The organism is Bradyrhizobium sp. CCBAU 51627 (genome assembly GCF_028128765.1).
Lineage (GTDB): Bacteria > Pseudomonadota > Alphaproteobacteria > Rhizobiales > Xanthobacteraceae > Bradyrhizobium.
Genome location: NZ_LBJG01000026.1, coordinates 107,694 through 164,080, shown reverse-complemented (window position 1 = coordinate 164,080; position 56,387 = coordinate 107,694). Strand labels below are relative to the sequence as shown.

53 protein-coding genes (2 of these 53 cut by a window edge) are annotated in these 56,387 nt (G+C 63.9%); 28 read left to right on the top strand and 25 right to left on the bottom strand.

Annotation, left to right across the window (positions count from 1 at the left end):
• The 3 genes from XH88_RS23305 to XH88_RS23295 all read left to right on the top strand — a co-directional run.
• Positions 1–601, top strand: the 3' portion of a protein-coding gene (locus XH88_RS23305; RefSeq protein ID WP_271670627.1) for an amidohydrolase family protein. It extends 512 nt beyond the left edge of the window; the window shows 601 of its 1,113 coding nt (coding positions 513–1,113); its start codon lies off the left edge, out of view; it ends in the stop codon at positions 599–601.
• A 5-nt stretch (positions 602–606) separates the two neighbouring features.
• Positions 607–1,020: a Rieske (2Fe-2S) protein gene (locus XH88_RS23300; RefSeq protein ID WP_271670626.1), complete on the top strand. Its 414-nt coding sequence runs from the start codon at positions 607–609 to the stop codon at positions 1,018–1,020.
• Between the two features lie 72 nt (positions 1,021–1,092).
• Positions 1,093–1,299, top strand: a complete 207-nt coding sequence (locus XH88_RS23295) for a hypothetical protein (protein ID WP_027562959.1) — start codon at positions 1,093–1,095, stop codon at positions 1,297–1,299.
• An 8-nt stretch (positions 1,300–1,307) separates the two neighbouring features.
• Here XH88_RS23295 and XH88_RS23290 read toward each other — a convergent pair whose 3' ends face one another.
• Positions 1,308–2,153 carry an SDR family NAD(P)-dependent oxidoreductase gene (locus XH88_RS23290; protein WP_271670625.1) on the bottom strand — a complete coding sequence of 282 codons (846 nt, stop codon included), beginning with the start codon at positions 2,151–2,153 and terminating at the stop codon, positions 1,308–1,310.
• 187 nt (positions 2,154–2,340) lie between these two features.
• On the opposite strand from XH88_RS23290, the gene XH88_RS23285 reads away from it, so the two are divergent.
• The 4 genes from XH88_RS23285 to XH88_RS23270 all read left to right on the top strand — a co-directional run bounded on the left by XH88_RS23285 (position 2,341) and on the right by XH88_RS23270 (position 7,604).
• Positions 2,341–3,837 carry an aldehyde dehydrogenase family protein gene (locus XH88_RS23285; protein WP_271670624.1) on the top strand — a complete coding sequence of 499 codons (1,497 nt, stop codon included), beginning with the start codon at positions 2,341–2,343 and terminating at the stop codon, positions 3,835–3,837.
• A 119-nt stretch (positions 3,838–3,956) separates the two neighbouring features.
• Positions 3,957–5,084, top strand: a complete 1,128-nt coding sequence (locus tag XH88_RS23280; protein WP_271670623.1) for an alkene reductase — start codon at positions 3,957–3,959, stop codon at positions 5,082–5,084.
• 98 nt (positions 5,085–5,182) lie between these two features.
• Entirely contained in the window at positions 5,183–5,686 is a 504-nt protein-coding gene (locus tag XH88_RS23275; protein ID WP_271670622.1) for a GFA family protein, read from the top strand.
• A 256-nt stretch (positions 5,687–5,942) separates the two neighbouring features.
• The gene (locus XH88_RS23270) at positions 5,943–7,604 is read left to right on the top strand and encodes a thiamine pyrophosphate-binding protein (RefSeq protein WP_271670621.1); all 1,662 of its coding nucleotides are present in this window, start codon (positions 5,943–5,945) and stop codon (positions 7,602–7,604) included.
• A gap of 113 nt (positions 7,605–7,717) precedes the next feature.
• On the opposite strand, the gene XH88_RS23265 is transcribed toward XH88_RS23270, so the two are convergent.
• Complete coding sequence (locus XH88_RS23265) at positions 7,718–9,097, bottom strand: LLM class flavin-dependent oxidoreductase (RefSeq protein ID WP_271670620.1); 1,380 nt, start codon at positions 9,095–9,097, stop codon at positions 7,718–7,720.
• Positions 9,098–9,337: 240 nt separating this feature from the next.
• On the opposite strand from XH88_RS23265, the gene XH88_RS23260 reads away from it, so the two are divergent.
• The 6 genes from XH88_RS23260 to XH88_RS23235 all read left to right on the top strand — a co-directional run bounded on the left by XH88_RS23260 (position 9,338) and on the right by XH88_RS23235 (position 15,076).
• Positions 9,338–10,732 (top strand): M20 family metallopeptidase, encoded by a 1,395-nt coding sequence (locus XH88_RS23260; RefSeq protein ID WP_271670619.1) that lies wholly within the window; start codon positions 9,338–9,340, stop codon positions 10,730–10,732.
• Positions 10,733–10,822: 90 nt separating this feature from the next.
• Complete coding sequence (locus XH88_RS23255) at positions 10,823–11,734, top strand: amino acid ABC transporter substrate-binding protein (RefSeq protein WP_271670618.1); 912 nt, start codon at positions 10,823–10,825, stop codon at positions 11,732–11,734.
• 116 nt (positions 11,735–11,850) lie between these two features.
• The gene (locus XH88_RS23250) at positions 11,851–12,582 is read left to right on the top strand and encodes an amino acid ABC transporter permease (protein ID WP_209960586.1); all 732 of its coding nucleotides are present in this window, start codon (positions 11,851–11,853) and stop codon (positions 12,580–12,582) included.
• A gap of 4 nt (positions 12,583–12,586) precedes the next feature.
• On the top strand, positions 12,587–13,279 hold the full coding sequence (locus tag XH88_RS23245) for an amino acid ABC transporter permease (RefSeq protein ID WP_271670617.1): 693 nt from the start codon (positions 12,587–12,589) through the stop codon (positions 13,277–13,279).
• A 13-nt stretch (positions 13,280–13,292) separates the two neighbouring features.
• Positions 13,293–14,024, top strand: a complete 732-nt coding sequence (locus XH88_RS23240; RefSeq protein WP_271670616.1) for an amino acid ABC transporter ATP-binding protein — start codon at positions 13,293–13,295, stop codon at positions 14,022–14,024.
• A gap of 191 nt (positions 14,025–14,215) precedes the next feature.
• Positions 14,216–15,076, top strand: a complete 861-nt coding sequence (locus tag XH88_RS23235) for a D-amino-acid transaminase (RefSeq protein ID WP_271670615.1) — start codon at positions 14,216–14,218, stop codon at positions 15,074–15,076.
• 168 nt (positions 15,077–15,244) lie between these two features.
• On the opposite strand, the gene XH88_RS23230 is transcribed toward XH88_RS23235, so the two are convergent.
• From XH88_RS23230 to XH88_RS23220, 3 genes are all read right to left on the bottom strand, one after another.
• Positions 15,245–15,706: a carboxymuconolactone decarboxylase family protein gene (locus XH88_RS23230; RefSeq protein WP_271670614.1), complete on the bottom strand. Its 462-nt coding sequence runs from the start codon at positions 15,704–15,706 to the stop codon at positions 15,245–15,247.
• 28 nt (positions 15,707–15,734) lie between these two features.
• Positions 15,735–17,354: an MDR family MFS transporter gene (locus XH88_RS23225; RefSeq protein WP_271670613.1), complete on the bottom strand. Its 1,620-nt coding sequence runs from the start codon at positions 17,352–17,354 to the stop codon at positions 15,735–15,737.
• Between the two features lie 117 nt (positions 17,355–17,471).
• Positions 17,472–18,623: an HlyD family secretion protein gene (locus XH88_RS23220; RefSeq protein WP_271670612.1), complete on the bottom strand. Its 1,152-nt coding sequence runs from the start codon at positions 18,621–18,623 to the stop codon at positions 17,472–17,474.
• A gap of 140 nt (positions 18,624–18,763) precedes the next feature.
• Here XH88_RS23220 and XH88_RS23215 point away from each other — a divergent pair, with 140 nt between their 5' ends.
• Entirely contained in the window at positions 18,764–19,675 is a 912-nt protein-coding gene (locus XH88_RS23215; protein ID WP_271670611.1) for a LysR family transcriptional regulator, read from the top strand.
• Positions 19,676–19,804: 129 nt separating this feature from the next.
• Here XH88_RS23215 and XH88_RS23210 read toward each other — a convergent pair whose 3' ends face one another.
• Positions 19,805–23,254, bottom strand: a complete 3,450-nt coding sequence (locus XH88_RS23210; protein ID WP_271670610.1) for an indolepyruvate ferredoxin oxidoreductase family protein — start codon at positions 23,252–23,254, stop codon at positions 19,805–19,807.
• 153 nt (positions 23,255–23,407) lie between these two features.
• Between XH88_RS23210 and XH88_RS23205 the strand changes: the two genes are divergently transcribed.
• A complete protein-coding gene (locus XH88_RS23205; RefSeq protein WP_271670609.1) occupies positions 23,408–23,863 on the top strand; it encodes an Lrp/AsnC family transcriptional regulator in 456 nt (151 codons plus the stop codon).
• Between the two features lie 28 nt (positions 23,864–23,891).
• Here the strand turns inward: XH88_RS23205 and XH88_RS23200 are convergent, their stop codons facing one another.
• The 3 genes from XH88_RS23200 to XH88_RS23190 form a co-directional block, all read right to left on the bottom strand.
• The gene (locus tag XH88_RS23200; protein ID WP_271670608.1) at positions 23,892–24,635 is read right to left on the bottom strand and encodes an MFS transporter; all 744 of its coding nucleotides are present in this window, start codon (positions 24,633–24,635) and stop codon (positions 23,892–23,894) included.
• A gap of 163 nt (positions 24,636–24,798) precedes the next feature.
• Positions 24,799–25,302 carry a hypothetical protein gene (locus XH88_RS23195; protein ID WP_271670607.1) on the bottom strand — a complete coding sequence of 168 codons (504 nt, stop codon included), beginning with the start codon at positions 25,300–25,302 and terminating at the stop codon, positions 24,799–24,801.
• Between the two features lie 55 nt (positions 25,303–25,357).
• Positions 25,358–25,759 (bottom strand): hypothetical protein, encoded by a 402-nt coding sequence (locus XH88_RS23190; RefSeq protein ID WP_271670639.1) that lies wholly within the window; start codon positions 25,757–25,759, stop codon positions 25,358–25,360.
• Positions 25,760–25,847: 88 nt separating this feature from the next.
• Here XH88_RS23190 and XH88_RS23185 point away from each other — a divergent pair, with 88 nt between their 5' ends.
• Positions 25,848–26,768 (top strand): LysR family transcriptional regulator, encoded by a 921-nt coding sequence (locus XH88_RS23185; RefSeq protein ID WP_271670606.1) that lies wholly within the window; start codon positions 25,848–25,850, stop codon positions 26,766–26,768.
• Position 26,769: 1 nt separating this feature from the next.
• Here XH88_RS23185 and XH88_RS23180 read toward each other — a convergent pair whose 3' ends face one another.
• Genes XH88_RS23180 through XH88_RS23170 form a run of 3 tightly spaced genes read right to left on the bottom strand, consistent with a single transcriptional unit; the run spans position 26,770 to position 30,015 of the window.
• Positions 26,770–27,555, bottom strand: a complete 786-nt coding sequence (locus XH88_RS23180) for a fumarylacetoacetate hydrolase family protein (protein WP_271670605.1) — start codon at positions 27,553–27,555, stop codon at positions 26,770–26,772.
• Between the two features lie 16 nt (positions 27,556–27,571).
• Positions 27,572–28,939: an LLM class flavin-dependent oxidoreductase gene (locus tag XH88_RS23175; RefSeq protein ID WP_271670604.1), complete on the bottom strand. Its 1,368-nt coding sequence runs from the start codon at positions 28,937–28,939 to the stop codon at positions 27,572–27,574.
• Between the two features lie 23 nt (positions 28,940–28,962).
• Positions 28,963–30,015 (bottom strand): Ldh family oxidoreductase, encoded by a 1,053-nt coding sequence (locus XH88_RS23170; RefSeq protein WP_271670603.1) that lies wholly within the window; start codon positions 30,013–30,015, stop codon positions 28,963–28,965.
• A 295-nt stretch (positions 30,016–30,310) separates the two neighbouring features.
• On the opposite strand from XH88_RS23170, the gene XH88_RS23165 reads away from it, so the two are divergent.
• On the top strand, positions 30,311–34,426 hold the full coding sequence (locus tag XH88_RS23165; protein WP_271670602.1) for a bifunctional diguanylate cyclase/phosphodiesterase: 4,116 nt from the start codon (positions 30,311–30,313) through the stop codon (positions 34,424–34,426).
• A gap of 38 nt (positions 34,427–34,464) precedes the next feature.
• Here XH88_RS23165 and galE read toward each other — a convergent pair whose 3' ends face one another.
• The 4 genes from galE to XH88_RS23145 form a co-directional block, all read right to left on the bottom strand.
• Positions 34,465–35,457 carry a UDP-glucose 4-epimerase GalE gene (galE, locus tag XH88_RS23160; RefSeq protein WP_271670601.1) on the bottom strand — a complete coding sequence of 331 codons (993 nt, stop codon included), beginning with the start codon at positions 35,455–35,457 and terminating at the stop codon, positions 34,465–34,467.
• A gap of 17 nt (positions 35,458–35,474) precedes the next feature.
• Positions 35,475–36,281, bottom strand: coding sequence for a WecB/TagA/CpsF family glycosyltransferase (locus tag XH88_RS23155; RefSeq protein ID WP_271670600.1), 807 nt, complete (start codon positions 36,279–36,281; stop codon positions 35,475–35,477).
• Positions 36,274–38,553, bottom strand: a complete 2,280-nt coding sequence (locus XH88_RS23150) for a GumC family protein (RefSeq protein WP_271670599.1) — start codon at positions 38,551–38,553, stop codon at positions 36,274–36,276. The genes XH88_RS23155 and XH88_RS23150 overlap by 8 nt, the downstream gene beginning before the upstream one ends.
• A 234-nt stretch (positions 38,554–38,787) precedes the next feature.
• Positions 38,788–39,348, bottom strand: coding sequence for an acyltransferase (locus XH88_RS23145; protein WP_271670598.1), 561 nt, complete (start codon positions 39,346–39,348; stop codon positions 38,788–38,790).
• Between the two features lie 337 nt (positions 39,349–39,685).
• Between XH88_RS23145 and XH88_RS23140 the strand changes: the two genes are divergently transcribed.
• On the top strand, positions 39,686–40,714 hold the full coding sequence (locus XH88_RS23140; RefSeq protein ID WP_271670597.1) for a glycosyltransferase family 2 protein: 1,029 nt from the start codon (positions 39,686–39,688) through the stop codon (positions 40,712–40,714).
• Between the two features lie 21 nt (positions 40,715–40,735).
• Here the strand turns inward: XH88_RS23140 and XH88_RS23135 are convergent, their stop codons facing one another.
• Complete coding sequence (locus XH88_RS23135) at positions 40,736–41,689, bottom strand: glycosyltransferase (protein WP_442868464.1); 954 nt, start codon at positions 41,687–41,689, stop codon at positions 40,736–40,738.
• A gap of 241 nt (positions 41,690–41,930) precedes the next feature.
• On the opposite strand from XH88_RS23135, the gene XH88_RS23130 reads away from it, so the two are divergent.
• The 4 genes from XH88_RS23130 to XH88_RS23115 all read left to right on the top strand — a co-directional run bounded on the left by XH88_RS23130 (position 41,931) and on the right by XH88_RS23115 (position 46,638).
• On the top strand, positions 41,931–42,998 hold the full coding sequence (locus tag XH88_RS23130) for a glycosyltransferase (protein ID WP_271670595.1): 1,068 nt from the start codon (positions 41,931–41,933) through the stop codon (positions 42,996–42,998).
• A 42-nt stretch (positions 42,999–43,040) separates the two neighbouring features.
• Complete coding sequence (locus XH88_RS23125; protein ID WP_271670594.1) at positions 43,041–44,393, top strand: O-antigen ligase family protein; 1,353 nt, start codon at positions 43,041–43,043, stop codon at positions 44,391–44,393.
• Between the two features lie 132 nt (positions 44,394–44,525).
• Positions 44,526–45,671: a GNAT family N-acetyltransferase gene (locus XH88_RS23120; RefSeq protein WP_271670593.1), complete on the top strand. Its 1,146-nt coding sequence runs from the start codon at positions 44,526–44,528 to the stop codon at positions 45,669–45,671.
• 82 nt (positions 45,672–45,753) lie between these two features.
• Entirely contained in the window at positions 45,754–46,638 is an 885-nt protein-coding gene (locus XH88_RS23115; RefSeq protein ID WP_271670592.1) for a protein-L-isoaspartate O-methyltransferase family protein, read from the top strand.
• A 59-nt stretch (positions 46,639–46,697) separates the two neighbouring features.
• Here XH88_RS23115 and wrbA read toward each other — a convergent pair whose 3' ends face one another.
• The gene (gene wrbA, locus XH88_RS23110) at positions 46,698–47,297 is read right to left on the bottom strand and encodes an NAD(P)H:quinone oxidoreductase (RefSeq protein WP_271670591.1); all 600 of its coding nucleotides are present in this window, start codon (positions 47,295–47,297) and stop codon (positions 46,698–46,700) included.
• Between the two features lie 110 nt (positions 47,298–47,407).
• A complete protein-coding gene (locus XH88_RS23105) occupies positions 47,408–48,106 on the bottom strand; it encodes a pirin family protein (protein WP_271670590.1) in 699 nt (232 codons plus the stop codon).
• Positions 48,107–48,258: 152 nt separating this feature from the next.
• Here XH88_RS23105 and XH88_RS23100 point away from each other — a divergent pair, with 152 nt between their 5' ends.
• Positions 48,259–49,191 (top strand): LysR family transcriptional regulator, encoded by a 933-nt coding sequence (locus XH88_RS23100; RefSeq protein WP_271670589.1) that lies wholly within the window; start codon positions 48,259–48,261, stop codon positions 49,189–49,191.
• Between the two features lie 147 nt (positions 49,192–49,338).
• On the opposite strand, the gene XH88_RS23095 is transcribed toward XH88_RS23100, so the two are convergent.
• Entirely contained in the window at positions 49,339–49,596 is a 258-nt protein-coding gene (locus tag XH88_RS23095; protein ID WP_271670588.1) for a hypothetical protein, read from the bottom strand.
• Between the two features lie 284 nt (positions 49,597–49,880).
• On the opposite strand from XH88_RS23095, the gene XH88_RS23090 reads away from it, so the two are divergent.
• A complete protein-coding gene (locus XH88_RS23090; protein ID WP_271670587.1) occupies positions 49,881–50,210 on the top strand; it encodes a hypothetical protein in 330 nt (109 codons plus the stop codon).
• 6 nt (positions 50,211–50,216) lie between these two features.
• Here XH88_RS23090 and XH88_RS23085 read toward each other — a convergent pair whose 3' ends face one another.
• On the bottom strand, positions 50,217–50,684 hold the full coding sequence (locus XH88_RS23085) for a YbaK/EbsC family protein (RefSeq protein ID WP_271670586.1): 468 nt from the start codon (positions 50,682–50,684) through the stop codon (positions 50,217–50,219).
• A gap of 38 nt (positions 50,685–50,722) precedes the next feature.
• Positions 50,723–51,454 carry a haloacid dehalogenase type II gene (locus XH88_RS23080; protein ID WP_271670585.1) on the bottom strand — a complete coding sequence of 244 codons (732 nt, stop codon included), beginning with the start codon at positions 51,452–51,454 and terminating at the stop codon, positions 50,723–50,725.
• 270 nt (positions 51,455–51,724) lie between these two features.
• On the opposite strand from XH88_RS23080, the gene XH88_RS23075 reads away from it, so the two are divergent.
• Both XH88_RS23075 and XH88_RS23070 read left to right on the top strand, forming a co-directional pair.
• On the top strand, positions 51,725–52,177 hold the full coding sequence (locus XH88_RS23075; protein WP_271670584.1) for a lipocalin-like domain-containing protein: 453 nt from the start codon (positions 51,725–51,727) through the stop codon (positions 52,175–52,177).
• A gap of 33 nt (positions 52,178–52,210) precedes the next feature.
• Positions 52,211–52,477 (top strand): hypothetical protein, encoded by a 267-nt coding sequence (locus XH88_RS23070; protein WP_271670583.1) that lies wholly within the window; start codon positions 52,211–52,213, stop codon positions 52,475–52,477.
• A gap of 440 nt (positions 52,478–52,917) precedes the next feature.
• Here the strand turns inward: XH88_RS23070 and XH88_RS23065 are convergent, their stop codons facing one another.
• Positions 52,918–53,346 (bottom strand): winged helix-turn-helix transcriptional regulator, encoded by a 429-nt coding sequence (locus XH88_RS23065; protein ID WP_271670582.1) that lies wholly within the window; start codon positions 53,344–53,346, stop codon positions 52,918–52,920.
• An 85-nt stretch (positions 53,347–53,431) separates the two neighbouring features.
• On the opposite strand from XH88_RS23065, the gene XH88_RS23060 reads away from it, so the two are divergent.
• The gene (locus XH88_RS23060) at positions 53,432–54,166 is read left to right on the top strand and encodes an SDR family NAD(P)-dependent oxidoreductase (RefSeq protein WP_271670581.1); all 735 of its coding nucleotides are present in this window, start codon (positions 53,432–53,434) and stop codon (positions 54,164–54,166) included.
• Between the two features lie 113 nt (positions 54,167–54,279).
• Here XH88_RS23060 and XH88_RS23055 read toward each other — a convergent pair whose 3' ends face one another.
• Complete coding sequence (locus tag XH88_RS23055) at positions 54,280–55,290, bottom strand: zinc-dependent alcohol dehydrogenase family protein (protein WP_271670580.1); 1,011 nt, start codon at positions 55,288–55,290, stop codon at positions 54,280–54,282.
• Between the two features lie 84 nt (positions 55,291–55,374).
• Here XH88_RS23055 and XH88_RS23050 point away from each other — a divergent pair, with 84 nt between their 5' ends.
• The gene (locus XH88_RS23050) at positions 55,375–55,722 is read left to right on the top strand and encodes a MerR family transcriptional regulator (RefSeq protein ID WP_271670579.1); all 348 of its coding nucleotides are present in this window, start codon (positions 55,375–55,377) and stop codon (positions 55,720–55,722) included.
• A gap of 52 nt (positions 55,723–55,774) precedes the next feature.
• Here XH88_RS23050 and XH88_RS23045 read toward each other — a convergent pair whose 3' ends face one another.
• Positions 55,775–56,387 carry the 3' portion of an amidohydrolase family protein gene (locus tag XH88_RS23045; protein WP_271670578.1) on the bottom strand. 272 nt of this gene lie beyond the right edge of the window, so 613 of the gene's 885 nt are visible here — the last part of the coding sequence; the start codon falls outside the window, past its right edge; its stop codon occupies positions 55,775–55,777.

The following is a 56,387-nucleotide window of genomic DNA, read 5'->3' as shown; positions in this document are numbered from 1 at the left end:
CGAATACATCCAGATCAACGTCTCGCCGCGCGCCAACGAGCCGCTCGGCCGCCGCCGCTACTGGCCGATCTACGAACGCGCGCAGGCGCTCGACCTGCCGCTCGGCATCCATGTTGGCGGCTATGGCGGACATCCGCCGACCGGCGGCGGCTGGCCGTCCTATTATGTCGAGGAGCATCAATCCAACGCGCATACGATCGCGGCGCAGCTTGCCAGCCTCGTCATCGAGGGCGTGCCGGAGCGCTTCCCGAAACTGAAGATCGTCTTCATCGAAGGCGGCTTCGGCTGGATCCCCTCGGCGGTGTGGCGCATGGACCAGCATTTCGAGCGCTTCCGCAGCGAGGTGCCGCATCTCAAGCGCAAGCCGTCGGACTATGTCCGCGAGCATTTCTGGTTCACCACCCAGCCGATCGACGAGCCGGACGAGGCGCGGCATCTGCGCGCGCTGATCGAATGGGTCGGCATCGATCGTCTCCTGTTCTCGTCGGACTACCCGCACTGGGATTTTGACGATCCGCGCTTCGCCTTCAAGACGCCGCTCACCGAAGCCGAGCGCAAGAAGATATTCAGCACCAATGCCCGCGCGGTCTACAAGTTCTGAGTCCCATGGCCCGTCACATCGTCGCCTCGACTTCGGAGATCCCGCCCGGCGGCAACAAGGTCGTCGATGTGGCCGGCCGCGACATTGTCGTGTTTCATATCAATGGCGAGTACTTCGCGCTGTTGAACCGCTGCCCGCATGAGGGCGCGCCGCTGGAGAAGGCCGCCTGCGTGGCACGGCTGACCTCGCCGGAGCCGGGCGTCTACGAGCGCTCGCGCGTCGGCGAGATGCTGCGCTGCCCCTGGCATGGCTGGGAGTTCGACATGCGCAATGGCCAATCCTGGTTTGATCCGAAACGGTTCAAGATCCGGTCCTATCCGGTTGCGGTTGAGCGCGGTGGCGAATTGCAGAAGGGGCCGTATGTCGCTGAGACATTTCCGGTACACGTCGAAGACTCCTATGTGATTGTCGAGGTCTGATCGGGCATTGCCGATTGAGATTCGAACGCAAGTGCGATAAGGCTCTCGCGCTTTCAGAGGCGGAGACGAACTTTGTCGAAACAATCCCTGCGTGAAGAGGCCGAGCGCCTGATCCGGGAATCGATGGAAAAGAAGACCATCGTCGTGAAGCAGGGCACCACCCGCATCGAGGCCGTCTGCGGCAAATGCGGCGCGCCAAACCGGGTCCAGGCGGAAAAAGGCCAGAGCCGCGTCAAGTTCGCCTGCAAGAATTGCGGGCACAAGCAGGAGACGCTATAGGCTCGCGCCTACTCTCCCTTCACGAATCTCGCGAACGCGTCCGCGTAGTCCGGATGCCAGCGCGACAGCGGCGGACGGTTCTCGACGATGTCGCCGGCCGCCCACAGCATGCGCTTCTCGTCGAGCGCGCGCGGCACGTCGTTATCAGGGCAGAGGATGTAGAAGTCGCCGGCTTCAAGCCGCGCCAGCATGAAATCCACCGTTTGCTCCGGCGTCCAGGCGCCCGCCGGCTTTTCGGTGCGGCCCTTCGCTGTAAGGCCCGTGAACACGAAGCCCGGGATCAAGAGATGCGCGGTGATGTGGCAGTCTTTCGTATTGCGCAGCTCGTGCTGGAGCGCTTCCGTAAACGCCTTCACGCCGGCCTTGGAGACGTTGTAGGCGGGATCGCCGGGTGGGGTGGTGATGCCTTGCTTGGAGCCGGTGTTGATGATCAGGCCGGCCTTGCCGCGCGCGATCATGCTGGGTGCGAAGACGCGCGCGCCGTTGATGATGCCCCACATGTTGACGCCGATGATGCGCTGCCAATTGTCGGGCTCGCCGAACAACGTGCTGCCCGGCTGGATGCCGGCATTGTTCATCAGCAGGTCGGTGCCGCCGAAATGCGCGCCGACGGCATGTTCCAGCTCCATCACACTTTCGATCCGGCTGACGTCGGCCGGAGATGTCATCACATTCGCCGGGCCTGCAATCGATGACAGTTCTGTTGCGGCCTCCGCCAGCCTGGTCTCGTCGACGTCGACGATGCACACCTTCATCCCGGCGTGCGCAAACGCGGTTGCCGCGGCAAGGCCGATGCCCGATGCGCCCCCGGTGACCACGGCGACATTGCCTTTGGCGATGACAGGATGCGACATGGCTGTTCTCCGGAACTTGCTCTTGTTGGAGCCATAACATGGCGTTCGCGCGACGCCGCACAAGTCGGCATGGCAGGGCTTCGTTCCAATCCGACTTTACGCTTTTCCGGCGTCGCTGTATTCTGTTCGAATTAACGATCCCGCCCAGATCGAGCCCAATCAAATCATTAACCTAGGGAGTGCAGACATGGCTGTGTCGCAGGCTATTCCGATCACGCGCCATCCGTTCGCCAACGGGTCCTACAAGCAGATGCTGATCGACGGGAAGTGGGTCGATGCCGCTTCCGGCAAGCGCTTCGAGTCCCACAATCCCGCGACCGGCGAGCTGCTCGCGACCGTTGCCGAGGGCGACAAGGAAGACATCGATCGCGCCGTTGCCGCTGCCCGCCGCGCCTTTGAAGGTCCGTGGAGCAAGGTCAAGCCGTTCGAGCGGCAGAACCTGCTCTTGAGGCTCGCCGACCTCGTCGAGAAGAATTTCGATGAATTGTCCCAGCTCGATACGCTCGACATGGGCGCGCCGCTTAGCCGCACCCGCGCCTATCGCCTGCGCGCCGTCGGCATGCTGCGCTACTACGCCGGGCAGACCACCGCGATCCACGGCGAGACCATCGAGAACTCGCTGCCTGGCGAAATCTTCTCCTACACGCTGAAAGAGCCGATCGGCGTCGTCGGGGCCATCATTCCCTGGAACGGTCCGCTCACCGCAACGATCTGGAAGATCGGCCCGGCCATCGCGACCGGCTGCACCGTGGTGCTCAAACCGGCCGAAGAGGCGCCGCTGACCTCACTGCGGATCGCCGAGCTGGCGATGGAAGCCGGCATCCCGCCCGGTGTCGTCAATGTCGTGCCCGGGTATGGCGAGACCGCGGGCGCCGCGCTGGCCTCGCATCCTGACGTCGACAAGGTCGCCTTCACCGGCTCGCATGTCACGGGGCAGTCGATTATCCGTGCCTCGGCGGGTAACCTCAAGCGCGTCTCGCTCGAGCTCGGCGGCAAGTCGCCGGACATCGTGTTCGCGGACGCTGATCTCGATGCCGCCGTGCCGGGCGCGGCGATGGCGGTGTTCGCCAATTCCGGCCAGATCTGCAGCGCCGGCACACGCCTGTTCGTCGAGCAGGCGATCTACGACGAATTCGTCGGCAGGGTCGCCGAGTTCGGCAAGAAGCTGCAGGTCGGCAACGGCCTCGATCCGAATGTGCAGATCGGCCCGCTGGTCTCCGAGCAGCAGCTCGCCCGCGTCACCGGCTATCTCGACATCGGCCAGAAGGAAGGTGCGCGCGCGCTCGCCGGCGGCGGCCGCGTCACCGAGGGCGCGCTGTCTAAAGGCTTCTTCGTCTCGCCGACGGTGTTTGCGGGTGTCCAGGACAACATGCGCATCGCGCAGGAGGAGATCTTCGGTCCCGTCATCTCCGCCATCGCGTTCAAGGACATGGACGAGCTGGTCAAGCGGGCCAACAACACCACGTTCGGCCTCGGCTCGGGCCTGTGGACACGTGACGTCACCAAGGCCCACGCGGTTGCAAAGCGCTTGCGCGCCGGCTCGGTGTGGGTCAATTGCTACCAGGCCATGGACCCGGCCGTGCCGTTCGGCGGCTACAAGATGAGCGGCTATGGCCGCGAGTCCGGCAAGCAGCATGTCGAGGAATATCTCAACGTGAAGGCCGTCTGGATCAAGACGGCGTAAGGCCCGTTCTCTCGCTGCATTCCACGGGAGAGAATATCTGCTTTTGCGGGGCGGCACCTTTTCCGGGTGCCGCCCCTCGCTATATGCTTCCCATCCTTCCATCATCATTCGGGGCCCACATGAAATTTCCGGCGTTGTTTAGACCGTTGCAGGTCGGTCCGTACAAGCTCGCGCATCGTGTCGCGATGGCGCCGCTGACGCGCATGCGCGCCGAGCGCGACAGCTTCGCCCCGCGTCCGCTCAATGCCGAATATTACGGCCAGCGCGCGACCAAAGGTGGCCTGATCATCGCCGAAGCTTCGCCTGTGCTCTCGCAGGGCCGCGGCAACCCGGCAACGCCCGGCATCTATTCGGAGGCGCAGATTTCCGGCTGGCGCAAGGTGGTGGATGCCGTGCACGCCAAGGGCGGCATCATCTTCCTTCAGCTCTGGCATGTCGGCCGTGTCTCGCATTCCTCCTTCCACGGCGGTGCACTGCCGGTCTCGGCGTCGGCGATCCCGATCCGGTCAGAAGGCATGAAGGCGATGACGGCGGACGGCAAGCTCGCCGACTACGAGACCCCGCGCGCGCTGGAGACCGATGAGGTCAAGGGCATTGTCGAAGCCTTCAGGCAGGCCGCGAAGAACGCGCTCGCCGCCGGTTTCGACGGCGTCGAGATCCACGGCGCCAACGGCTATCTGCTCGAGCAATTCCTGCAGTCGCGCAGCAACCAGCGGACCGATCAATATGGCGGCTCGATCGAGAACCGCACGCGCCTGCTGCTCGAAGTGACCCAGGCCGCAATCGACGTCTGGGGTGCGAACCGTGTCGGCGTGCGGCTATCGCCACACGGCATCGCCAATGATTCCGCCGAGCCCGATCCGATGCCGCTCTACACCCACGTGGTGAAAGCGCTCGACAAGTTCGGTCTTGCCTATTTGCACTTGATCGAACCGCGCTCCAGCGGCGCCGGCCGTGCCGATGTCCACTGGGAGAACGTGCCGTCCGCCATGGTGCTGTTCCGCCCGCACTACAGCGGCGTGCTGATGACCGCCGGCGGGTTTACCGGTGAGACTGCCAACGCCGCGATCGCCGAGGGCCACGCCGACATCGTCGCCTTCGGCCGTATCTTCATCTCCAACCCGGATCTGCCGCGGCGCCTCGAGCACGGCTACCCGATCACGCCGTACAACCGCGCGACGTTCTATGGCGGCGAGGAGAAAGGGTATACGGATTATCCTGGTTATGACGAGCTGACGCCGGCCTGAGCATTCTCCTCCGTCATTCCGGGCTCGATGCTTCGCATCGCTCCGCGGAACAAGGCTGGATTGCTTCGCTGCGCTCGCTATGACGACGGAGAGAGACGATGGCTAAAGCCGCAGTCGCCGCAGGAATCGCAACTGGCCAGTGCCTCTGCGGCAAGGTTTCCTTCGAGATCGACGTTCCTGCGCGCTGGGCCTGGCACGACCACTCGGCCGCCAGCCGCCGTGCCCATGGCGCGGCCTATGCGACCTATGTCGGCAGCTGGAAGAAGCGCTTCCGAATCACATCGGGCAAGACCGCGCTGACCCGCTACGAGGACAAGGCGACCAAGACCGCGCGCAGCTTCTGTTCGCATTGCGGTACGCCGATCACCTATGAACGACCGCGCGGCCCGCATATGGTCAACATCCCGCGTGCCCTTTTCAAGGAGCGAACCGGTCGCCAGCCGCTCTATCACATCGCGATCGAGGAGCTGCAGGAATGGGCCTATACCGGCGCGCCGCTGGTGCCGCTGAAGGGCTTTCCCGGCGTGGTCTGGCAGCGTTCGAAAAAGAAGAGGCGCGCTGGCGGCGAGGACCCGTTCGAGCTCGGGCGCGAGGAGATGTAGTTTCGTTGCGGGCGCTGCTCTCATGCCCCGGACGCGGTGCAGCACGAAGTGATGCGCCGCTGAGCCGGGGCCCATCAACGGCGGTGTCGATGCACGATAGGTCCCGGCTCTGCGGCGCAACGTTGCACGTTGCGCCGCGTCCGGGACACGAGACCACCGCGCGCAAGGCAGCCATGACCGCGCTTCCTTGCGCACCTTACAAGACTTCGGCCATCATGTTTCCGTCCTTGCGGCAACGTCCGCTCCTGGAGGAAACATGAAGAACAAGATCACCGGCCGCTCCGCCTTTCTCGCGCTGCTCAAGGACGAGGGCATCACGCATCTGTTCGGCAACCCCGGGACCACCGAGCTGCCGATCATGCATGCTCTGAAGGACCACCCTGATCTGACCTATGTGATGGCGATGCAGGAGAGCCTGGTGGTCGCGATCGCCGACGGCTACAGCCGAGCCTCCGGAAAGCTCGTCGCCTGCAACGTCCATGTGGCGCCCGGCCTCGGCAACGCGATGGGCTCGCTCTACAACGCCCAGTTCACGGGCACGCCCATGATCCTCACCGCCGGCCAGCAGGAGCAGGGCCACGGTTTGATGGAGCCGGTGCTCTATGGCCCCCTGGTGCGCATGGCCGAGCCGCTGGTGAAATGGGCGGTCGAGGTGACGCGGCTGGAGGATTTGCCGCGCATCGTCCGTCGCGCCGCCAAGGTCGCGATGACGCCGCCGACCGGCCCGGTGTTCATCTCGCTGCCGGGCGACATCCTCAACAGCGAAGCCGGCATCGATCTCGGCCGCTCGACCCGCATCGATGCGCGCGCAAGGCCATCCGATGAGGCGCTCAGGGCGCTCGCCGCGCGCCTGCTCAAGGCCGAACGTCCCGTGATCGTCACCATGGACGAGGTGGTCAAGAGCGACGCGCTGAAGGAGGCCGCCGAGCTCGCCGAGTTGCTTGGCGCTGCCGCCTACCAGTCCTCGACGCCCTATGGCGCACACTTCCTCTCGGAGAGCCCGAGTTTCGTCGGCACACTGGCACGCGTGCAGAAAGTCGCGCGCGACACGCTCGCGCCTTACGACCTCCTGATTGCGCTGGGCGGCGATCCTCTGCGAATGTCGGTCCATAGCGAGGTCGATGCGCTGCCGGACGGACTCGGCATCGTGCAGGTCGGCCTGGTCGATTGGGAGATCGCCAAGAACTACGGGGCCGAGATCGCGCTGAAGGCGGATGTGAAGGAGACGCTGCGCGCACTGATCCCGGTGCTGAAGGAGATGGGCGGAGCAACACTCGCAAGCCGCGCCAAGCAGCGGCTCGCCGAGCTCGCGGCGAGGAACTGGACTGCGCGGCGCGCCGCTCTGGTCGAGCAGATCGGCAGGAGCGCCGGCCGCTCGCCGATCGATCCGGATTTTCTGGTGCTGCAGATGGTCGAGGCGATGCCTGAAAACGCCATCCTCGTCGACGAGGGCCTCACCTCCAGCCGCCAGATTTCGGCGCTGCGTCCGCATCGCGACCGCTACGGCTATCACGGCCTCGCGTCCGGCGGCATCGGCTGGGGCCTGCCGGCCTCGGTCGGCGCCAGCATCGCCAATCCGGATCGTCCCGTCGTCTGCTTCTCGGGCGACGGCAGCGCGATGTATTCGATCCAGTCGTTGTGGACCGCTGCGCATCACAAGCTGCCGCTCAACGTCGTCATCGCCAACAACGGCGGCTACCGCATCATCAAACAACGGCTGCTCGCGTTCCATGGCGACGACAATTATGTCGGCATGGATTTTGTCGATCCGCCAGTTGATTTTGCTGGCGTCGCCAAGGCGCTGGGATGTGAAGCGATCAAGATCAGCGATTCGCGCGAACTGAACGCGACCCTGGCGTCGGCATTCAATCGGCCGGGGACGAAGCTGATCGAGGTGATGGTGGACGAAAAGGTGTAGGGCATATCGCCACCGGCGTCATTGCGAGGAGCACTTGCGACGAAGCAATCCAGGCTGTCTCCGCGGAGAGATTCTGGATTGCTTCGCTTCGCTCGCAATGACGGGGAGGGAGCTTACCCTTTCTTCCCTACCCGATGTCCTGCCGCCGGGTGCGGCGCATCCAACCGCGCACGCCCATTGCCGAACAATTTCTCCCGTAGCGTGCCTTTCGCATATTCGCTCTTGTACCGCCCGCGCCTGGTCAGCTCCGGCACCAGCATGTCGGCGATGTCCTCGAAATCGCCGGGTGAAATCGCAAACGCGACATTGAGGCCGTCGACGTCGGTCTTCTCGAACCAATCCTCGATCTTGTCGGCGACGCTCTCAGGCGTGCCGACCACGACCGGGCCGGCGCCGCCGATACCGACATGCTCGATGACGTCGCGCACGGTCCAGACGCGGTCGGGATCGCCGCGGGTGACGTTGTCGAGTGCGCTGCGGCCGGCATCGTTCTGGACGTGGCGGACCTGTTGGTCGAGCTCGTAGCCGGAGAAATCGATGCCGGTCCATCCGGACATCAGCGCCAGCGCGCCTTCCGGATTGATATGCGAGCGGTAATCGGCGTATTTCGCCGCGGCTTCAGCCTCGGTGTTACCGAGGATGATCGTCATCATGTTGAACATCAGGATCTCGGCCGGGTTGCGGCCGAGCGCGGCAGCTTCCTGGCGGATAGCGGAGACGCGCGGCGCGATGATCTTGGCCGATGGCCCCGACATGAAGACGCATTCGGCATGCTTGGCCGCGAATAGCCGGCCACGCGGCGAGGTGCCGGCTTGATAAAGCACGGGCGTGCGCTGCGGCGACGGTTCGCTGAGATGGATGGTGTTGTTGATGCGGTAGTTCGCGCTCTCATGATTGATGCGATGAACCTTGCTGGGATCGGTGAAGATGCCGCGCTTGCGATCGCGTAGCACCGCGTCGTCCTCCCAGCTGCCTTCCCAGAGCTTGTAGACGACTTCCATATATTCGTCGGCGATGTCGTAGCGGTCGTCGTGCCCGGTCTGCTTGTCCTTGCCGGCGCCGCGCGCGGCGCTGTCGAGATAACCGGTGACGACGTTCCAGCCGATCCGTCCCTCGGTGAGATGGTCGAGCGTCGACATCCGCCGCGCGAACGGGTAGGGCGGCTCGAAGGAGAGATTGCTGGTGACGCCGAAGCCCAAATTTTCCGTCACCGCCGCCATCGCCGAGAGCAGCAGTAGCGGCTCGTTGGACGGCGTCTGTGCTGCATTGCGCAAGGCTGCGTCAGGGCTGTTGCCATAGACGTCGTAAACGCCGAGCACGTCGGCCAGGAACAGCCCGTCGAAACGGCCGCGCTCGAGCGTCTTGGCGAGATCGATCCAGTACGGCAGGCGGTTATATTCGGCGGTGCGGTCGCGCGGGTGGGTCCACAAGCCCGGTGACTGGTGTGCGACGCAATTCATCGCAAAGGCGTTAAGCCTGATCTGTTTGGCCATGCTGGTCCCCTGGCGCCCTGTACTGAGCGCTCTTCGAATGCTAGACGTGTGCCCCAATTTGGCGAAGTTCTTGCATATGTCTGGATATTGGCAAGGCCAAAATCAGCAGCGCTGTTGCCTTGGCAAGCAATCTCAAGAGAGCAAGAACCAAATCGCAAGAACTATCCAAGTCCCCGCCACTTTCGATCGCCAGTGTAGCCCGCTAGGGTCACCCGCCTCGAAACCTTGAAAACGAAAGCAATGACCAGAGCCGACGCCATCGCCCGCGCCCGGGACGACTTCAAATCCGGCGCCTTCCTCGCCGAGCTCGACCGCCGCGTCGCCTACAGGACCGAGAGCCAGAATCCGTCACGCGGACCCGAGCTGCGGGCCTATCTGGAACAGGAGATGATGCCCTCCTTTTCTGCGCTCGACTTCACGAGCCGGCTTGTCGAATCCCCCAGCGGCAAGGCGCCGTTCCTGTTCGCAGAGCATCTCGAGAGCGACTCGGCTCCAACCGTCTTGATCTACGGCCATGGCGACGTCGTCGACGGCATGGATGGCGAGTGGCGCGATGGCCGCGATCCCTGGCGCACGACGACGGCGGGTCTTCGCCTCTATGGTCGCGGCACCGCCGACAACAAGGGCCAGCACAGCATCAACATGGCTGCGCTCCGGGCGGTGCGCGAGGCCCGCGGCGGCAAGCTCGGCTTCAACGCCAAGTTCATCGTCGAGATGGGCGAGGAGATCGGCTCGCCTGATCTGGGCAAGGTCTGCGACCTCAATCGCGACGCCCTCAAAGCGGACCTGTTCATGGCCTCCGACGGGCCGCGGCTGTCCGCGGAACGGCCGACGCTGTTCCTGGGCTGCCGCGGCGGCATCCGCATTCATCTCGACGTAAACTTGCGCGATGGCGGCCACCATTCCGGCAATTGGGGCGGCGTGCTCGCCAACCCCGCGACCATCCTGGTCAATGCGATTTCCACGCTGGTCGACGGGCACGGCCGGCTTCAGCTCGACGCGCTGAAGCCGCCGCGGCTCACCAACCAGATTCGCAGCTATCTCGCCGACGTGGAGGTGGTCCCGACCGCGGACGAGCCGGCGCTCGCCGAGAACTGGGGCGAGGACGGCCTGTCGGCGGCCGAGCGGCTCTATGCCTGGAATACGCTGGAAGTTTTGGCGATGTCGTCCGGCAATGTCGAAAAGCCCGCCAACGCCATTCCCGGCCACGCCAACGCCGTGCTGCAACTGCGTTTCGTGGTCGGCACCAAGGTCGACGGCCTGGTCGACGTGATCAGGACCCATCTGGTTGCGAAGGGCTTTTCAATGGTCGAGGTGCGGGCAACCCAGAGCTTTGCCGCCTCGCGCACCGATTTCGACAGCCCCTGGATCAAATGGGCGGCCGATTCAGTGCGGGCGACCACCGGCAAGGCGCCGGCCGTGCTGCCAAATTTCGGCGGCTCGCTGCCTAATGACGTGTTTTCCGAGATTCTCGGCCTGCCGACGATCTGGGTCCCGCACTCCTATCCCGGCTGCTCACAGCATGCGCCCAACGAGCACATTCTGCTGCCCTTGACTGAAGAGGCCTTGATGGTCATGGCGGGGCTGTTCTGGGATCTGGGGGAATTACCGAAGCCACTGACCTCGGCCCGTTAACCTGGGCCGCCATCCAGCCGAAAGTCACATTCTAATCCGGGCCGATTTGTGCTTGCATCCGGCCGCATCATCCTGAAAGGGGGACTAAAAGTGAAACATTTCCGTCACATCGGGCTCGCGCTCGCCGCGACCTTCGTTGTCAGCCAGGCTGGGGCCGCGGAGCTGACCGGCACGCTGAAGAACATCAAGGACACCGGCGCCATCACCCTGGGATTCCGCGACTCCTCGATCCCGTTCTCCTATCTCGACGATAACCAGAAGCCCGTCGGGTTCGCGATGGACATCTGCTACAAGATCGTCGACGCCGTGAAGAAGGAGCTCAAGCTCGACAAGCTCGAGGTGAAGCTCAATCCCGTCACCTCCGCGACCCGTATCCCGCTGATGGCCAACGGGACCATCGATCTCGAATGCGGCTCGACCACCAACAACGCCGAGCGCCAGAAGCAGGTGTGGTTCACCAACACCCACTTCCTGACCGCCAGCCGCTACGTCTTCAAAAAGTCGAGCGGGCTGAAGTCGATCGACGACCTCAAGGGCAAGACGGTGGTCTCCACCGCCGGCACCACCAACATCAAGCAGCTGACCGAAGCCAACGTCGAGAAGAAGCTCGGCGCCAACATCATCCCGGCCAAGGACCACGCCGAAGCCTTTCTGATGGTTGAGACCGATCGCGCTGTTGCCTTCGTGATGGATGACATCCTGCTCGCCAGCCTCGTTGCCGGCTCAAAGAATCCGTCCGATTACGTCATCTCCAAGGATGCGTTCTCCAAGCCCGAGCCCTACGGCATCATGCTGCGCAAGGACGACGTCGCGTTCAAGAAGGTGGTCGATGCCGCGACGGCCGCGCTCTACACCTCCGGAGAAGGCCAGAAGCTTTACGACAAGTGGTTTATGAGCAAGATCCCGCCCAAGGGCCTCAATCTCAACACGCCGATCTCGGCTGAGCTGAAGCACGAGTTCGCCAAGCCTTCGGACTCGCCGAACCCGGACGACTACAAGTAGGATAAAACCTCGATCTTTCGATCGGGATCATGTCCGGCCACTCTTGACACCAGAGTGGCCGGACATTTGCATAGGCGGCGGAACATCTCTGACTGGCGCGTTCGCGCGGGGGACACGTGAACTACCATTGGAACTGGGGAATCTTTTTCCAGCCGAACCCGATGGGGACCGGCACCTATCTCGACCTGTTGCTGTCGGGACTGGCGCTGACCCTCGAAACCGGAGTGCTGGCCTGGATCATCGCTCTGATCACCGGCTCGGTCGTCGGCGTGATGCGCACGTTGCCGTCGAAAGGCGCCAACTGGTTCGGCTTCGCCTACGTCGAATTTTTCCGCAACATGCCGCTCTTGGTGCAGCTGTTCCTGTGGTTCTTCGTGCTGCCGGAACTGCTGCCGAAATCTGCTGGCCTGTGGCTGAAGCAATTGCCGAATGCGCCGTTCTGGACCGCTGCGATCGGCATCGGCCTGTTCATGTCGGCCCGCGTTGCCGTGCAATTGCAGGCGGGAATTTCGTCGCTGCCCAGGGGGCAGAGAATGGCGGCGACCGCGCTCGGGCTGACGACGGTGCAGGGCTATCGCTACGTGCTGCTGCCGATGGCGTTCCGCATCATCCTGCCGCCGCTGACCTCCGAGTTCCTCAACACCATCAAGAACACCGCGGTCGCCATCACCATCGGCCTGCTCGAGCTGACCGGAGAGGCGCGCTCGATGCAGGAATTCTCGTTCCAGGTGTTCGAGGCTTTCACCGCCGCAACGCTGCTCTATCTCCTCGTCAACGCCGTCGTCGTGACCGCGATGCGCTTCCTCGAGCGCTATGTCGCGATCCCCGGCTACATCACGGGGAAATAGCGCCATGTTCAGCAATTTCGATTTCGACGTCATCATCCGCGCGCTGCCCTATCTGTTCTACGAGGGCATGAGCTTCACGGTGATGCTGACGGCGCTGTCCGCCCTCGGCGGCCTGGTCTTCGGCACGGCGATCGCCTTGATGCGTCTTTCGGGCTTCAGGGTGCTCGGACAGATTGCCGGCCTCTATGTCGACTTCATGCGCTCGCTGCCGCTGGTGCTGGTGATCTTCTGGTTCTACTTCCTGGTGCCCTATATCGGACAGTGGCTGACCGGGGCCTCGCGGCCGATCAGCGTCGGCGCGTTCGCGTCCTCGCTCATCACCTTCATCATGTTCGAGGCGGCCTACTTCTCCGAGATCATGCGCGCCGGCATCCAGTCGATCTCGCGGGGCCAGCCGGCCGCCGCCAGCGCGCTCGGCCTGACCTACGCGCAAACCATGCGTTACGTCGTGCTGCCGCAAGCCTTCCGCAATATGCTGCCCGTGCTGATCACGCAAACCATCGTGCTGTTCCAGGACACCTCGCTGGTCTACGTGCTGTCGATTACGGACTTCCTCGGTGCCGCCAGCAAGGTCGCGCAGCGCGACGGCCGCCTGGTCGAGATGTATCTGTTTGCGGCCGTCGTCTACTTCACCATTTCCTGTATCGCGTCCTACGGCGTCCGCCGCCTCCAGACGCGCATCGCCATCATCCGCTAGGGCAAGTTCGGCCATGATCGAAATCAGCCACGTCAACAAATGGTACAGCCCGAGCTTTCAGGTGCTGACCGACTGCACCACCAGCGTCACCAAGGGTGAGGTCGTCGTGGTCTGCGGACCCTCGGGCTCGGGCAAGTCGACCTTGATCAAATGCGTCAACGCGCTGGAGCCGTTCCAGAGCGGGGACATCTCGGTCGACGGCACCAAGGTCAATGATCCCAAGACCAATCTGCCGAAGCTGCGCTCGCGCGTCGGCATGGTGTTCCAGCACTTCGAGCTGTTCCCGCATTTGAAGATCATCGACAATCTCTGTCTCTCGCAGGAGAAGGTGCTCGGCCGCTCGCACGACAAGGCGCAGACCAAGGGCATGCAGCTGCTGGAGCGCGTCGGGTTGAAGGAGCAGGCGCAGAAATTCCCCGCGCAGCTCTCCGGCGGCCAGCAGCAGCGCGTTGCGATCGCCCGGGCGCTCGCGATGGATCCGATCGTGATGCTGTTCGACGAGCCGACCTCGGCGCTCGATCCTGAGATGGTCAGTGAAGTGCTCGACGTCATGGTGGACCTTGCCCGCGAAGGCATGACCATGATGGTCGTGACTCACGAAATGGGCTTCGCCCGCAAGGTCGCCAACCGCGTCATCTTCATGGACCGCGGCGAGATCGTCGAGGATGCCCCGAAGGACGATTTCTTCGGCAAGCCCCGTAGCGACCGCGCGCAGAAGTTTTTGTCGAAGATTCTGTCGCATTAATTCCCGCTGCCGTCATCCCGGGGCGCGCGGAGCGCGAACCGGGGATCCATGGGGCGGCAATGTGCGAGGTGAAGTGGATTCTGGGCTCGTCGCTTCGCGCCGGCCCGGAATGACGAAACGAGGGGTGATCGTTCCCCCTCACTGGCGTATAACCGCGCCAAATCCCCCCATTCCTCTCCAGGAGACCTGCCTTGGACCCGATCGCCTATGTCAACGGCTCATTCGTCCCGCTCTCGGACGCGAAAATCTCGGTGCTCGACCGCGGTTTCCTGTTCGCCGACGGCATCTATGAGGTCTCGGCCGTGCTCGACGGCAAGCTGGTCGACAACGCCTCGCATCTGGCGCGGCTGGAGCGTTCGGTCGGCGAGATCAAGCTGAAGCTGCCCGAGACGGTCGAGCGCATCACTGAACTGCAGAAAGAGCTGATCGCCCGCAACAAGCTCGCGAACGGCCTCGTCTACCTCCAGGTCACGCGCGGTGCCGACAAGGGCCGCGACTTTCCGTTCCCCAAGGCTGAGATCAAGCCGAGCCTCGTGATGTTCACCTCGGAGAAGGACATCATCAACGCGGCAGCGGCCAAGACCGGCATCAACGTCATTACGGTGCCCGATATCCGCTGGGAGCGCCGCGACATCAAGAGCGTGGCGCTGCTGGCGCAGGTGCTGGCCAAGCAGGCCGCAGCCGAGGCCGGCGCCGGCGAGGCCTGGATGCTGGAAGACGGCTTTGTCACCGAAGGCGGCTCGTCGTCGGCCTTCATCCTCACACAGGACGACGTCATCGTCACCCGCAAGAACTCCAACGCGATCCTGCCGGGCTGCACCCGCAAGGCCGTTGTCGCGCTCGCCGAAGAGCGCCAGCTTCGTGTCGAGGAGCGTTCCTTCACTGTGGCCGAGGCGCTGGCGGCGAAGGAAGCCTTCATCACGTCAGCCTCGTCTTTCGTACAGCCGGTGGTCGCGATCGATGGCAAGACCATCGGCGATGGCAAGCCCGGCCCGATGGCGACGCGCCTGCGTGAGATCTATGTGGAGTTCGCGAAGGCGACGGCGGTTTAGGCCGCTGCCACCGCTGTCATCGCCCGCGACCGGGCGATCCATTATTCCAGAGCCGGTGGTGATTGAATCGATAGGCCGCGGCGTACTGGATGCCCCGGTCAAGCCGGGGCATGACAGTCGAGAATGTGGAGACGGCGTTGCGCACATCACGCCGGCGCTGCCCGTGGTTCATGCCACCGACGCCTTCACCTTTACCGGATGAACCGCGCGGAACGCGATTGCAATCCTGTTCCAGGCGTTGATGGCGCCGATCAGCATGGTCAGGTTTACCGTTTCCGCATCGGAGAAGTGGGCACGGACCTCTTCATAAACATCGTCGGGAGCATGCGTCTCCGCGATCAGTGTCACGGCTTCGGTCCAGGCCAGCGCGGCGCGCTCGCGATCCGTATAGAGCGGAGATTCGCGCCAGGCGTTGAGCAGGTAGATGCGCTGCTCGGTCTCGCCGCGCTTGCGCGCGTCTTCGGTATGCATGTTGATGCAGAAGGCGCAACCGTTGATCTGCGAGGCCCGGATCTTGACGAGCTCGATCAGCGATTTCTCCAGACCGGTCGACTGGATCTGCTCTTCCAGCGCCATCAGCGCCTTCATCGTGTCGGGGGCAGCCTGGTAGAAATTCATGCGGGGCTTCATGGTCGTTCTCCTTACTTGTTTGGACGGATCAGTGGGCTCCGCCGGCCGATGCCTGGCCGGGTTTCTTCAGAAAGAATACAGCGATCAAGGCCACGATCAGCGCCATGCCGAGCAGATAGAACGTGTCGCTGAAGGCGAGAATATAGGCCTGCTTCTGGACGGTATGGCCGATCGCGACAAAGGCACGATGCGCGGCATCCGCACGGTCGAGCACGCCGTGATTAATGAAATACTGCGTGAGCTGTTCCAGCCGCGTGCGGGTGGCCTGCTCGAACACCGAGACCGACTGCATCAGCACGTTGGAGTGATACTGCTCGCGCTTGGTCAGGACGGTCTGCAGCAGTGCGATCCCGACTGCGCCGCCGAGGTTGCGCATCATGTTGAACAGGCCGGAGGCTGAGCCCGCATTCTCTGGCTCAATGCCTGATGTCGCGACCGCCGACAGCGGCGCCATCACCAGCGCCTGACCGACGGCGCGCACGACATTGGGCCACAATAGCTGATCGGCCGCGTAGTCGTTGGTCATGAAGATATTCATGAAGTTCGAGCCAGCGAACAGCACGAAACCGATACCGATGATGATCCGCGCGTCGAATTTCTGCATCAGGCGCGGCACCAACGGGATCAGCACGAGCTGCGGCAGTCCGGTCCACGCCAGCACCGTGCCGATCTGCTCGGCATTGTAGCCCTGGATGCGTGACAGATATTGCGGCAGGACGAACACCGAACCGTATAGCGCGATGCCGAGCAGGAAGTTGGCGAGCATGCCGAAGCCGAAATTGCGGCGGACCAGGAGGCGCAGGTTCAACAGCGGCTTCTTCACGGTCAGCTCGATGATCAGGAAGGCAGTCAGCGCCACGGCCGCGATCACGCCGAGCTTGACGATCAAGGGCGAGCCGAACCAGTCGTCCTTGTTGCCCTCTTCCAGAACGGTTTGAAGCGCGGAGAGGCCGATCGCCATGGTGATGATGCCGGCCCAGTCGCCGTCGCGGAGCAGCGACAGCTTCATCGGCTTGGGCTCGAGCGCATACCAGAGCATGCTGACCATGATCGCTCCGGGGACGAGGTTGACGTAGAAGATGTACTGCCAGCCAAAATTCTCGGTGAGATATCCGCCGATGGTTGGGCCGATCGCGGGCGCGAAGGTCGCCGACAGCGCGAACAACGCAAGGCCGACCGGCTGCTTGGCACGTGGCAGCAGCGTGATGATGAGCGTGAACGCCATCGGGATCAGCACGCCGCCGGTAAAGCCCTGCACGGCACGAAGCATGATCATCTGCGGCAGGTCCTGCGCCAGCGCGCAGGCCGCGGACAGGACCAAGAACAGGATCGCATTCGTGAGGAGATAGATGCGGATCGAGAACACCTGCGCGAGCCAGCCGGACAGCGGGATCACAACGATCTCGGCGATCAGATAGGAGGTCGAGATCCAGCCACCGTCATCGATGCCGGCGCCGATCGCGCCCTGGATGTCGGCGAGCGAGGCGTTGACGATCTGGATGTTCAGCACCGCCATGAATGCACCGAGCGTGGCGCCGATCACGGCGATCCACGTTTTGGCGGAGACGACCGGAGTCGCCGGCACAGCGGCCGGGGCGGGGATGCTGACGGCGGAAGCGGCGTCAAGGGCTGGTTGGAGCGTGCTCATGGAGGCCTCGTCTCTGATGTGGAGACAGGATGCGTCAGGCGGGTGGTTTCGATAATCGCGGAAATCTTGGAAGGATCATCCGGCAGGGCTTGATGATCCTGCCGGACTTTTCCTGGATCAGCCGCCGTTCGCGCGTGCTGCGTTGTCGGCGACGCGCTTGGTCGTCTCGCGCTCGGCTATCACGGTTGCCTTGGTGTCGACCGTCGGCACCGCCGACATGCCGGGCCGCAGCAGGCCGGTGAGACTGTGATCGTCAAGCACGATCTTCACCGGCACGCGCTGCACGATCTTGGTGAAGTTGCCGGTGGCGTTGTCGGGCGGCAGCAGCGCGAATTCGAGTCCGCTGGCCGGCGAAAGACTGTCGACATGGCCATGAAGCGTGCGATTGCGAAAGCTGTCGACATGCAGCTCGACCGGCTGGCCCGCGCGCACATGCGTGAGCTGCGTCTCCTTGAAATTAGCGACCACATAAACCGCGTCGAGCGGCACCACCGCCATCAATTGTGTGCCGGCCTGCACGTACTGGCCGACGCGCAAAGACCGGGCGCCGACTGTGCCGTCAACGGGCGCGGTGATCTCGGTATAGGACAGGTTCAGCTCGGCCTGCTCCGCGACGGCGCGGGCGCGGTCGAGCTGCGCCGCGGCCTGCGCACGCTGGGTGGTGAGCACGTCGACCTTGCGCTGTGCGGCCACCAGGCCCGACTTGGCGTGCTGCAATTGCGCATTGCTGGCGCGGAGCGCCGCATCGGTCTGCTGCGCGCGCTGGATCGTGCCGGAGCCCGACTTCATCAGATCGTCGTAGCGGGCGCGCTCTTCCTGTGCGAATTTCAGATTAGCGTCGGCCGCGGTGACGTCGGCCGTGCTCTGCTCGATGATCGGCTGTTGCAGCTCGAGCTGCGCATCGAGGTTTCGGACCGAGGCTTCGGCTGCAGCGACGTCGGCGCGGGCCTGGCCGAGCGCAGCCCTGAAATCACGGTCGTCGATTCTGGCCAGCACCTGGCCGGCTCTGACCTTCTCGTTGTCGCTGACCAGCACCTTGGCAATATAGCCGGAGACCTTCGGTGCGATGATCGTGGAATCGGCCTTCACATAGGCATCGTCGGTCGATTCGAGGTAGCGACCCGTCTTTAGGTAATCGTAGCCGTAATCGCCCGCTACGGCGATGCCGAGCGCCAACGCCAACCCGATGGCCGCCCGCCGGATCGCCTGCCGAGAGGGGCGGAGGCTGATTTTATCATTTGTTTCAGCGACGTAAGCGGCGTTTGACATAACATCCTCGCAAATTCCAACGGCCCTCATTCGAAGCAGGCACCGTTCACGCCGGTAAGATGCGTTATCGCGAGGCTTGCGATAATCCCGGAATTGCTGAAAGCATTATCCAGTCAGAGCGGATAATCGGAGCTTTAGCCATGGACCGCTTCACCAGTCTCACCGCCTTCGTCCGGGTGGTCGAAAACGGAGGATTCTCGGCCGCCGCCCGCCGGCTCGACATGTCGACGACGATGGTGAGCAACCATGTCCAGGCCCTGGAGGACCGGTTGGGGGTGCGGCTGCTGAACCGCACCACGCGCAAGGTGAGCCTCACGGAGATCGGTCAATCCTATTACGACCGCGCCACGCAGATCCTGGCCGACCTCGAACAGGCCGACGATATCGCCAGCGAATTGCAATCGGTCCCGCGCGGGACGCTGCGCATCCATGTTGCCACGCATATGGTGCCGTTCGTCGCGCCTGTGGTGGCAAAGGTCCTGTCCACCTATCCCGAGCTCAAGGTCGATTTGCGCATGGGCGAGGCCGATGTCGATCTGATCGAGGAAGGCTACGATGTTGCGCTGCGCATGATCCCGCCGCCGGACTCGAGCCTGATCGTCCGCAGTCTCGCCACCTGGCGCCACGTGCTGTGCTGTTCGCACGACTATCTCGAAAAACACGGTCGTGTGCAGAAGCTCGAAGAGCTATCTGCGCATAATTGCGGTCGCCATTTGAATTATCCGTTTGGCGACGAGTGGCGTTTCCTCGATCGCAAGGGCGTGCCAGCCTCGGTGCGCATTTCAGGCAGCTTCGTCACCAACAGCGGGGAAGCGTTGCGGAAGGTTGCGTTGGAGGGCGCGGCCGTGTGCCTGATGGCCGGCTTTCTCATCCACGACGATCTCGAAGCAGGCCGGCTGGTTCGTCTGCTGCCGGAATACCGGACCGTCGAGCTGTCGATGAATGCCGTCTATCCGCACCGCCACCATCTCTCCGCAAAGGTGAGAACTTTCATCGACCTGCTCGTGCAGCACAGCTCCGAACAGCAGAAGCTGATCAATCCGTATTCCTAGCTGGCACGATAACGCGGCTGGCACGGTGCCGTAGGGTGGCCAAAGGCGCAAAGTCAGCGTGGAGCCAGCAGCGACAGGCGATTTCAGGGCCTCTTCAATCCGCAAGGCTGACGCCTCGGTGGCGTCGCGTCAACCGGTGGCGCGCATCTTTATCGGCGAAACTGTGGTGAGATTGGTGAGCAGCCTTTCGACCTCCGGCTTCACCTTCGCGACGGCGCTGTCCTTCACTGGTCCGTAACCGCGGATCTCGATTGGCGCTTTGGCGATGGCGACGAGATCAGGCAGATGAGCTGCGTCGAGCTTACCCAGGATCTGCGCGACCACGACCTCGTACCAGGCGATCAGCTCCCGCTCGGCGCGTCGTTCGGCGGTGTAACCGAACGGATCGAGTGGGCTTCCGCGCAGCCGCTTCAAGCGCGCGAGCAGGGCCAGCGGTAGCTGGATCCACTGGCCGAAGGCGCGCTTGCGCGGACGGCCACGCGCATCGCGTCGCGACGACAGGAACGGCGGGGCGAGGTGATATCGGATGCTGAAGCCATCCTCGAATTCGCGCCGCAGCTCATCGAGAAAACCGCTCTGCATGTGCAGACGCGCCACTTCATACTCGTCCTTGTAGGCCATCAGCTTGAACAGGCTGCGGGCGACGGTCTCGGTGAGTGCCTCGCTATTGAAAGCGGCCTCGGCATTACGAACCTTTGCGACGAGCGCCCGATAGCGCGCGGCGTAAGCCTCGTCCTGGTAGGCGGTGAGGAAATCGGAGCGGCGGTCGATGATTTGGTCGAGCGTCTCGGCCTTTGGCGCGTCTTCTGTCTTTGGCAGGAAGTCAGGATCGGCAGCGGCGATCCGGCCCCAGGCAAGAGCCTGCTTGTTGCGCTCGACGGCGACGCCATTGAGTTCGACCGCGCGCAGCAGCGCTTGCAGTGAGACCGGCACCAGTCCGCGCTGCCAGGCAAAGCCGAGCATGATGATGTTGGCATAGACGGCATCGCCGAGTAGCCGCTCGGCCAGCGCATTGGCATCGATCGTATCGAGATTGTCATGACCGATGACCTGACGGATCGCGCGCAGGCGTGCGGGCGAGGCGAGATCGGCGTCGCGGAAGCGCACGACGTCGCCGGTCGGCATTTCGGCGGTGTTGATCGCGGCGCGCATCCCGCGGTGGTAGGTGCCTGAGGCCTTCGGCGAGGAGCTGACGACGAGATCGCAGCCGATCAGCGCGTCGGCCGCTCCCTGGTCGATGCGGACCTGGTGCAACGCATCGGGTGAGGCGGCGAGGCGAATATAGCTCAGCACGGGGCCGAATTTCTGCGCAAAGCCGGTGAAGTCCAGCACCGAGACGCCACGTCGTTCGAGATGCGCAGACATGCCGATCAGTGCGCCAACCGTGATCACGCCGGTGCCACCGACGCCCGTCACGAGCAAATCATAGGGATGGTCAAGCGTTAAGGGGACGGGCAGCGGAAGCGTGGCCGCGTGGCCGATCGCATCGATCTGGCTCGCACCCTTCTTCCGGCGCGTGGCGCCTTCGACGGTGACGAAGCTCGGGCAGAAGCCGTTCAGGCAGGAAAAGTCCTTGTTGCAGGCCGACAGGTTGATCTGGCGCTTGCGGCCGAACGGCGTCTCCTTCGGCTCGACGCTGAGGCAATTGGATTCGACGGAGCAGTCGCCACAGCCTTCGCACACGAGATCGTTGATATAGGCAAAGCGCTTGGGATCGGCCATCAGCCCGCGCTTGCGGCGGCGGCGCTTTTCGGTAGCGCAAGTCTGCTGGTAGATCAGGACCGAGACGCCGGGTACTTCGCGCAGCTCGCGCTGCACGGCATCCATTTCCTCACGAGGATGGATGGTGACGCCATCAGGCAGATCCGCCGGCAGGAATTGCGCGGGCTCGTCGGAGACCAGCGCGATGCGAACCACGCCCTCGGCGCGGACGCTGTGGGCGATGGCGTGAACGCTGACGGGACCGTCGACCGGTTGGCCACCCGTCATGGCGACGGCATCGTTGAACAGGATCTTGTAGGTGATGTTGGCCTTGGCGGCGATCGCCTGCCGGATCGCCATCGAGCCGGAATGATAGTAGGTGCCTTCGCCGAGATTCTGGAAGATGTGCTTGTGGCCGGTAAATCGCGATGATGCGGCCCAGTTCACCCCTTCGCCGCCCATCTGGATCAACGACGAGGTCTCGCGGTCCATCCAGCTCGCCATGAAGTGGCAGCCGATGCCGGCCAGTGCCTTCGATCCCTCCGGCACTTTCGTCGAGGTGTTGTGCGGGCATCCCGAGCAGAAATATGGCGTACGCGTCGCGCCCGCGACGTTGATGATGCGCGCCGCTTCCGGCAACAGAGCCGCCGCTCGCGCGACAAGATTAAGCCCCGGAAACATTGGATCGAGCCGGCGGGCCAGAACGCCTGCGAGCATTCGCGGCGACAATTCACCGATCCAGGAGATCAGCCGTGCTCCCTGCTCGTCGTGCTTGCCGACCATGCGCTCGGGTTTGGCGCCAGGATAGTCGTAGAAATATTCCTTGAACTGGCTCTCGATGATGCCGCGTTTTTCCTCGACCACAAGGATCTCGCGCTTGCCTTTGACGAAGTCCATGGCGTCGTGCAGCGCAAGCGGCCAGACCATGCCGACTTTGTAGATGTCGATGCCGATGCGGCGGCACGCGGCTTCGTCGAGGCCCATCAGCCGCAGCGCTTCCATCAGGTCGAGATGCGCCTTTCCCGTGGTTACAATGCCGTAGGTCGCGTCTGGAATGTCGTAGATATGCCTGTCGATCGGATTGGCTTTGGCGAAGGCATAGACCGCATGCTTCTTTGCCTCCAGTCGCTCCTCGATCTGGGGCCCCGGCAGATCGGGCCAGCGATAGTGCAGTCCATCCGATGGTGGGGTGAAATCGGGCGGTGCGAAGGCGCGCGGCGGACGCAGCGTGACGGAGGCGCCTGACTCAACGATCTCCGAGATGGCCTTGAAACCGACCCACATGCCGGAGAAACGGCTGAGTGCGTAGCCATACTCCCCGAACGCCAGGTATTCGTCGACGCTTGCGGGGTGCAGGGTCGGCATGAACCAGCTCATGAAGGCGACGTCGGACTGGTGCGGCATCGACGACGACACGCAGCCATGGTCATCGCCCGCGACCACCAGCACGCCGCCATGCGGCGATGAGCCATAGGCGTTGCCATGCTTGAGCGCATCGCCGGAGCGGTCGACGCCGGGACCCTTGCCGTACCACAGCCCGAACACGCCATCGACCTCGCGGTCGCGTTGCGTCTCGACCTGCTGCGAGCCGAGCACGGCAGTGGCCGCGAGGTCCTCGTTCACGGCCGGCAGGAATTCGATGCGGTCCTGTTCGAGGCGCTTCTTGATTCGCCAGAGTTCGAGATCGATACCGCCGAGCGGCGAGCCGCGATAACCGGAGACGAAGCCAGCGGTGTTGAGCCCGCGCGCGCGATCACGCTTCGCCTGGTCGAGCGCGATGCGGACGATCGCCTGCGTGCCCGTGAGGAAGACGCGGCCCTCCTCTCTGTCGTAGCGGTCGGAGAGTTCGTAGGCGTCGAGTGACGGAATGGCGTCCATGCGGACCTCGCGCGGCATCCTGTCGAATAGGCGAAGAATAGGCCCGGAGGGCTGGTAGGTCTTACCTACTTATCCCGACAGAAATCCTATTCTCGGTAAGATTTTGCGAAATGTGCTTTAATCTGGTAGATTTTCCCGATTTGGAGGCTGTCGATGATCGAAGACCAGGACATGCGGATACTCGCCCACCTGCAGAAGGACGGTCGCGCCACCAACCAGCAGCTTGCCGACGAGGTCGGCATGTCCACCTCCGCCTGCTGGCGCCGGGTACGTGCGCTCGAGGAGACTGGCGTCATCCGCGGCTATGCGGCCCTCGTCGCACGGGAGCAGGCGGGCTTTGCGATGTCGGCCATCCTCCATGTCTCTCTCGAGCGGCACGACGCCAAATTTGTCGACGAGTTCGTCTCGCGCGTCACCACGCGTCGCGAGGTGCTGGAGTGTTTTGCGACCACGGGGGATGCGGATTATCACCTGCGCGTTGTCGTGCAGGACATGGCGGCCTACAACCGCTTCCTCGACGAATTCATGTTTCGCATCCCTGGCATCCGCTACGTCCGCAGCAACGTGGTGCTGAAGGAGATCAAGACGGGCGTTGCGCTGCCGTTTTGAGCCTGCGTCGGTCGCACGCAGCCGTCGTTCACGTCGTCTTGGCCTCGTTGCGACGGAATAGCTGACGCAGCGACAGGACGTGCAGCAGGATCGAACTGGGCACGACGAAAGCGGGCGTCAGTACATTCGGAAAACTGTCGATGGCCACGCTCGCGCCCTGCGGAACGATCAGCTGAAACGGGCCGGGCGACATGATCATGCCCAAGGTGATTGCGACGGCGAAATCCGCAAGACCGAACACATTCCAAAGCATCGCCGCGCGCCGCCCCTCAGCCGTTCCGCTTGCAAGGGCAATCGCCGCCGGCACGGCGAAAAGGCCGGTCAGCACATCGCCTGTTCCCGCCGGCAACGCCCAGAGGCCCGGCAACGTCCCTCCCAGCCAGTAGGCAAGCCATTGGCTGCCGAAGACCCGGTAAAGCTGAAGCGCGATGAGCCAAGTGGCCGGCATGGCGTCCAGCAGCCGTCCGATCCGTTTCGACAGCAGCAGCACGGGAGCGCCGACGATCACCGGCAGCAGGATCGCCGCGGGAAGCAGCGGCAGGGGGGAGGCGCCTGCACGGAACGCACCGTCGATGGCTGCTGTCCAGGCGAGCGTGGCCCAGAGCGTGAAAGGAATCATGATGGACAGCCAGGTTGCCTGGCGCTGTTTTGGCGTCAGCGAACTGCGTTCGAGGCCGAGCCACAAGCCGAGGGCGAGAAGGCCGTAAGTCATCAGCCGAACGCCCAGGGCTGGCAAGCCGCTCTCCGGCAGTGCGGGCACCGCATAGATCAACCAGCTCCACAAGCTCGTGAACAGGGCGGCGGAGATCAGGCTGAGCCTGGCAGGATGCGGCGCAACCACGCCGGCGGAAAGGGTCTCGGTGCTCATCGGCATTCCTTTCATGGGCGTCGGCCTCTTGGCAGGCACGTCCCAGATTGCGGCTAAACTGCTGCGGTCAGGATTTCTGTGCTTCCGATCCGGGTCTCAGCAGAAGCATGAAAATGAGAGCGTGCCCGACCAAGAGCAAAGGCACGTAAAGCGCCGGAACATAAATGCCGGCGCCGATCAGGCCAGGACCCAGGATTTTCGTCACGCCCATGTAGTACGCATTCAGGAGATCAAGCGTACCCCAGATGTTGAAGATCCAGACGATCGGAATGGCGACCGGCCACCGCCAGGAGAGCGCCGCCATCGAGATGAGTGCGAGAGTGGCGGCGATGAGATCTCCCCATCCGACCTCGCTGGCGAAGTCCGGGTTCAACTCGGAGGAGACGAACCCGGCGACCATGAAGTTCATGCCCAGGAAGCGGAATGCATGGAAGGCTGCGAGAAGCCTCAACGCGTCATGGCGCGGCATTGCGCGGACAAAGGGCCACACATAGACGGAGGCCACCACTGCGCTCGTCAGCAAGGCGCCGGCGACGCTGAGGATGAATGGAAGATTGAATCCCGCTGGCACGTTCGATGTCCTTGCAATGCTTCGTCCGGTCGGATGGGGGCAGGCCTGCGGCCGGTCAGGGTTTTGCCATCAGCAGGCGGAGTGGCATGAGCGGGCCGACGGCGATGTATTCATGGTCGATGAGATCCTGTCTGGCGAGCGGCAGGGCATCCATGATCGCGTGGGCTTCTGCGACATCCCTGGCATCCAGCAGGAAGACGGCGCCTCGTCCATCGGACCGCGAATACCATTCGCGAACTTTTCCGGTGAGATAGAGCTGGACGGTCTGCCTGATTTCATCAGGCATCACGGCCATGATCTGCTCGCGCGTGATGCCCGCCTTGGCGGTCAGGATGACCATGACTCCGGTGGTCACGGGTGATGGCGCTTGTGCTTGGGCGGCGGATGGTTCGGTCATGGCGGTAGCACCTGTCAGTGTAAGGGCGAGTGTCAGGACGGCGTTGCGGATTGCCTTCATCGGTTTCACGTCTCCGGTCCGGCTCATTTGCAATCCGGATTTAGGGCGTCTAGCCGAGTGGGACTATTCGCGATAATGTTGATGGGCTATGAAGCAGAACTTCACAGTCAGGCAGGGAGCGCTCGACGGAGTCGAGGCTTTCCTCAATGTCGCCGAGCACCGCAGTTTCCGGCGGGCGGCCGCCGAACTTGGGGTAACGCCCTCGGCGATCAGCCAGGCCGTCCGTGCACTCGAAGCGCGCGTCGGGGCGGCGCTCTTCATCCGCACCACCCGCAGCGTCGGTTTGACCGAGGCCGGCGAGAGATTCTTTGCGCGCGCAAGACCGGCCTTTGAGGAGCTCGTCGCGGCCAGTGGGGCCGCGCGCGAACTCGGCCAGCGGCCCGCCGGGCTGCTGCGCCTGACTGTGCCGCGTTCGGTCGTCCCGATTCTGCTCGAGCCGCTGATCGCCTCGTTCTGTCAGGCTTATCCGGAGATCGAGGTCGAGCTTGCCGCAAGCGAGGAGCTTGTCGACCTCGCAGCCGGAGGCTTTGATGCTGGCATCAGGATGGGGCAGTTCATTTCACCGGACATGGTCGCGGTGCGGCTGACAAAGCCGTTTGCCCTGGTCATCGTCGGCAGTCCGGCTTACCTCGCAAGCCGCGGTCGGCCCGCTCGTCCGGACGAACTGCGTGAGCACGCGTGCCTGAGACTGCGACGATCCAACGGTGCGCTCGCACCGTGGTCGCTCAACGACAATGGTCGCTCGATCGAGATTGCCGTTTCGGGCCCCTTCATCGCCAACGACTTCCCGACCATGCTCGGTGCCGCCGTTGAAGGCCTAGGTCTTGCCCAAGTACCGGCGCCGCTGGCCGCTGACGCCCTCAGGACGGGAAAACTTGTGGCCGTGCTGGAGAAATTCGTGCCGATGGCCCCGGGGGTGTTCCTTTATTATCCCAGCCATCGACAAATCATGCCAAAGCTCAGAGCCTTCATCGACCATGTGAAGGGTCGATCCAGGGCCGCAAGCTAAGCTATCGTCCCTCCCTCACGAACCTGTTCCGCAACGTCCCGATGCCGGTGATCTCGATCTCGACGACATCGCCGTGCTTGATGTCAGGCGAGGCGCCATCGGTGCCCATCCAGATCACGTCGCCCGGCCACAGCGTAAAATACTTGGTCAGCTCGACCAGGAACGGTACCACGCCGAAAATCATGTCGTTGGTAGCGAAGCGGTTGGTCTCTCTGCCGTTGACCCGGACAATGGTCTCCATTCTCGCAGGATCGGCCTCAGTCTCGATCCACGGGCCCATCGGCTTGAACGTGTCGGCATTCTTCGAGCGCCACAGGCTGCGATCGGCCTTTTGCCAGCTGCGTTCGCTGACGTCGTTGCCGATGGTGTAGCCGAACACGCAATCCATCGCGTTCGCTTCGGTGAGGTGCTTCACCTTCTTGCCGATGACGACGACCAGCTCGCCTTCATAGTGAATCTTCTCCGTCGCGAAGGCGGGGATCACGACGTCCTCGTCATGCGCGATCAGCGCGTTCTGCGCGCGGTAGCCGATCTCGGGCCTGTCAGGAACGGCCGGTACCGTGCCGGCCTTGTCGGCGGCCTCCTTCAGATGCTTCAGATAGTTCAACCCGACGCAATAGAAGGTGCGCGGGATCAGCGGCAGCTCGATCTTCACGTCGCTCAGCGGATGCGTGCGTGACGTTCGCTTCCATTCGCCAAAGGGGTCGCCATCGACTGCAATCACCTGATCGCCTTCAACGAGGCCCCAGGAGGTCTTGCCGGACGCGGTGAATTTCAGCCAGCGCATGGTCGGTCCCCCCTCGTTATTCCGCCGCATCGCGCGGCTGCACTTTCCAGGCGCCGGCGGCCGGCCGCCCCAAGCCGAGATTCTCCCGCAGAGTTTTGCCGCGATAGTCCTTCTGGAACAGGCCGCGCCGCTGCAGCTCCGGCACGACATGCTGGACGAAATCGGCGTAGGAGCCGGGCACGTAAGTTGCGGCAATGACGAAGCCGTCGCAGCCGCGCTCGATGAACATTTCCTCCAGCTTGTCCGCGATCTCCTTGGGGCCGCCGACCATGGCGTCATGCACCTGGCCGCGGCCGGAGAAGGTGACGAAGTCGCGCGCGCTCGGATTGCTCTTGCCCGAATTCTTCAGCACGCCGTCGCGTATGCCCAGAATGCCCTGCATGCTCTTCAGCTCGTCCGTCGTCAGCGGTTCGTCGAGATCCTTGGAGGCGAAATCGTAATTGAGCGCTTCGGCGAGCAGTGACAGCGCGTCGATCTCGAGCGGCAGCTTGTTGATCAGCGCCATCTTGTCCTCGGCCTCCGCTTTCGTCGCTGCGCAGACCGGTGTCGTCAGGTTGCAGAGGAACAGCTCATCAGGATCGCGGCCGGTCTTCGCGGCCTCGTTGCGCACAGCCGCATAACCCTCCTTGGCCGCGGCGAGATTGCGCGCGGCGGTGAAGATCACCTCGCCCCATCGCCCGGCAAAGCGCTGGCCGCGCCCCGATGCGCCGGCCTGGATGATGACGGGGTGACCCTGCTGCGAACGCGGCACCGTGAACGGCCCGCGCGACCTGAAGGCCGGCCCCTTGTGATCGAGACGCTTCACCCTGGTGGGATCGGCGAAGCGGCCGCTCTTCTTGTCCATGATGAGCGCGCCGTCCTCCCAGGTATCCCAATGGCCGAGCACGACCTCCATGAACTCATCGGCCTTGTCGTAGCGGGAATCATGCTCAGGGTGGGAGTCGCGCCCCATGTTGAGCGCTTCGCCGTCGTTGAGCGAGGTCACGACGTTCCAGCCTGCGCGCCCGCCCGACATCAGATCGAGCGTGGCGAAGCGGCGCGCGACGTCGAACGGCTCGAAATAGGTGGTCGAGCAGGTCGCCCCCAAGCCGAGCCTGTCAGTGACCATGCCCATCGTCGTCAGCACGATCAGCGGATCCATCTTCACACAGCGGATGCCGTATTCGACGGTGTGGGCGTGGTCGTTGCCGTAGCGGTCCGGCATCGCCAGGCGATCGTCGAAGAAGGCCATGTGGAATTTGCCCGCCTCGAGAATCCGCGCGATCTCCTGGTAATAATCCGCAGACATCGAGTCGCTGCGCGAGTCCGGATGCCGCCACGAGCTCGGCAGATTCGTGCAGTTCTGCGCCTGAAGGAAACCGACCAGGACCATCTGCCGATTCATGCTGCTTTTCTCCGAAAGTGTCTTCAGGACAGATCGAGGACGGTGTCGAGTCGGTACTCGCGCGCCAGCGCGCGCAGCTTCTCCCAGGTCGCATCCTCGACCTCGATGCCGTCGCGCAGACGCTGCTGCTCGCGCACGCCCTCGATCTCGCCGGGGTAGTAGACGCCCGTACTGCCGTCGGACGGCGGTGTCGATTTCAGGTAGCGCGCGAACTCCGTGACCTCGCGCTTGAACTCCTGCAGCGGGCGGAATGCCGCGACGTTGAACACCGCCATGAAGCATCCGTCATTGTGCCGTCCCGTCGGCTCGACGCCGAAGCCGAGGCCGGTGAGCAGGCCGCAGAGCACTTCCACCATCGCGGCAAGCCCGCTGCCCTTGTAACCCTCGGTGCCGCCGAGCGGCAGCAGCGCGCCGCCCTTGCGATATTGCGTGGGATCGGTGGTGTGGCGTCCGTCGGCGTCGATGATCCAACCGGTCGGAATCGCCTCGCCGCGGGCGACCGCGAGCTGGATCTTGCCGGCGGCGACAGCTGATGTCGCCATGTCCAGATAGAACGGCGCGTCGAGATCGGACGGCACCGCGATCGAGATCGGGTTAGTGCCGAGCCGTGCCTCCTTGCCGCCGAACGGCGCCACATGCTTCGGCGAGCGACCGGAATCGGCCGTCGCAATCCCGATCATGCCCTCGCGCATCGCCATCAGCGGATAGGCGGCGAGGCGGCCGACATGGCTTTGCCGGAACACGGTGCAGGCGGCGACGTTCGCCGTCTTCGCCTTCTCGATCGTCAGCGCCATCGCCTTGGCGTTGACGTGGAAGCCGAAACCCCAGTGGCCGTCGATCACGGTCGTGGTCGGCGATTCCTGGACGATGGTCCAGGTGGCGCCAGGAACGATGTGTCCGGCCTTGATCCGATCGATATAGGTGGGAATCGCGATCACGCCGTGGGAGTCATGGCCGGCGAGATTGGCGTTGACGCATCCGATGGCCACGGCATCGGCTTCTTCCTCGGAGGCTCCGGCGGCACGGAGCAGCGCAACACTGACGCGCGTGAGGCGGTCGGCCTTGACGACGGGCATGGGGTTCCCTCGGCTTTCGTGCCCTTAAGGGCAGCTTGTTGGAAGCCATCGTCTCAAAGCGGAGCTGCGATATCAATCTCCCGTAAACCAATACAGGGCTGCAAATTCGTAAAGAGAGCGCGCCTTTGGTCGAAGGCTCGTCCCGCGCGACGGTATTTTCGACAGTTTACCGCTCCATATTCGCAGCTCGTTCACTTTGATCGCGGGTTTGCAGCGCGCAATAACGACCACTTAGGTGATCGCCGCCGATAAAGTCACCCGGGAGAAAATGGCAGAATGCCCGGGAGCTGAGATCGTGCCGACGACACTCGCGCGCACCTTTGCGGCGTTGAGCGCCATCAACGAAGCGATCCTCTATGCGAAATCGCCGGATGAGCTGTACCAGAAGGTCTGCGACGCCGGGTTTTCGAGCGGGGATTTCTTGGCTGTTGCCGTGTTTCTGGTCGGGCCGGATGGCAATCGCTTACAGTTTGCGGCCGGCTGCGGCGACGACATTCCGCGCCTGCGTTCGATTCTGATCACGACGGAAGCCGGCACCCCCGAAGGATCGGGCGTCGGCGGCGAGGCGTTTCGCGATCAGAAGCTGTGCATCAGCAACGATTATCTGAACGATCCGCGCTCGCAGGCGTGGCGCGCGGGCGCGGCCGCGGCCCATATCGGCGCGGCAGCGGCGCTGCCGCTGCTCCGCAACGGGCACAGCGTCGGCGTGCTGTTTGTGACGCGTAGCGAGCCCAATTCGCTGAACGAGCAGATGGTTTCGCTGTTCGAGCGCATGTCGGCCAACATCTCTTATGCGCTGGACAATTTCGCGCGCGAGACCGCGCAGAAAACCAGCGAGCGGGCGACGCGGCGGCTCAATCGCATGTTCGGCGCCATCAGTGCCACCAATGAAGCGATCCTGCGTGCCAAGACCGAGCAGGAGCTTTATCAGCTGGTCTGCGACGCCTCGGTTCACGGCGGCAAGTCGCTCGCAACCTTCGTTCTGCTCAAGGAGCGGGAGTCGCACTGGCTCAAGCCGGTCGCCGGGACCGGTCAGAATTTGCAGCTCGTCACCCAGACCAGCTATTCCGTCGACCCCGACAATCCCTACGGTCAAGGCATCTCCGGCCAGACGTTCCGCACCCAAAAGCCGTGCGTCGAGGACGATCTCGTCAGCCGCACCAAGGGAACGCCCTGGGAGCAAGCCAACATCAATACGGGGGTTGCCGCTTGTGTGGCGGCTCCCTTGATCAAGCACGGTGAAAGCGTCGGCGTCATCCTGTTCTTCATCAGCAAGTCCTGGGCCAAGGACGAGGAGATCGTCTCGCTCCTGCTGCGAATGGCGGAGAACGTCTCGTTCGCCATCGAGAATTTCGACCGCGAAGCCGAGAAGGCCAGGATCGCCGCGGAAGAGGAGCGGCTGGCGCTCATGTACGCTGCGCTCAGCGCGACCAATGAAGCGATCCTGCGCGCGCGCTCACGGAATGAGCTGTTCGACCTCGTCTGCGAGGCGACGGCGCAGGGTGCCAAGTTCACCTCGGCCACCATCGCGCTGGTCGATCGTCGGGCGGAGCTTCTGCGTGTCGTCTCCTGCTATGGGCCGAAGGCGGACCAGCTGCGCAACTTCACGTTCTCGACCTCCGACCGGGCGCCGGAAGGCCGCGGCTTGATCGGCACCGCGTTCCGCACGCGCCAACCTTCCGTCAGCAACGACGTGCTCGCCGATGACCGCATCGCGCCGTGGCAAGCCAGTGCACGCCGCAACGGCATTGCGTCTTCCGCGGCGCTGCCGCTGTTCAGCGGCGATCGCCTCGAGGGCGTGTTCCTGTTCAACTCTGCGGAGCGCGGCACTTTCACGCCTGAACTGGTCGAGCTGCTGCGCAAGCTCCAGGCCAATGTCGCCTTCGCGCTCGAAAATTTCGACCGCGCCGAGCAAAAGGCGCAGGCCGACAGGCAGCGCACTCGCCTCAGCGGAATGTTCGAGGCGCTGACCGCAACCAACGAAGCCATCATGCGCGCCAAGACGCGCGAGGAGCTGTTCGAGGCGGCGTGCCAGGCCGCGGTCCTCGGCGATGTATTCGCGTCGGCGACGATCGGCCTCATCGACGAGGACAGCGAGCTCGTTCGCGTCGTCGCGGTGAAGGGCCGCAACCAGAGCCAGATGATCGGACGGACCTGTATGATTTCCGCCGACCATCCCGAGGGCCAGGGGATCATCGGCACCTCGCTCCGGAACTGCCGGCCCTGCGTCATGAACGACTATCTGAACGAGCCGCGCTCTGCCTATTGGCGGACGAAGGCGATCGAGGACGGAACGCGGGCGGCCGCCAGCTTTCCGCTTCTGAGAGCAGGTCAGCAGCCAATCGGCATCCTGCTTTTTCTTGCGCCGGAACAGGACACGTTCACGCCCGATCTGGTTCAGTTGCTCGGGCGGCTCGCCGAGAATGTCTCGTTCGCGCTCGACAATTTCGATCGCGCCGACGAAAAGGCCCGCACCGAGGCGCAGAAGGAGCGCTTGACGCGCATGTTCGCTGCGCTAAGCGCGACCAACGAAGCGATCATGCGTGCGAAGTCGCGCGCCGAACTGTTCGACCTCGTCTGCCTCGCCGCATCGAACGGCGCAAAATTCACCTCGACCACCATTGCGCTGGCCAAGGCCGGCAGCGACCAGCTCGAGATCGTTTCGGCGGCGGGGCCGTCGGCCGAAACCACGCGCAACGTCCGTCTTTCCATCGACCCAGACCGGCCAGAGGGCCGCGGGATGGCCGGGACGGCGTTCCGGACCCGGCAACCCTGCATCAGCAATGACTATCTCAATGACGATCGCGTCCGGGTCTTCCACACCATCGTCCGCAAAGACGGCGCTCGGTCGGGCGCCGCGTTTCCGCTCATCGCGCACGGTCAGGCCGTCGGTGTCATGATCTACATGTCGACCGAACCGGCCACCTTCACGCCGGAATTCGTCGAGCTTCTGCAGCGCCTTGCCGACAACGTCGCCTTCGCCATGGAGAATTTCGATCGGGCCGACGAGAAGAACAAGGCCGACGAGCGGATCGAGTATCTCGCGTCCCACGACAGCCTGACCGACCTGCCGAATCGCGAAACCTTCAACAGCCTGCTGCGCGAGGCGATCGCGCGGGCGGAGCAGCACGATCACCATTTCGCGGTGCTGTTCATCGATCTCGATCGCTTCAAGGTCATCAACGATTCTCTCGGTCATGAGGCCGGCGACCTGCTCCTGCTCGAAGTCGCCGACCGGTTGCGCTATGCGCTGCGGACGAGCGACGTGGTGGCGCGGCTCGGCGGCGACGAGTTCGTGGTGATCCTCGACCAGTGCGGCGAGATCGACGACGTTCAGCGTATCGCCGGCGAGTTGCTCTCGGCGCTCGCCCAGCCCATGGAGCTCGCCGGCCACGAATGCCACACCACGGCCTCGATCGGCATTGCGATGTATCCGGCCAACGGCGCCGACGCGCAGACGCTGACCAAGAACGCCGACATGGCGATGTATCTCGCCAAGGAAGACGGCAAGAACGGCTATCGCTTCTTTTCCAAGGAAGTGAAGACGCAGTCGATCGAGCGGCTGTCGCTCGAAAGTGCGCTGCGGCGGGCACTGGAGCGCGAGCAGTTCTCGCTGAACTACCAGCCGAAGGTCGACATGGAGACGGGCCAGATCACCGGCGTGGAGGCGCTCTTGCGCTGGACCCATCCCGATCTCGGCAACGTCTCTCCGGCGCAATTCATTCCGCTTGCGGAAGAGACCGGGCTGATCGTGCCGATCGGTCGCTGGGTGTTGAAAGAGGCCTGCGCGCAGGCCATGGCCTGGCAGCGCCGCGGCCTGCTGCCGCTATCGATGGCGGTCAACCTGTCGCCGCGGCAGTTTGCCGACGAGCATCTGCTGCAGGACGTCGACGAGGCCTTGGCTGCCTCCGGCATGTCGCCGGTGCTGCTCCAGCTCGAAGTGACCGAGAGCATGATGATGCGCAATGTCGGCCGCGCGCTGAAAGTGCTCGATGCCATCCAGAGCCGCGGCATCCGTCTTGCCATCGACGATTTCGGCACCGGCTATTCGTCGATGTCGTTGATGAAGCATTTCCCGATCGACACGATCAAGATCGACCGCTCCTTCGTGCGCGACCTGCCGCAGGATTCGGAGGACCAGGCCATCGCGCAGGCCATCATCAGCATGGGCAAGGCGCTCGGCATGACCGTGGTCGCCGAAGGCGTCGAGAACGCCGAGCAGGAGGCCTTCCTGCGCACCCATGGCTGTGACGAGATGCAGGGCTTCCTGATCGCCAAGCCGCTGCCGGCAAAGCAGATGGCCGAACTGCTGCGGCCGATGGTCCTGCCCGTTGCGCCGCCGCTCCAGCCGGAGACCGACCCGGCAGTGGACGAGGCCGTGGCGCTACGGTTGAAACGCGCTGTCGTCTGACCGCAGCGGGTGCCATTCGCGGAGGATGTGATCGCGGCCTAACGGCGCTTCAGCGGATGTGCCTTTTGATGCCAGGCCCAGGCGGTCCGGATCACGGTGGGCAAGTCGGAATGGCGCGGCACGAAGTTGAGAACCTTTCGTGCGGCAGCGGCGTCGGCGACGAGATAGGTGGGATCGCCGGCGCGGCGCGGCTTGATGGTGTGCGGCACCTCGCGTCCGGTCTCCTGCCTGATGGCGTTGAGAATCTGGCGCACCGAGAAGCCCGAACCGGTTCCGAGATTGAAGCTGCCGCCGGCATGTCCTGTTTCCAGGAGCTTCAACGCCGCGACATGCGCGGCGGCGAGGTCGGTGACGTGGATGTAGTCACGGATCGCGGTGCCGTCGGGGGTATCGTAATCATCGCCGAACACGGCGAAATCGGCATGGCCCTGCAATGCCATCATGGCGCGCGGAATGAGATGGGTCTCGTTATCGCGCAATTCGCCGATGCCGCCGGCCGGATCGGCGCCGCTGGCATTGAAATAGCGCAGACAGAACGCACCGAAGCCGTAAGCCGCACGGCAGTCGGCGAGGATGCGCTCGATCATCCATTTTGAAGCCCCGTAGGGGTTGATCGGTGCGCAAGGAAAATCTTCCGGCAGTGCCTTGGAATCGGCATTGCCGTAGACGGCGCCGGTCGAAGAGAACACGATGCGGTGACAGCCTGCGTTACGCATCGCCTGAAGCAGCGACAACGTACCCTGGACGTTGTTGACGTAATATTTCTGCGGGTCGGTCATGGACTCGCCGACGAGGCTGGCTGCCGCGAAATGCATGACGGCCGTCACCTCGTGGTCGACAAACGCGCGCGCCAGCGCTGCGCCGTCGAGCAGATCGCCCGTGATCAGTTCCCCGGATACGAAATTGCGGTGGCCCGTCGAGAGATTGTCATAAACGACGGGCCGATACCCGGCAGCGGTCAAGGCGCGGCAGGCGTGCGAGCCGATATAGCCCGCGCCTCCTGTGACGAGGACTGTCGCTCGATCGGTCATGTCGTTGTTCTGCTCTTTCAGCGATTGAGGGCGCGGTTTCGGCTAAAGAGAAGATAGATTGCGCGGGGGTTGGTGGTCAAATAGCGCCAGAACAGGCGGCGCGGCTCGAGCCAGGTGCGCCAGGCCCATTCGAGCCCGACCTTCTGCATCCATTCCGGCGCGCGAGCGCGGCTGCCCGACAGGAAGTTGAAAAGACCGCCTGACGTCTTGATGACGCCGACATTGCTCAGCAGTGGTGTGTATTCCTCAACGAAAGCCTGCTCGTTGGGCACGCCGAGCGCGACCCACAGGAAATCGGGTGCGAGAGCATTGATCTCCTCGACTTTGGCACGCAGCGCCTCGCCGCGAAGATAGCCATGGCTGTGCCCGACGATCCTCAGCTTCGGATACAGGTTCTGAACGCGTCTGACCGCCGCTTCGTTCTCCGCCTCGCTGGCGCCGAACATATAGAAACTGCGACCGACGGCTTCCGCCCTGCGCGCGACGACATGGAACAGGTCCGTGGTGGCAACGCGCTCCGGCAGAGGAAACCAGGATTGAAGCTTCGAGGCCGCCACCAGCGGCTGGCCGTCGGCATTGATCAGATCTGCGGCGCGGAACAGGCGCTCGGTCTGCGGCTCCGTCGAGCAGCGCGCCAGCACCTCGCCATTGGCCGAGGTCAGGTACAGCGGTCGGCCGATGCGATGGCTTGGATCGGTCGCCTCGATCATGAAGTCGGCGGTCGCCTCCAGGTCGAGTGCGGCCATGCGAAGGCCGCCCACGGTGATCCGTGGCACCTCGGCAGTTGCGGCCCGGCCTTCAAGATTGACACGGCGCTCAAGCATATTGTTTGCCTCGCTGGCGCGTTTGAGTTGTGGGGGTGAGCTCGTCGAGCACGACGCCGACGAGCTTGCGCTCAGTGCCGCCGAGCGCGGTCAGGATCTCTTCCATGCTGTCGTTGATGTCGAGGCTGGTCGGCAGCACCGCCACCAGCGCATCGACGCCGTCGAGCAGCTTGCGGCCGGCGCCGGAGAGCGGCATCGCCGGGCCGTCGAGAATGACGAGGTCATAGCCGCCGGCCGAGCGCGCCTGGGCGATTGTCTTGCGGATGGCATCGGCGGCCTTGCCGTCATCGCTCCCGGCCGCCGGCAGCACCGAGATGCCATTGACAGTCTTGATTTCGTGCGCGGCTTTGCTGCCGATCGAGAGCCAGCCGAGTTTGCCCGGCTCGCTCTTGCCCGGGCGACTGACCTTGTTCGAGAGCGTGCGCGCCTGATGGTCGGCATCGATCATCAGAACCCGGCTGCCGTCCCGCGCGGCGGCGAGCGCTAAATTCAGTGCAGCCACGCTGCGTCCGGCGGTATCGCCGGCCCCGACCAGGGCCATCATCGGCATGGTCTTGCCGCTCGCCCGGCGGACCATCGCCGCGCGCATGTCGCGCAAGGCGTTGAGCAGCGTCGTCAGCGGAAATCCGGGGCGCAGCGTCGGCCAGCCGATGCGGGTCAGGTCGACGCCGCCGCCGGTGGCGAGAATGGCGCCGAGCGTGCGGATCACGTCGGCTTCCTGAAGGCGGGCGATCAGCGGTTTCTCGACCAGCGCAAGCGCCGGTGGAGGTGCGGCGGCTTCCCCCTGAGCCTTCGAAACGTCAGGCGCGGGCGTGCGTTCGCGGCGGTTCGGCTCAGGCGTGGTCGCGCCGTTGAACAGATGCTCGGCTGCGACGAACCAGGAGGCGGCAGCCAGCGCGCCGAAAATGAAGCCGATCATCGCGAACAGGCTCATTGCCGGGGGGAACGAACGTCGCTGCGGCACCGTGGCCTCGCCGATGACGCGGGCCGCCGAGGTGTTCAGGGTCTCCTGCTCCTCGGTCTCGCGCGAGCGCTTGAGGAAGGATTGATAGACGTCGCGGCTGGCGTCGGCCTCGCGCTCGAGCTCGCGCAGGCGCACGGCGGCCTGGCTGAGCTGCACGCTCTGCCGCTTCTGCACTTCCAGCGCACGGTTGAGCGAGGCCTCGTAATCGCGGGCGCGAGTCAGATCGTTCTTGGCGGACAGCGCGAAGCGCTCGATCTCTTCATTGATGGTGCGCTTGAGATCCTCGACCTGCTTTTCGGTCTGGCGCAGCGCCGGGTGCCGCGGTCCGAGCTCTGCGGTCTGCTCCGCATATTTCTTGCGGGCATCGGCATATTGGGCGCGCAGGTTTGCGATCGTCGGCGATTGCAGCGCTTCGGGGATTGCGCCTGCATCCGCCGCGGTCCGCTTGTTCGCCTCGATCTGGTCCAGCCGTGCCTGTGCGTCCATCGTGGCCGCGCGGGCCGCGGACAGCCGTTGGTTGCTGGCGGAGAGCTGCTGATCGGAGATCAGCGAGTCCTGGGTGCCGACGAAATTGTTCTGGGCCTTGTAGGTGGCAAGCGCGGTTTCGGCATTGCGCAGCCGCTCGCGCAGCTCCTTCAGTCGGCCCGACAATTCGCTGGTCGCGCGCCGCGCCGCCAGCGCCTGCGAGTTGCGGGATTCCGTCAGGTAGACGCTGGTCAGGGTGTTGGCGAGCATCGCCGCCTTCGCCGGATCGATCGACCAGACCTCGATGTCGACGATGAAGCTCTTCTCGGTCTTGCGAATGGTGATGTGCTTGTTGAGCGCGTCGAGGGCAGCGAGCTGCACCTCCTTGACCTCCGCAACGGAGGGCGCGCGGAGCTGCAGGCCGATCAGGCCGAGCAGGGACGAGGCCAGGGTCTTGCCGTCACCGCCGCCGAATTCCGGGTCCTTCTCGAGACCCGCCTGCTGGATCACCTGCAACAGCACGCTGTTGGAGGTGATTAGACGCGCCTGGCTCTCCACCACCATGGACATGCCGGAGACGTCCTGCGCGCGCGGCGTGAGCTCGCGATCGACGAGCTGAAGCTCGCGCGGATCGACGTAAAGCTGGGCGGTCGCGGTGTAACGGGGCGTCAGGCTCTTGCCGATCGTGACGGCGAGGCCGGCGCCGATCAGCGCCGCAGCGGCGATCGCGATCTTGCGCCGCCACAGCAGATTGACGAGCTCCAGCATGTTGAAGCTGCCCTCTGACGTTCGCTGCGGGGCCTCCGACCTGCCCCGTTCTATCGGCTGGTTGTAGTCAAGCATAGTCCCCAGCTTTCATTCCAACGATCGCGGGCTGAGGGGTTACTCTTCGCTTTACGCCCCGCACCTGGGATATAGTCGCGCAATCAACGCAACAGGGAAAATTAACCATACTCATTGAGGGACTATTCACCGAAATGGCAAACAAAGCGTTTAAGTGCAGGCCGCCATTTTGCCGCGTCGTCGTGACGCTGTCGGCGACCTCCTCCTCCAGTCATTAACAGTTCGTTACTTCGCCTATTCGTCGTCGCGGAATTGCTTGACGACCAAAGCCGGGTTGCCGGCGACGACCACGCGCGGGGCGACGTCCTCACGCACCACCGTTCCGGCGCCCACGACGGAATGGTTGCCGATCGTCACGCCCTTGAGCACGATCGCGCGCGCCCCCACCCAGACGTTGTCCCCGATGCGGACCGGCGCGACGGTGCGGCCAACCGCAGGTTCGTGCCGAAGCCGCGGGGCAAGGTTGTGAAAGGCCGTGTCGGCGATGTCGCAGTCGCTGATCAAGCAGAACGAGCCGATGTCGACCTTCTGCTCGCAGCCGATCCAGCAGCCGTTGAGCAAGGTGTCGTTGCCGACCGTCACCTGGCCATGGCCGGTGATGAGCACGCGCTTGCCGATCCGGCAGTTCGCGCCGATCGACACCCGGACCCCGCGACCGAGCACCAGCCGGCCCTTGAACACGATCCCTGGTCCGAGCTGGAGCCGGCGCCCGTACCGCAGCGTCAGCCAGGCACGTCGATAGGCGAAGAACAGGAGCGCAAGGGCCCGCAGCACCGGGTTCTCGATCTTGTGCACCACATTCGCTCCCGCCCCTCGCAGCGCCCCGCGCCTCTCTCGTCGTGCCGACCCTGGCATCCCTGGTGTAAAAACGCAGTGAAGAATGACGCTGCACCTGGCGTGCCGGGTGATGGACTGCAAATTGCAGGACCATGCCTGCAGGAATTCGCAGGGAAGGCACACGAAAGGGTAAGCGCATGACAGGACCCGTCATGGCGGGGCGATTGGCGTCGCGGTGCGGCTTGAGCGCCGACATAGGAGGTCCATTTTGGGACGTATTTGTCCCGCGCGGACGTGTCACCCTGAGACACCGGGCGCAAGGCTTTCTCAATATGTCTCAGTCATTTGGAAGCTTATGACGCTGATCCCGACAGACTTGTCCGCCAGCCGGATCTCGGATGCCGTGCGCGATCCCTTCAGAGAGATCGCGGCGAGTTCGCGCGTCATAGACCTCTCGGTCGGCATCGTCGTTTGCATTCCCTGCTTCCGCCGCCCCGACCATCTGCGCCTGACACTGGATTCGCTGGTCGCTCAGCGCACCCCGCGCTCCTTTGCGGTGGTGATGGTCGAGAACGATGCGGCAGGCCGCGCGAGTGCGCCGGTTGCAGCGGAATATCTCGCCGCCGGCAAACTCCAGGGCATCTGCCTGGTCGAGAAGCGGCAGGGCAATTGCCAGGCGATCAACGCCGCGTTCGAGACGGCGCAAGCGCTGTTTCCCGCTGCAACCCGCTTCCTGATGATCGACGACGACGAAATCGCTTCGCCCGATTGGCTCGAGCTGATGGTCCGCACGGCGGAGGCGACCGGTGCCGACGTGGTCGGCGGCCCGGTGCTGCCTGATTTCGACGACGACAGCCAGCCCTGGCTCGCGCGCCATCCCGCCTTCTGTCCCACTTACGACTACACCGGTGCGGTGCCGGTGATCTACGGCTGCGGCAATTGCCTGATCACGCGCGGCGCGTTCGAGCGGCTCGGCAGCCCCGCCTTCGATTTGCGCTTCAATTTCCTCGGCGGCGGAGATTGCGACTTCTTCTATCGCGGTCGCAATGCTGGCATGACCTTCCACTGGACCGCGGAAGCCGTCATCACCGAGACTGTGCCGGAGAACCGCACCAGCCTCGGCTGGATCGCCAAACGGAGCCTCCGCATCGGGGTGATCAACTATAGCGTGCGGTCCAAAGCCGCTCACGGCGCGGGCGCGCGGGCGCGCTTGGTTGCGCAGACTTTGGCGCGGTTGCCGCTGTCGTTGGTGCGCTCGACCCGCCTGCTGGCGTCGTCCAAAGCGGTGGTCGCGATGCACCCCGTGCTGGTGGCTCTCGGTTCTGCTCTTGCGGCGCTTGGTTACGATCCGAAGCCCTATGAGGCTTCCAAGATCGTTTCCTGACGCGTCTGCGCCGAACCGCCGCTAGATACCAAAACAGGAAAGAGCGATCTTGGCGGCGGACCGCGGCATCGCCTTGGGCGAGCGCCGCCCGACCATGCCGAGATAGGCCAGCGCGTCGCGATATCTTCCGAAGCGGACCGCCTGCGTGGCCGCATAGGTTACGAGATGGATTTCTGCGGCCTGCCGCAGCCGCGGCGCAGCGCCTGATGGCAGCTTGCCCAGGATCAGCTCATCGTCGAACACGCGTGCAACCGCCGGGAAGAAATCCTGCGGGGTCCGCACCGCGGCGCTCATCGTGTTGGTCGTGTGCAGGCGATAATCGAGCAGGAGTTTCGGCACGTAGGCGAACTTGCCGAGCGCGGCAAGGCGGCACCAGCAATGCCAATCCTCGCAATAGCGAAGCGCGACGTCGAAGCCGCCGGACGCGCGGAAGGCGTCGGCGCGGATCAGCATGATGCCGCCATTCACGATGAAATTGCCGCCGGCGAGACGCTCCAGCACGTTGCCGGACGGCTTGCGGCGCCCCTTCAGCAGGTCGCGCCTTCCAATCGTCCGTCCTGCGCTGTCGATCGTATTGTAGTCGCCATAGACCAGCACCGCCTGTGACGAGGTGCTCGCGGTCGTCAGCAACGTCGTCACGGCGTCGGGCCGCAGCCGGTCATCGGCGTCGAGGAAGATCAGCCAGTCGCCTTGCGCGTTTCGTGCGCCGAGGTTGCGCGCGGCCGACACGCCACCGGCGTCGTTCTTCATCAAGCGCAGCCGCGGATCGCAGATGGCACGGACAATCGCCACAGTCTCGTCGGTCGAGCCGTCGTCTACGATGAGGACCTCGCTGACGCCGCCTTGCGACAGCGCACTTTCAACGGCCTCGCCGATATAGGCGGCAGCATTCTTCGCCGGGATGACGACGGAGACCGCTGGCTTCTTCGCGCGCGCATCCGTCGCCGCGGGCGCGGTCGTCGGTGCATCGAGCATGGCGTCGGCGAGGATCAAGCGATGGCTCGTCGTGTTTAAGGGTCCGTTAACCAGGCCGCGTTCCGAGGCCGTTGCGGATGATACCCGGATAACGATCGAATCGTTGTTGCGAAGGCCGTCTTACCGTCGGTTTCGTAGATTAGCGTTAAACCTGTGGCGTTAAGTCTGTCGCAGCTTTTCGGAGGTGCGACAGCCGGTCTCATGCGAAAATGCGAGGCCTTGATGCCGCGGATGGATGAAAGTGCCCGCCAAGACATTCGACTACGATCCCGACGACATGATCCTCAACCTGTTCTACGAGGACAAGGACGATCGCTGGTTTCCCGGCGACCGCCATCTGCGGCGCATGGCGCGCAAGATGCTGTTCGGCGAACCGCGCATGAGCGGCCAGTTGCGCGTGTTCCTCAATCTTTGCGCCGGGCTCGACCGCCTCGGCATCCGCTACCGCGTCAATGACTACCGCTATATCGCGCAGCATCCGGAGGAAGTCGCCTGCATCATCGGCCGCGCCTTCCTGCTGAACAAATTCGCCTGGAAGAATCCGATCCTGCTCGGCGTTGCCGCCTATAACCATCCGTTCGACGATCCCGACCTCTTCAAGCGATTGCCGGTGAAAAAATTCCTGGTGCCCGGTCCGTGGTATGCCGACATGTACCGGCCGCATTGGCCCGATACCGAAGCCTGGCCCGTCGGCATCGACACCGATCTGTGGGCGCCGTCACGGCCGCGCGACAAGACCATCGACGTGCTGCTTTACGACAAGGTGAGTTGGGATCGCGACCGTCACGTGTCCGAGCTGGTCGAGCCGGTGCGCGCGCGGCTGGTCAAGGAGGGCCGCACGTTCACTGAGCTGCGTTACGGCAGCTACAAGGAGGAGGACTACCAGGCCGCGCTGGCGCGCTCGCGAGCGATGATTTTCCTGTGCCAGAACGAGAGCCAGGGTATCGCCTATCAGCAGGCGCTGTCATGCGGCGTTCCGGTGTTCGCCTGGAATCCCGGCGGCCCCTGGCCGGATCCCGATTACTATCCGCATCGCGTCCAGTTCGAGCCGGTGTCGTCGGTGCCCTATTGGGACGATCGCTGCGGCCTCCAGTTCACAGACCGCGCCGGCTTCGAGGAAAGCTGGTCTGACTTCTGGGCCGGCTGCACCGCCGGCAAGTTCGATCCGCGCGGCTATATCCTGGACAATCTCACGCTGGAGCAGCGCGCGCTGCAATATTACGAGATCGCGCGCAGCATCGCACGGCAGAGCCAGGCTTCTGCCGCCTCCGGCATGCTGGTTGACGGATGGTTAACGCGGATGGGCTAGACCCGTAGAGATTTCCCCATCGTCCCCGCCAGGCCTCGAGGCATGGATCGCAGCGCCGCAGACATGACCGACGTCGAGGTCCGTTCATTCGGCCATGCGCTCCGCGACGAGCTTGGCCGGCTGAACGTCGTGCAGGTGGCGCGTTGTCTCGTGGCCCTCGCGGCCCTGCTTCTGGTGCTGATCACGCTCGATCCGTTCCCGGATTTGCGCAGCGAGGACGTCGCCGCCGTCGTGGGCGGCCGCATGGCGCTGGATTACGTCACCTTCGGCCTTCTCGCCGCGATCGGCGTGCTGTTCGTCCTCGCCACCGATGCGCCCTCGCTGAAGACGCTGCTGACGCCGCTGCACCTTTGTTTCATCGGCTGGATGCTGATCAACGTCGTCCTGTCCGAGAGCCGCGACGTCTCGATCCAGCGCCTCGTGCTCGCGGCCAGCGTGACCTCCCTCGCCGTGATCCTGCCGCTGCTGCCGCCGACGCAGCGGAGCTTCAACCTGTGCCTTGCCGTCGCTGCGCTGGTGCTGCTGGGGCTGTGCTATCTCGGCGTCGTCCTCGCCCCGCAATATTCGATTCACAGTGCGCTCGACATCACCGAGCCGCAGCTCGCCGGCGACTGGCGCGGCAGTTTTGGCCACAAGAACGTCGCCTCGCCGGTGATGACCATCCTGGTCTATGTCGGCATCTACCTTTCTGCCGTCGGCTCGTTCGTGGTCGGGCCGGCCATTGCGTTGCTGGCCGGCATCTTTCTGGTCTTCACCGGCGGCAAGACGTCGTCGGCGTTGTGCCTGGCGATCTATGCCTTGGCCTCGCTGGTCTACGTCACGAAGAGCCTGTGGCTGAAACGGGTCATCTGCTTCGCCCCACTGGTCGTGATGAACCTGCTGACGGTCGGCAGCGTCATGAGCCCGGCGCTCGGCAGCATCACGCGGTCGCTGCCGATCGACCCCACCTTTACCGGTCGTTCCGAGGTCTGGGAGTTTGCGCTCGCAGCCGTGGCGGAAAAGCCGGTCGCCGGTCATGGCTATGCGGCGTTCTGGGACGGCGCAGCGGAGGGGCGGACCACCCAGGGTTCGGAATGGGCAGTGACCGCAGCGCATAGTCACAACAGCTATCTCGATCTCGCCGTCACCATCGGCCTGCCGGGCATGCTGCTCGTTATCCTCATCTTCGTTTGGGCGCCGCTGCGCAATTTCCAGCAGATGCAGGCGCGGAACCGCAATAGCGCGTTGGGCAAGCTGTTCCTGACCATCTGGCTGTTCGGCCTGTATTTCGGGACGACCGAGACCTTCCTGCTCGAGCGGCAGAATCCGGTCTGGTTCATGTTCGCGCTCGCCGTCGCCGGCCTGCACTTCCTGGCCCGATTTCAATGCGTCGCGCAGATGGAACGGGCCGGCTGACAGACTGTCCCAGGCGGAACACCCCGCGTGCGGCAGGACGGATATCGACTTAACGATAACCAGCGACATAACTTGTGGTCTGCGGCAAAACATAATCTATCTGGACAGGTTCAGTAACCGTATTCCGAGCGAATGGCGTTTCTTAGCGTCGATCAACTAGACGGTCGCGTGTCCAGCACGGGGGAAATCTCGGTCGATTTCTTGCGCGACTGGCAGCAGGCCGCCTTGCGCCTGACCGATGGCCATCGCACCGCGTTCCAACATGGTTACTGGCTGGCCGCCTGGTACGAGGCCTTTCACGCCGTCGCGCCGCTGATCGCCGTCATCACCGATACGGCGACCGGCAGCGACATCGCGATGGTGCCGATGTTCGCGCACACGCGGCGCGGGATCCGCGTCGTCGAGTTTGCCGATCTCGGCGTTTCCGACAACAACGCGCCGATCCTGGCCTCTGACGCGAGTTTCGATGCGGCCGGCGCACAAGCGATCAGCGCTGCGCTGGTCGCCGCCCTGCGCGCCTTGCCCGATCGCTTCGACCTGCTTCGCATGAAGAAGCTGCCGGCCTATGTCGGCTCCAAGCCGAACCCGCTGGTTTCGCTCGGCCGGCTCGGCTCCTGCTCGCTCAACGGCAATCTCGTGCTGACCGGCGACGACTATGCGGATTATCTGGCCTCGATCAAGCGCATGCAGATGCCGCGCTGCTGGCGTGTGTTCAGCCGGCACGCCGGCGCGCGGTTCGAGCTCGCGACCGACATTGCTCGTGCGCACGAACTTCTCGACGTCATGGACGTGCAGCAGCAGGAGCGCATGCAGCAGCTCGGATCGCCCTTCGTCCTTAACGACGAAGCCTATGCCGCCTTTTATCGCGAGGTGGCCCGGCAGGGCGTCGCAGAAGGTTATGCCGTCATCTCCGCGCTCGTCTGCGACGAGGGCATCGTCGCTACCACGCTCGGTGTCAGATATGGCGCGACTTTCTATTTGCTACGGATCGGCCATGCCGGCAAGCCATGGGCGAACTGCTCGCCGGGGCTGCTCGTGACCGAGCGCACGATGGCGGCGCTGCATGCGCAGGGCGTGCGGCGCTTCGATCTCAGCATCGGCAATCACGATTACAAGCGTCGCTTCGGCGCCGAGCCGGTGCCGCTCACCGATGTCAGCGTCGCCCTGTCCTGGCGCGGGCTGCCCTTTGTGTTGCGCGATCATGCCGCACAGGGCTTGCGCCGCCATCCGCGACTCGCCGCCTTGGCAGCGCAGGCGATGGGCAAGAACGCGCGCTAAGGCCTTCGGTGCCTGCCGGTTGCAGCGTCATTCGAATATCGCAGTGATTGTGTTACCGTCACCTCCGCAGCCAGGAGGCGACATGGACCATCGCTCGGAAAAACTTCGTACGTTCTATGCGCAGTTGATCTGCGCCGCGGCCAAAGCCACGGACCCCCGCCTCGAGCAGGCCTTTCGCACCGTCCGGCGCGAACCCTTCGCCGGGCCCGGGCCGTGGTCGATCGCGCTGGGAGGGCACCCCTATGTCGCGACGCCCGATGACGATCCCGCCTTCCTCTATCAGAATGTGCTGCTGGCGCTGGATCCGGCGCGGGGCATCAACATCGGCATACCCGGCGCGCACGCTTACTGGCTCAGCGGCTGCGGCGTCAGGGAGGGCGAGACCGTGCTCCAGATCGGCGCCGGCACCGGCTATTACACCGCCATCCTCGCCGAACTCGTCGGACCCGATGGCCGCGTCTATGCCTACGAGATCGACGAACGCCTGGCGGGGCTTGCGCGTGAGAATTTGAAAGACATCGCCACGGTCGAGCTGCGCGAGCGCTCGGGCATCGCATCCGATCTGCCCGATGTCGACGTGATCTATGTCTGCGCGGGCGCGGCGCAGCCGGCGAGCGAATGGCTGGAGGCCTTGCGGCCCGGCGGCCGGCTGGTGTTTCCGCTGGCGCCCGAGGGCATGCTCGGCGGCATGTTGATGATCACGCGGCCGGAGCAGGGAACGGCCTGGCCGGCCAAATTTCTCAGCCGGGCCCAGTTCATCGGTTGTGCGGGGCTTCAGGATTCAGATATCGCCCGGCGATTGGCCGAGGCGTTCGCCAAGGGATGGGAGCGCGTGCAGTCGCTGCAGCGAGGGGGCACACCCGACGACACCTGCTGGTTTGCCGGCGACGGCTGGTGGTTGTCAACGACGCCCGCTGCCGCGCCGGCGGTCGGCAGTCAGCCGCACGCCGACGTCGCACGAACCTAGGTGCCACAGGCGGCGTTCTCGCCGGGGAACGCCGCCCGCGTCGCAGCGGGTCGTGAAGTTCAGCCGTGCAGCTTTTTCGCGGTCTCGGCGATCACTCGTCCCTGATAGCGCGCGCCGGCGAGCTCGTTGGCGCTGGGCTGGCGGCTGCCGTCGCCGCCGGTGATCGTGGTGGCGCCGTAGGGCGCGCCGCCGGTGACCTCGTCGAGCTTCATCTGGCCGGCAAAGCCGTAATTCATGCCGACGATCACCATGCCGAAATGGAGGAGGTTGGTGATGATCGAGAACAGCGTCGTCTCCTGGCCGCCATGCTGGGTTGCGCTCGACGTGAAGGCGCCGCCGACCTTGCCGTGCAGCGCGCCCTTGGCCCAGAGCCCGCCGGCCTGATCCAGGAAGTTCGCCATCTGCGAGGCCATGCGGCCGAAGCGGGTGCCGGTGCCGACGATGATCGCATCGTAGTTGGCGAGGTCCTCGACCTTGGCGACGGGTGCGGCCTGATCGACCTTGTAATGGGAGGCTTTGGCGACCTCGGCCGGCACCAGCTCCGGCACGCGCTTGATGTCGACGGTGGCGCCGGCTTCGCGCGCGCCTTCGGCGAAGGCGTTCGCCATCGCCTCGATGTGGCCATAGGCTGAATAATAAAGAACGAGAACTTTGGTCATGGTGATCTCCGTTTGATGATCAGTGAAGGTTCGTTTTTGGGATCGTCATGTCCGGGCAAAAGCGCGAAGCGCGTCTTCGCGCTTTTGCCCGGCCATGACGGAGAGAGTGTTCACGCGGCGTCGACGAGCACGAGCTCGGAATCCGCGAGCGCAGTGATCTTCAGCCGGTCCTCGTTACGGATCGCCGCGCCGTCGCGGGCGTTGACGCGCACGCCGTTGACCTCGACCGCGCCGGCCGCGGGCACGAGGTAAAGGTGCCGCGCCTTCTGCGGCTCGTACTCCGCGCTTTCACCGGCCTTCAGCGTGGTCGCGAGCACCCGCGCATCGGCACGGATCGGCAGCGCGTCGGTGTCGCCTGCGATACCGCTCGCGATGGTGACGAGCTTGCCGGAGCGGTTCGCCTTCGGGAACGGCTTTGATCCCCAGGTCGGCTGTCCTCCGCGCGCGGTGGGTTCGATCCAGATCTGGAAGATCCGCGTCTTGGTCGGCTCGAGATTGTACTCGGAGTGGCGGATGCCGCTGCCGGCACTCATCACCTGCACGTCGCCCGCTTCAGTGCGGCCCTCGTTGCCCAGGCTGTCCTGATGGGTGATCGCGCCCTCGCGCACATAGGTGATGATCTCCATGTTGGCGTGGGGATGGGCGGGAAAGCCGGTGTTCGGCGCGATCTCGTCGTCGTTCCACACCCGCAAGGCGCCATGGCCCATGTTGTTCGGGTCATAATAGCTGGCGAAGGAGAAATGATGCTTGGCCTTGAGCCAGCCGTGATCTGCGCCGCCGAGTTTGCTGAAAGGTCTGAGTTCGATCATGAAGATGTTTCCTTGGTTTGGATGCGGTTGCGCTAAGCGCCAAACCCGCCGTCGAATTCCTGATGACCCTTGGATAGGCCTCCGCCTGTGGTATAGAAATAGAAACCGTTGAAACACATTGTTTCCAAAAATATCTTGATTGGACACCAACCATGGCCAAACTCCCCGATTTCGAAGCGCTCGCGATTTTCGCAAAGGTCGTGGAGCTACGGTCGTTTGCGGGGGCTGCGAGCGAGCTCACCATGTCCAAGGCGACGGTCTCCAAGGCCGTGACCCGGCTGGAGGAGCGGCTCGGTGCCCGGCTGTTCAACCGCACCTCGCGCCGGCTGGCGCTGACCGACGCCGGCCACAAGCTCGCCGACCGCGCGACGCGCCTGCTCGCCGACGGCGAGGCGGCCGAGAACGAAGCACTGGCGCAATCGGTGGCGCCGCGCGGCCTGGTGCGGCTCGCGGTGCCCATGACGTTCGGAATCAAGGCGGTGGCGCCACTGCTGCCGGAGTTTTTCGAAACCTATCCGGAGGTCTCCGTCGATCTGCACCTGAGCGATGCGAGCGTCGATCTCATCGGCGAAGGCTTTGACATGGCGGTGCGGATCGCGCGGCTGCCGGATTCCTCGCTGATCGCGCGGCGGCTCTTCACCATGCCGCGCTTCACCGTGGCGGCGCCGTCTTACTTGAAGAAATACGGCCGGCCGACGCATCCGATGCATCTCGCCCAGCACAAGTGCTTCAGCTACGCCTATCTCTCGACGCCGAACGTCTGGCACTACACTAACTCAGCCGGCGAGCAGGCGAGCGTTCGTCCCGGCGGCCAGCTTCGGGTCAACAACGGCGAAGCCGTGATGCCCTCGCTGATAGCGGGCCTCGGCATCGCCGAACTGCCCGAGTTCATCGTCGGCGACGCGATTTCGTCCGGTGCAGTCGAAGTGATCCTGAAGGACTGGAAGCAGGCCGAGGGCGCCGTGCATCTCGTCACTCCGCCCGGCGGCCCGCGCCCCGCGCGCGTCGAAGCCCTCGGCGATTTTCTGGCCGCGAAGCTGCCAGGCACCTGCAAGCGGCGGCCACGCGGGAACATAAAAGCTTAGATCTTTGGCGGGCACGGCGCAAAAGGCGCGCCTTTGCCCACCCTACGAGATCTCGCTGGTCTATCCACCGTGCAAAGCCTTGTAGGGTGGTCAAGCAGAGCGTGCCCACGTCCTTGCCGATCCTGTGGCAGCTCGCTTGCGGCGAGACTACGACACCTTCACGCCATCGATCGCGACAATGCGCAAGCTCGGCTTCAGTGTCTGCTGCAGTTGGGACTTCAACTCATGCACGCGCGGGTCCGTCGAGCGCGCGGCACACACCGCGTATTGATGGACGGATTGCGTCAGGGCCCGCCGCGCTTCCGGCGTTCGCGTCATTTCGGGCTTTGAAAGCCGCAGGACAATCGCAGCCAGGTTCACCAGCATCTCGTCCAGGGCGGTATCGATGGTCGCGAGTTTTCCCATGGCGCACTCCTTGATAGGGCAACGGAGGGTGCAGGGATGCGTTCCGGAGCGGGGCGAACATGGCTAACGCTTCGTAAACGGCTTGGTCTTGCCGATCGCCGCCGCGCCGGGCCTTCTCCGACTTCAGGGCCCATCGTCATCAGCGCGGCTGATTGCGGCGGTCGGGAAGATCGGTCGATTGGAATAGGTTCCAGTTCGAGTTTCACATTTTTTTGTTGGTTCCGAACCTCCCCGCGTCTCATTGATTGACGAGAATCCGAGGGACATCGGGAAGGATCAGGACAATGCGAACAGAGCGGATTGCGCTGGGTGTGGCGCTTGCGATCGGCGGCATCGTCGCGCAGAGCGCCGCCGCCGAAGAATATCGTGGCACCATGGAGCAGCAGATGGCTTGCACGCCGGATGTGTGGCGGTTGTGCAGCGATCAAATCCCGGACGTCGGCCGCATCACAGCCTGCTTACAACAGAACACGCCGCAGCTCTCGAGCGGCTGCCGTGCGGTGTTCCAGTCCAACAACCAGATGCCGCCGCAACAGCAGGTTCCGCGCAATCGCGTTGCGCCGGCGCCGCGCTACAACCATGCGCCACCGCGGCCCTATGATGAGGATGATTAGCCTCGTCTAGGGCTTGTGCTCGCAAACATCGACCCATTCAGCCGCCGTCAGCTCAGCCATTCGTTCCGGCGTGATGCGCACGGCACTGTGGGTCGAGCCTGCGGCCGGCACCACGACGTCGAAGGCCTTCAGCGAGACGTCGCAATACACCGGCAGCGGCGCCTTCAGTCCGAACGGACAGACGCCGCCGACCTCGTGGCCCGTGATGTCGGCGACCTCTTCCAGTCCCAGCATCTTCGGCTTGCCGCCGAACTGCGCTTTCACCTTCTTGTTGTCCATCCGCGATGTGCCGGCGGCAACGATCAGGATCACGCGCTCGCCGATTCGCAAGCTCAGCGTCTTGGCGATCCGTCCCGGCTCGACCCCATAGGCTTCGGCAGCCAGCGTCACGGTGGCGGAGCTGATCGGGGATTCGATGACGGTGATATCGGAGGCTTTCTCGGCGAAGAAGGCGCGAACGGATTCCAGGCTCATTCCAGTCAGCTCATTCCAGACTTGCGGGCGGGCGATCTCTAAACGATCCCTGGCAACTCGGACAGCGAACGGACGCGGTGGTCCGGCGTGAAGCCGAGCTCGTCCATCTGGGTGCGGATCGCCTTGAACATGGTGAGCGGTGCCACGAGTTCGGTCTCGACGCAAGCCAGCGCCATGGCTTCCGGCGTCACCCGCTCGATCCAGGCGACGTTCAGCCCGAACGACTTTGCTCCCGCCACGTCCCAGGGATTTGACGACACGAACAGCACCTCGTCAGGCGCGGTGCCGAGCACCTCGCCGATCAGCTCATAGGCCGCCGGGCTCGGCTTGAACATCTTCTTGGCATCGACGCTGATGGTGGCGTCGAGCAGGCGGTCGAGCCCGGTGTTGCGCACGAGCGCATTCAGCATCTCCGGGCTGCCATTGGACAGGATGGCGAGCTGTCGCGGCTTCAGTGCGACAAGCGCTGCGGTCGCATCGGGATAGAGATCGAGATGCAGATATTTCTCGATCACACGCTCGAAGGCCTCTTTCTCGTAAGCAAGCCCGAGCACGCGCAACGTATAGGTCAGCGAGTCGCGCGTGACTGCCGCGAAATCCTGGTAGCGCCGCATCAGCGAACGCAGCCAGGTGTATTCGAGCTGCTTGATCCGCCAGACCTGCGTGATGATCTCGCCATAGCCCGGAAACGCATCCTCGGTGATGTCAGCGACCGACTGGATGTCGTAAAGCGTCCCGTAGGCGTCGAAGACGACGGCTTTGAGGCTCATTGGTTGTCCTTTCGGGCGGTTGGGGCCACAAGAACTCGGGTTGGGGAGTGCGAATAATCGTCAGCTTACCAAAGCATAGCGGACGTCTGCCACTCCAAGCGTGATCGGCGGCTTGTGACCCGGCGCGACATCCCGACCTCATCTTACCCCTCGCGCCCTTGCGTGGTAGCCTCTGGGTGCCCGGCAGACGCAAACATTCGTTCTCGTGGGATAGTCCAATTGCGAGCAATTTTCGCCGCGTGCGCCTTTGCGGCTTCTGGATCATTGATCATGACAATCGACGCCCTTGGTCAACAGCAATCGTTAAAGGATCAATTGGTCGGTACCTGGACGCTGCTCTCGTGGGAGCAGAAGAAAGGTGACGGCACAAAGCTGCAGCGCCATGGAGCCGCCCCGAAGGGAATCGCAATCTTTGATGCGGGTGGGCGATACATCATCACGGTGATGCGTTCAGATCGAGCCAAATACGCGAGCAATACCCTGTGGCAGGGCACAGCTGAGGAGAACAAGGAAACCGCTGACGGCACGATAACCTACTTCGGAACGTATTCAGCAAACGAGGCAGACAGCAGCGTCGCGATCCGGGTTGAAGGCAGCTCTTTTCCAAACTGGAATGGCACCGAACAGAAGCGCTTTGTGGCGATCGCAGGAGACCAGCTGACGCTGACGGTTCGTCCGCCGGCGGGAGATGTCGTCGATGTGATCTGGACACGAGCGAAGTGATCCGGCCGTCAAGCGGCGCCAGGGAACGAGGACATGAAAATCAAACGCTGGCAACGTCTCGGCCTGTTGGCGTCAGTGATTTGGGTGATCGTGAGTGGTCTGCTCGCATCCTGGAACGAAACCTGGCTCGCGGCCTGGAAGCTCTATTGCGCCTTCACGGCTGACCCTACATGTGCAGGCGCTACTGTCTTCCTCGTGGTCCATTGGGGGGCGATCGCGGGGATCGTGATCCTTCCCCTTGCTCTGGCCTGGCTCATTGCCTGCGGAGTGAGGTGGCGGATACGAGAATCCCGATCGTAGATCTGGCTGACTTCCACTATGAGGACACCGCCGCCCTTATCGGACTTTCCGAGCGGGCAACTATCGAACTTCGGCATAGCGGATGATGCTCTGATCCTGAACGTTGGCGATCAATTCGTCTGCGCGAGACAAAAGCCGATGGCGCAACGGACGCCGTTCCAGGCGTCTCCCCTCTTCAATCGCAGATCGCCGCAGTCCAGAAGGCGGAACGGCAGCTCGCTGGGGAGCTCCTCGTTCCGTCCAAGCCCTTACGAGCGTTAGGCCCCGCCATTGATTCGGTCGATTTGTACATCGCGCTCGCAACGACGGAGTGTGTTGCGCGACCGCACACTTCTCGTGTCCCGGACGCGCTGCAGCGTGAAACGCTGCTGCGCCGAGCCGGGACCACGCGACACGGCAACTCTATCAAAGGGACGGAGCAGACCTCGCAGCAGCGGGAGCTACCCAGTCGGCTGACGTCCTCGCCGCGGCCAAGTCGCGCGCTCGGCGAAGACCTGGCTGACCTCCGCCATGTGCTCGGTGCCCCATGAGCAGAGCGGCACGAGAGCCTGGGCGAGGCTGTGGCCCAGAGGGGTGAGGCTATAGTCCACCCGCGGCGGCACCTCCTTGTAGTCGGTTCGCTTCACGAGACCGTCGGCCTCCAACTCCTTGAGCTGCTGGATCAGCATCTTGTCACTGACATCGCGCATGGAGCGACGCAGCTCGCCGTAACGAGTCGGTCCGCCCTGGGCGACGAAGTACAGGATCAGCGGCTTCCACTTGCCGGAGATGACTCGCAGCGTTGCGTCGAGGCCGCAGGTGAAGCCGGGCAAGGTCTGCGTGCAACTCTGGACGGGAGGTGAAGACGGCGAAGACGTCGGTTCTGACATTTTTTCGGCACTTACCAAAAGGTGCATACTTGCCGATAGGTGGGTACGCCGCCAGCTCAGTGCAACCTCAGTGAAGGAGCACATCATGAGCAGGCTACAAGGCAAGACGGCAGTGGTGACCGGCGGCGGAACCGGCGTCGGACTCGGCGCGGCGAAACGCTTCGTGGAGGAGGGCGCGTTCGTCTACCTGTTCGGGCGCAGGCAGGAGCCGCTCGATACGGCCGTCGCGCAGCTCGGATCCTCGGCGCGCGCCATCAGGGGCTCGGTGACGGATCTGTCCGATCTCGACCGGCTGTACGCAGCAGTGAAGGCTGAACGCGGCGGGCTCGACATTCTGTTTGCCAATGCCGGCACCGGATTGTTTGCCCCGCTTGGCGAGATCACGGTCGAGCACTACGACCACATCTTCGACGTCAACGTGAAGGGAGTGGTGTTCACGGTGCAGAAGGCGTTGCCGCTGATGAAGCCGGGCGCGTCGATCATCCTGACCGGTTCGAGCACGGGGGTGATGGGGACGCCGCAGTTCAGCATCTACAGCGCCACCAAGGCCGCGATCCGCAATCTGGCCCGCAGCTGGGCGCAGGACCTGCGCGGCACCGGCATCCGCGTCAACGTGCTGTCACCGGGGCCGACCAGGACCGAGTTGGCACTGGAGGTCGTCGGCAAGGAAGCCTTCGACGCGCTCGGCAGCGCGACGCCCATCGGCCGCGTGGGCGATCCGGCCGAGACAGGAGCTGTGGCGGCGTTCCTGGCGTCCTCGGACAGCAGCTACATGACCGGCGGCGAGGTGTTCGTCGACGGCGGCCTCGCGCAGGTGTAAGTTCTTGCGCAAGGGGGCTTCGGTCATTCGACCGAAGCCCTCCTGACGACTGGCGAGGCGATCGCGATCCCACGGACATGCGCACCAGGGTTTCGGTGCAAAGCTGTCCGCTTCTAAAGCGTCACGACGACCTTGCCGAAGTGTGCGCCACTCCGCAGGCGAGCATAGGCGTCAGGGACGTCCTCGAAGCCATAGATTCTGTCGACGATCGGGTGGATCGCCTGCTCAGTCAGGAAGCTGCTCATCGCAGTGAAATGTTCGACCGATCCGACGGTGACTCCGATGATGTCGGCATTCTCCCATTGCAGACGGGCGAGGTCCGGTTTCGGGCCGAACCCCGTCAGGACGCCAATCTGAACGATCTTGCCGCCCGACGCGACGCAACGCAGCGACCGGTCATAGGTGCCGGGGCCGCCGAGTTCGAGAATGTGGCTGGCGCCTTTCCCGTCCGTCGCCTTCATCAGGGCGACATCCCAGTCGGGCGTGTCGCGATAGTTGATCAGGATCGAGCCGCCCAGCGCCTTGGCACGGGCGAGCTTTTCATCCGAGGAGGAGATGACGATCGCGCGCGCGCCCAGCGCAGCCGCAAATTGCAAGCCGAACAGCGCGACGCCGCCTGTTCCCTGGACCAGCAGCGTGTCGCCCCTGCGCATCCCGCCGCGCGCGACCAGGCCGTGCCAGGCTGTGACAGCCGCGCAGGGCAAGGTTGCCGCCTCGACCAGAGACAGATGCGCCGGCACGGCGACGAGCGCCGTGGCCGGCAGCACGATATACTCCGTGAGCATTCCATCGGTCGTGTTGCCGCCGAGGGATGACGAAACGTAGCTGGACTTGAAAGGCCCCGAGACCCAATCGCGAAAGAACGACGCGACGACACGGTCCCCAATGTGCCATTGCGCGACATTGGAGCCGATGGCGTCAACGATTCCCGCGCCGTCGGAGAGCGGCACGCGGCCGTTGAGACCGCTTTGTCCTGCGCGGTCGAGGGTGATCAGGTCGCGGTAGTTCAAGCTGGTCGCTTCGACGCGGATGCGAACCTCGCCTTCGCCGGGTTCGGGTCTGCCGACCTCGACGGGTTCGAGGCGGGCGGCTCCGGCATGGCTGTTCAAATGGTAGGCTTTCATGGTTGCTCCCTCTCAAGCGGCATTCACCTGGATGAGCAGAGTCTGTAAGGTCTGACAGCGCTGTGAGGGTCAAGAGGTTTCCAGATGAAAATAGGCGAGCTCTCCCGCAGGACGGGAGTCAGCGTTCGAATGCTGCGTTATTACGAAGGCGAAGGACTGCTTGCGCCGCAGCGCACCGATAGCGGCTATCGCGACTATGGCCCGGCCGAAGAGGAAACCGTACGGCGGATCAAGATGCTCGGCGCGGCCGGGATGACGCTCCAGACGATCCAGCAATTGCTGCCCTGCGTGCGCGACAATGATCCGACCTTCACGCCGTGCAATGCGCTGCGAAAAATACTCACCGAGCAGGTTGGCCTGATAGACGAGCGCATCGAGACGCTCAGCCAGAGCCGGACGATCCTGACCGGCTATCTGGCAAGCGTGAACTGATCGTGCTGACGTCCGCAGATGGGCCGACATCAGCGCTGGTCGCTGGCCTCTCTTAGATCCCCAGAATCTTCCGCGCGTTGGCCTTCAGCACCTTCGGCCGGATCTCGTCGCGGATGTCGATCTTGGAAAAATCCGACAGCCAGCGGTCAGGTGTGATCACAGGCCAGTCCGAGCCGAACAGCATCTTGTCCTGCAGGATCGAGTTGATGTAGCGCACCAGGATCGGCGGGAAGTACTTCGGCGACCAGCCGGAGAGGTCGATATAGACGTTCGGCTTGTGGGTCGCGACTGACAGCGCCTCTTCCTGCCAGGGGAAGGAGGGGTGGGCGAGGATGATCTTGAGGTCGGGGAAGTCGGCCGCGACGTCGTCCATGTACATCGGGTTGGAATATTTCAGCCGCATGCCCATGCCGCCGGGCATGCCCGAGCCGACGCCGGTCTGGCCGGTGTGGAACAGCGCGATGGCGCCGCCATTGTTGATCTCCTCATAGAGCGGATAGGCCATGCGGTCGTTGGCGTAGAAGCCCTGCATGGTCGGGTGGAATTTGAAGCCGCGCACGCCGTATTCCTCGATCAGCTTGCGGGCCTCGCGCGCCCCTAACTTGCCCTTGTGCGGGTCGATCGAGGCGAAGGGGATGAGGACGTCGAGATGATCGGAGGCGGCC

What these genes read in the sequence shown, in the direction of transcription:
- wrbA (WP_271670591.1), bottom strand. Translation starts at nt 47,297, where the DNA reads ATGACCAAAGTTCTCGTTCTTTATTATTCAGCCTATGGCCACATCGAG.
- XH88_RS23215 (WP_271670611.1), top strand. Translation starts at nt 18,764, where the DNA reads ATGGACCGCTTCACCAGTCTCACCGCCTTCGTCCGGGTGGTCGAAAAC.
- XH88_RS23240 (WP_271670616.1), top strand. Translation starts at nt 13,293, where the DNA reads ATGATCGAAATCAGCCACGTCAACAAATGGTACAGCCCGAGCTTTCAG.
- XH88_RS23205 (WP_271670609.1), top strand. Translation starts at nt 23,408, where the DNA reads ATGATCGAAGACCAGGACATGCGGATACTCGCCCACCTGCAGAAGGAC.
- XH88_RS23080 (WP_271670585.1), bottom strand. Translation starts at nt 51,454, where the DNA reads ATGAGCCTCAAAGCCGTCGTCTTCGACGCCTACGGGACGCTTTACGAC.
- XH88_RS23075 (WP_271670584.1), top strand. Translation starts at nt 51,725, where the DNA reads ATGACAATCGACGCCCTTGGTCAACAGCAATCGTTAAAGGATCAATTG.
- XH88_RS23265 (WP_271670620.1), bottom strand. Translation starts at nt 9,097, where the DNA reads ATGGCCAAACAGATCAGGCTTAACGCCTTTGCGATGAATTGCGTCGCA.
- XH88_RS23095 (WP_271670588.1), bottom strand. Translation starts at nt 49,596, where the DNA reads ATGGGAAAACTCGCGACCATCGATACCGCCCTGGACGAGATGCTGGTG.
- XH88_RS23090 (WP_271670587.1), top strand. Translation starts at nt 49,881, where the DNA reads ATGCGAACAGAGCGGATTGCGCTGGGTGTGGCGCTTGCGATCGGCGGC.
- XH88_RS23155 (WP_271670600.1), bottom strand. Translation starts at nt 36,281, where the DNA reads ATGCTTGAGCGCCGTGTCAATCTTGAAGGCCGGGCCGCAACTGCCGAG.
- XH88_RS23115 (WP_271670592.1), top strand. Translation starts at nt 45,754, where the DNA reads ATGGACCATCGCTCGGAAAAACTTCGTACGTTCTATGCGCAGTTGATC.
- XH88_RS23280 (WP_271670623.1), top strand. Translation starts at nt 3,957, where the DNA reads ATGAAATTTCCGGCGTTGTTTAGACCGTTGCAGGTCGGTCCGTACAAG.
- XH88_RS23245 (WP_271670617.1), top strand. Translation starts at nt 12,587, where the DNA reads ATGTTCAGCAATTTCGATTTCGACGTCATCATCCGCGCGCTGCCCTAT.
- XH88_RS23105 (WP_271670590.1), bottom strand. Translation starts at nt 48,106, where the DNA reads ATGATCGAACTCAGACCTTTCAGCAAACTCGGCGGCGCAGATCACGGC.
- XH88_RS23185 (WP_271670606.1), top strand. Translation starts at nt 25,848, where the DNA reads ATGAAGCAGAACTTCACAGTCAGGCAGGGAGCGCTCGACGGAGTCGAG.
- XH88_RS23190 (WP_271670639.1), bottom strand. Translation starts at nt 25,759, where the DNA reads ATGAAGGCAATCCGCAACGCCGTCCTGACACTCGCCCTTACACTGACA.
- XH88_RS23100 (WP_271670589.1), top strand. Translation starts at nt 48,259, where the DNA reads ATGGCCAAACTCCCCGATTTCGAAGCGCTCGCGATTTTCGCAAAGGTC.
- XH88_RS23290 (WP_271670625.1), bottom strand. Translation starts at nt 2,153, where the DNA reads ATGTCGCATCCTGTCATCGCCAAAGGCAATGTCGCCGTGGTCACCGGG.
- XH88_RS23300 (WP_271670626.1), top strand. Translation starts at nt 607, where the DNA reads ATGGCCCGTCACATCGTCGCCTCGACTTCGGAGATCCCGCCCGGCGGC.
- XH88_RS23225 (WP_271670613.1), bottom strand. Translation starts at nt 17,354, where the DNA reads ATGAGCACGCTCCAACCAGCCCTTGACGCCGCTTCCGCCGTCAGCATC.
- XH88_RS23120 (WP_271670593.1), top strand. Translation starts at nt 44,526, where the DNA reads ATGGCGTTTCTTAGCGTCGATCAACTAGACGGTCGCGTGTCCAGCACG.
- XH88_RS23275 (WP_271670622.1), top strand. Translation starts at nt 5,183, where the DNA reads ATGGCTAAAGCCGCAGTCGCCGCAGGAATCGCAACTGGCCAGTGCCTC.
- XH88_RS23285 (WP_271670624.1), top strand. Translation starts at nt 2,341, where the DNA reads ATGGCTGTGTCGCAGGCTATTCCGATCACGCGCCATCCGTTCGCCAAC.
- XH88_RS23140 (WP_271670597.1), top strand. Translation starts at nt 39,686, where the DNA reads ATGACGCTGATCCCGACAGACTTGTCCGCCAGCCGGATCTCGGATGCC.
- XH88_RS23180 (WP_271670605.1), bottom strand. Translation starts at nt 27,555, where the DNA reads ATGCGCTGGCTGAAATTCACCGCGTCCGGCAAGACCTCCTGGGGCCTC.
- XH88_RS23070 (WP_271670583.1), top strand. Translation starts at nt 52,211, where the DNA reads ATGAAAATCAAACGCTGGCAACGTCTCGGCCTGTTGGCGTCAGTGATT.
- XH88_RS23230 (WP_271670614.1), bottom strand. Translation starts at nt 15,706, where the DNA reads ATGAAGCCCCGCATGAATTTCTACCAGGCTGCCCCCGACACGATGAAG.
- XH88_RS23175 (WP_271670604.1), bottom strand. Translation starts at nt 28,939, where the DNA reads ATGAATCGGCAGATGGTCCTGGTCGGTTTCCTTCAGGCGCAGAACTGC.
- XH88_RS23260 (WP_271670619.1), top strand. Translation starts at nt 9,338, where the DNA reads ATGACCAGAGCCGACGCCATCGCCCGCGCCCGGGACGACTTCAAATCC.
- XH88_RS23220 (WP_271670612.1), bottom strand. Translation starts at nt 18,623, where the DNA reads ATGTCAAACGCCGCTTACGTCGCTGAAACAAATGATAAAATCAGCCTC.
- XH88_RS23060 (WP_271670581.1), top strand. Translation starts at nt 53,432, where the DNA reads ATGAGCAGGCTACAAGGCAAGACGGCAGTGGTGACCGGCGGCGGAACC.
- XH88_RS23150 (WP_271670599.1), bottom strand. Translation starts at nt 38,553, where the DNA reads ATGCTTGACTACAACCAGCCGATAGAACGGGGCAGGTCGGAGGCCCCG.
- XH88_RS23270 (WP_271670621.1), top strand. Translation starts at nt 5,943, where the DNA reads ATGAAGAACAAGATCACCGGCCGCTCCGCCTTTCTCGCGCTGCTCAAG.
- XH88_RS23210 (WP_271670610.1), bottom strand. Translation starts at nt 23,254, where the DNA reads ATGGACGCCATTCCGTCACTCGACGCCTACGAACTCTCCGACCGCTAC.
- XH88_RS23135 (WP_442868464.1), bottom strand. Translation starts at nt 41,689, where the DNA reads ATGCTCGATGCACCGACGACCGCGCCCGCGGCGACGGATGCGCGCGCG.
- XH88_RS23050 (WP_271670579.1), top strand. Translation starts at nt 55,375, where the DNA reads ATGAAAATAGGCGAGCTCTCCCGCAGGACGGGAGTCAGCGTTCGAATG.
- XH88_RS23125 (WP_271670594.1), top strand. Translation starts at nt 43,041, where the DNA reads ATGGATCGCAGCGCCGCAGACATGACCGACGTCGAGGTCCGTTCATTC.
- XH88_RS23170 (WP_271670603.1), bottom strand. Translation starts at nt 30,015, where the DNA reads ATGCCCGTCGTCAAGGCCGACCGCCTCACGCGCGTCAGTGTTGCGCTG.
- XH88_RS23055 (WP_271670580.1), bottom strand. Translation starts at nt 55,290, where the DNA reads ATGAAAGCCTACCATTTGAACAGCCATGCCGGAGCCGCCCGCCTCGAA.
- XH88_RS23065 (WP_271670582.1), bottom strand. Translation starts at nt 53,346, where the DNA reads ATGTCAGAACCGACGTCTTCGCCGTCTTCACCTCCCGTCCAGAGTTGC.
- XH88_RS23085 (WP_271670586.1), bottom strand. Translation starts at nt 50,684, where the DNA reads ATGAGCCTGGAATCCGTTCGCGCCTTCTTCGCCGAGAAAGCCTCCGAT.
- galE (WP_271670601.1), bottom strand. Translation starts at nt 35,457, where the DNA reads ATGACCGATCGAGCGACAGTCCTCGTCACAGGAGGCGCGGGCTATATC.